Origin of the sequence: Actinacidiphila acididurans (assembly GCF_016918855.1) — a bacterium.
GTDB classification, from domain to species: domain Bacteria; phylum Actinomycetota; class Actinomycetes; order Streptomycetales; family Streptomycetaceae; genus Actinacidiphila; species Actinacidiphila acididurans.
In genome coordinates this window covers 1-55,605 of sequence record NZ_JADKYB010000015.1, presented here as the reverse complement: position 1 = coordinate 55,605, position 55,605 = coordinate 1, and the positions used below count along the sequence as shown (strand labels likewise).

Below are 55,605 nucleotides of genomic sequence, written 5' to 3'. Positions count from 1 at the left end.
CCCGACCCGGGCCTGGGCCGGCTGCCCCGGGCCGTGCTGCTCGCCCGGGAAGTGGCCGCCGGCCCGGCCGGCGAGTTCGCCGCCTCGGGCCACAGCGGCTACGTCGAGCACGACCTCGTCGAGCGGATGCTCCAGGACCCGCCCGCGCCCTGGTACGACGGCGTCAGGTCCGTCGCGGGCCTGCTCGCCGACGCCGCGCGCCAACTGCCCGGCGACGAGCACCGGATCATGCTGGCCGAACTGCTGGGCGAAGGCGTCCACAAGGAACTGACCGGCGAGCGCGGGCCGTTGAGCTCCGCGCTGAGTACGGTGGCGCTGGCGACCGGGGTGGAGGGCGTCGACCCGGAGGCAGCCGCGAAGGCCGCGCTGCGCGGCGCGGTCGGCAGCGGCGCCCGATACGTCGCCGCCAGCCTGAGCGCCGAGGAACTGCTCCGGCAGATCGTCGCCGAGCAGTTCGCGGAGGCCGCCGCGCGCCGCGCCCGGCTGCGGGCCCGGGAGAGCGCCTGATGACCGGGGCGGCGGACTTCACCCGGCTCGGGCAGAAGGCGCTGGAGGTGGCCGGGCGCGTCGGCGTACCGGAGCAGGGCACGGCCGGTGAGCCCAGGGCCATCGAGTCCCCGGCCGCGTCCCCGGCCTCGCCGCCCGCCCCGCGGGTGCCCCTGCGGATCGGGCTGGTGCTGGCCGGGGGCGGGGCCAAGGGCGCGTACGAACTCGGCGTCCTGGACTACATGGCGGAGATGGGCGCGCAGGTGTCCGCGATCGCCGGCACGAGCATCGGCGCGCTCAACGGCGCCGTGCTGGCCAGCGAGGACTCCTTCTTCCAGGGAGTGCGGCGGCTGGCCGGATTCTGGGAGCGCTTCTCCACCCGGATGGGGGTCGCGCCCTCCGAGGACCGCGGGCTGCCGCTGGACGCCGCGGGCGTCGCCGTGGAGAGCACCGCGCGCCAACTGGCCCGCCTGGGCCCGCGTCTGCTGGCGCTCAAACGCCGGCTCTCCCTGCTCGAAGAGCTGGTCGACCAGGCGGTCGACCCCGAGCGCATCCGTACCGGCAGGCCGCTGTGGGTCGCGGCCTACCCGCTGATGGACCGCGAGGCGGTGCCCGAGCGGCTGCGGTACGGGGTGGAGATCGCGCGATGGCTGGGCGGCGCCCGGGCCACCATCATCCGGCTCAACGACCTGCCGGCGCCGCAGATCCGCGAGGCCGTGCTGGCCAGCGCCGCGCTGCCATTCGTCTTCCCGACCCGGGTGATCGACGGGTGCGTGTACCTGGACGGCGGGCTGGGCCGCGGCGACCGCACACCGGTGCGCGCTTTCGCCGAGGAGGAGCACTGCGACGTCCTCGTCGTCCTGCACCTGCACCCCGACGCCCGGGTGGCGCCGGGCGCCGCGACCGGCCTGGTCCGGATCGACATCCGGCCGAGCCTGCCGATCATCCCGCCCGGCCCGCTCGGGCCGCTGACCGGTCTGATGTCCTTTTCCCCCGAACGGGTCGGCGCGCTGCGGGCACTGGGCTACCGTGATGCCGCCGCGCGCTTCGGGGAGATCGAGCGCGTGCTGACCCGCCGGGTCGCCCTCACCGGAGCCGAGTCGGCGATGCTCTCCGCCTTGCGGCGGCTGCGCGGCGATCGGGGTGACCCGCCGCCGCGGTGACGCCGTACGACGGCCGCGCCGCGGTGGCCGGCCCGGCCCCCGCCGGGCCCGGCGCCCGCCCGCACCTGCCAGGACATCCGCCAGGAGACCCAGGAGCCGTATGAACGACTGGGGCGCACGCCGCCGCCGGACCTTCTCCACCCCGCGCTGGCACGACACCGGCGTCGACTTCACCACGGCCGCCGAGACGTACGTCCGCCAGGTGATGGACTTCTACGACAGCCGCGCCCGGTGGCACCGCCGGTTCTACCGGGCCAGCGGCGTCGCCGCGATCCTCGGCGCCTCGTCGCTGCCGCTGCTCAGCGTCCTGGACATGGCCGGCAAGACCGTCATCGTCTCCGGCGTCGGCTGCCTCGTGGCGGTCACCACCGCCCTGAAGGAGTTCTACCGCTGGGACACCTCCTGGGTCCTGCTCCGCCGGACCGAGGCCGACCTCACCCTCGCGTATACCGCCTACACCGCCGCCAAGGACCCCGGCGCCCCGCCGGACCCCCGCGCGGCCCACGCACTGCTCCACCAGGTCCTGCGGATCCGCGAGGAGGAGTCGCTGCGCTTCTTCCGCAACCTGCCGTCCCCGGCCGACCCGGCCCTCCAGCCGCACGACCCGTCCCACGACCAGTCCCGCGACCGGCCCCCGGCCGCGGCAGGCTGACGCGCGCGCGTACGTATCTCCGGCGTGACGCTCGGACCGCCTGACCCTCAGGCCCGCGTGAACCGGTCCACCAGGAGGTCGAGGCGGCGGGAGGCGTCGCCCGGGGGCAGCCGGCCGGCCCGGGTGAGGGTGACCAGGCCGTGCAGGCAGGACCAGAACACCTCGGTGAACAGGCCCGGTTCGGCGTCGCCCGAGACGCCGGTGAGGGTGTCCAGCAGGGCCTGGAACCCCTCGCGCAGAGGCGGCGGTGTGGCCTCGTCGGCGAAGGCGAGGCCCGAGTCGAGCAGGAACATCGCGTCGTAGAGCGCGGGGTTGCGCCCGGCGAAGTCGATGTACGCCTGCGCGAGCGCGGCCACGCGCGCCCGGTCCCGCCCACCGGGACCGGCACCCTGACCGGCACCCGAATCGTCACCCGGACCAGGGCCGGGCCCATCGCCGGGACCGGCGCCCGTACCGCCCCCCACCGCCGCCCGCATCGCCGCCGCCAACTCGGCGAATCCCTCCAGTGCCACCGCCCCGACGATCTCCCGCTTGCCGCGGAAGTGGCTGTAGAGCACCGGCTGGCTGTACTCGATGCGCTCGGCCAGGCGGCGCGTGGTCACGGCGTCCCAGCCCTGGGACTCGGCGAGTTCCCGGGCCGTCGCGACGATCAGCCGGTGGCGCCGGGCCCGCTCGCGTTCTTTGCGTTCCTGTACCGACATGACCCGAACTCTAGCACCGCTAGACATACGAGCGCCGCACGTTCTAGCATCGACATCATGACCTAGCGGCGCTAGAAAAGCGTGCGCCGACTGAACCCTCGGGAGGGGACATGCGGAACACACTGGAAGACGTCACGGTCGTGGTCGTCGGCGTCATGGTGGGCGTCGAGTTCGCCGTGGCGGTCTTCGTCAACCCGATCCTGGACCGGCTGCCGAACGACGGGGGCCTGGCCGCCCGCGGCGACGGGGCACGGGTCCTGGGCCGGGCGATGCCCTTCTGGTACATCGGCTCGCTCGTGCTCAGTGTCATCTGCGCGGCCCTGGCCTGGGGCGACTCGGGTGCCGGCCAGATCGTCACGGCCACCGGCCTGCTCGTGCTGAGCGTCGTGATGTCCGTCGCCCTGCTCGTCCCGATCAACTCCCGCGTCGCCCGCTGGACCCGCGAGAGCCTGCCCCCGGACTGGAAGCAGCAGATGGCCCGCTGGGACCGCTTCCACTACGTCCGTGTCGCCGTCATCGTCGCGGCCTTCGCCCTGCTGGTCGTGGGCACGAGGTGACGCCCCGGACATGAGGTGAAGCCCCCGAAAACCGCGCCGCCCCTGCGCCGAACAGGTGAAGGTGGGGGTGCGGTGGGGTGGTGGACGACGCCGACCGCCGGCCCCGCGGGGACGATGCACGGGTGCTCCCCGTACCCGTCGCCGTCATCGCCGCCGCCGGCGGAAACCCCACGCAGTTGCTGCCCGCCCGGGAGCAGATGGCCTTCACCCTCGGCTTCCACATCATCCTGGTCCCGTTCGGCGTCGCGCTGACGACCCTGATGCTGATCGCGGAGTGGCGGGGCCTGCGGCGCGGCGACCGGACCGCGCTGCTGCTGGCCCGCAGGTGGTCGAAGGTGGCGGCGGTCCTGTTCGCGGTCGGAGCGGTGTCCGGCACGGTGCTGACGTTCGAGCTGGGCATCCTCTGGCCGCACCTGATGGGCCGGTACGGCAGCGCCTTCGGGTTCCCCTTCGCGATCGAGGGCGTCTTCTTCTTCCTGGAGGCGATCTTCGTCTCCGTCTACATCTACGGCTGGAACCGGCTGCGCCCCTGGCCGCACTTCTGGTCCGGCGTCCCGGTCGCGCTGTCCGGCATCGGCGGCGCCGCCTCCGTGGTCGCCGCGAACGCCTGGATGAACGAGCCCGCCGGGATCACGATCACCGGCAACCGGGTCACCGCGGTCCACCCGGGCCGGGTCTTCTTCAACGGCGCCTTCTGGAACGAGTTCTGGCACATGCTGCTGGCCGCGTACATCGTGGCGGGCTTCACGGTCGCCGGGGTGTACGCGGTGGGCCTGCTCAAGGGCCGGCGCGACCCGTACCACCGCACCGGATTCATGGTCGGCTTCGTGGTGGCGGCGATCTGCATGCCGGTGCAGATCTACGTGGGGGACGTGATCGCCCGCGCGGTGTACGACCGGGAGCCGTTCAAATTCGCCGCGATCGAGATGGTGCCGGACACGGCCACGCACGTGCCCGAGACGATCCTCGGCGCCCTGGTGGACGGCCGGCCGCGGTACGGGATCCAGCTCCCGGACGTGGCGTCGCTGCTGGCCGGCTTCTCCCCGAACACCCGGATCGAGGGCCTGAACGCCATCCCGCCCGCGGTCCGCCCGGACGCGGCCACGGTGACCGTGGTCCACCTGGCCTTCGACATCATGGTCGGCACGGCGTTCCTGATGCTGGCACTGGCGCTGTGGTTCGCCTGGCTGTACTGGCGGCACCGTACGGTCCCGGCCAACCGGTGGTTCCTGCGCGGCGCGGCGATCAGCGGGGTGCTGGCGGTGATCGCGCTGGAGAGCGGATGGGTGACGACCGAGGTGGGACGGCAGCCGTGGACAGTGGTGGGCCTGCTGCTCACCCGGGACGCGGTGGCCACCCAGGGCAACCTGTGGCCGTTCTTCGCCGCGGCCCTGACGATCTACGCGGCGGTGGGCACCGGCGCCATGCTCGTCCTGCGCAGCATGCGCCGGCGCTGGCGGGAGGGCGGCGACGAGATGGTCGAGGTGCCGTACGGTCCGCGCCGCCCGGACGGCGAACCGGTGGCCGCGCTCAGCGGAAGCAGAGGCGGGGGCGGGAACGGAGGCGGAGGCCGGACCGGGGACCGTAACGGCCGTCGCGGCGGCGGCGGGGACGGCAACGGCACGGGTGACGCCGGGGGGCCGGCGTGACCAACCTGATCGCCGTGGTGATGTTCGTCGGCGTCTTGGCGTACGCGGTGCTGGCCGGCGCGGACTTCGGCGCCGGGTTCTGGGACCTGACGGCGGGCGGCGCCCGGCGCGGGCGCGGGCCGCGGCACCTGATCGACGAGACGGTCGGACCGGTGTGGGAGGCCAACCACACCTGGCTGATCTACTGCCTGGTGGTGCTGTGGACGGGCTTCCCGCGGGCGTTCGCGGCCATCACCACCACCTTGTTCGTGCCGCTGGGGCTGGCCGTGCTGGGCATCGTCACCCGGGGGGCGGGCTTCGCGTTCCGGAAGGTGACGGTCACCACCCGCTACCAGCGGCTGTTCGGCGTGGCCTTCGCGGTCTCCTCGGTGGTCACCCCGTACTGCTTCGGCACCATCGCGGGCGGCATCGCCTCCGGCCGGGTGCCCACCGCCGGCAACGGCAACGCGGTGTCCAGCTGGAACAACCCCACCTCCGTGCTCGGCGGCGTGCTCGCGGTGCTGGTGTGCGCGTACCTGGCCGCGGCGTACCTGACGGCCGCCGCGCCCGATCCGGAGCTGCGCGAGTACTTCCGGCTGCGTGGGCTGGCGGTCGCGGCCGTGACCGGCGCCGTTTCGGTGGGCGGGATCTTCGTCCTGCACTCCGACGCGCCGCGGCTGTTCCACCAGCTCAGCCACCGCGGGCTGGGCCTGCTGATCGTGGCCGCGCTGGCCGGCGTCGCGGGTGTCGTCCTGCTGCTGACCCAGGCCACCCGGGCGCTGCGGCCCGTCGCGGCCCTGGCGGTGGCCGCGGTCGTCTGCGGCTGGGGCGTCGCCCAGTACCCCTTCCTGCTGGGCACGCACCTGCGCCTGTCCGACGCGGTCTCGCCCCGCCCCACCCTGTGGGTGCTGGTCGGCGTGGCCATCGCGGCCGTCGCGCTCATCCTGCCGTCGCTGGTGCTGCTGTTCACGCTCTACGCCCGTACGTCCGGCGCGCGCGGCCGCTCGCAGGAGTGAGGCTCGGGCCCGCCGAGGTTCAGCCCCCGAGGTTCAGGCCTCCCAGGTTCAGGCCCGCCGGGCGAAGACCACGTCGCGGGCGGTGCCGAGGGCGGTGGCGACCGCGCCGAGCAGCACCGCGTCCTCGCCCAGCGCGCTGGCGACCACCCGGGGCCGCAAGGGAGTGAGCCCGCGCAGCGTCTCGCCGACGGTACGCAGCAGCAGGTCGGCGCTGTGCCCGACGCCGCCGCCCAGGACGACCAGTTCGGGATCGAGGACCGCGGCGACCGCGGCGACGGTGTGCGCGAGGCGTTCGCCCTCCTGACGGACGGCGGCGACCGCGGCGGGGGTGCCGGCGCGGGCGGCCTCGAAGACCGCCTTGGCGGTGAGCGGGCCGGTCATGCCCAGCGCCCGGGCGGCGCGGACCACGGCGTCGGCGGAGACCGCGTCCTCCAGCGTGCCGGGCTCGCGGGCCGGCCAGGGCAGGAAGCCGATCTCGCCGGCCGCGCCCTGGGCGCCGGTGAAGGGCCGGCCGTCGGCGACGATGCCCATGCCGAGACCGGTGCCGATCATGACGTACACGAACAGCGGGCTGCCCGCGCCGACCCCGAAGTGGTGCTCGCCCAGCGCGGCGAGGTTGGCGTCGTTGTGGACGGCCAGCGGGACACCGAGCTCGTCCCGCATCCGGTCGAACAGGCCGGCCCGTCCCCAGCCGGGCAGGTGGAGCGCGTAGCGCACTCGTCGGGCCGCCGGGTCGTACACCCCGGGCGTACCCACCACCGCGTGCGCCACCTTGGCCGGCGGCACCTTGGCATCGGCGACGACGCCGTGCGCGGTCGCGACCACCAGATCGGCCATCGCGCCGGAGGTACGGGCCCGGTTGCGCACGTCCGCGCGCGCGACCAGCGTCCCGTCCAGGTCGGCCAGCGCCACCCGCAGCCAGGTGCGGCCGATGTCGATGCCCAGCGCGTAACCGGCTGACGGGTCGGCGCTGTAGAGGACGGCGACCCGGCCGCGTTCGGGGGCGACGGAACCGGCCTCGCGCACCAGGCCGGCGCTCTCCAGGGCGGCGAGCGCGCTGGAGACGGTGGGCTTGGACAGGCCCGTGTCCCGGGCGAGCTGGGCCCGGGAGGCGGGCGCGGCGCGCAGCCGCTCCAGCAGCAGACGTTCGTTGGAACTGCGCACGCGCTGTTGGTTCCAGGGCTGCTCAGGGCCACCGTCGGTGCTGGTCATGCGGACATTCTCGCGTACGACCCCCTTGACGATATTAGTAAAGGAACTTAACTTGAGCGGCCTCACCCGACCGCACCGCCTCGTTCGACCACAGCGCCCGACACCCCGATCCCCCGCCCCAGGGAGCCCCCCATGTCCGGCAGCCCCGCGCCAACCGGCGGATTCGTCCGCAGAATCGGCCTGTTCCAGGCCACCGCGATCAACATGAGCCAGATGTGCGGCATCGGACCGTTCGTCACCATCCCGCTGATGGTCGGCGCCTTCGGCGGCCCGCAGGCGATCATCGGCTTCCTGGCCGGCGCGCTGCTCGCGCTCGCCGACGGCCTGGTGTGGGCCGAACTCGGTGCCGCCATGCCGGGATCCGGCGGCAGTTACGTCTACCTGCGGCAGGCGTTCCAGTACCGCACCGGCCGGCTGATGCCGTTCCTGTTCGTGTGGACCGCGATGCTGTTCATCCCGCTGATCATGTCCACCGGCGTGGTCGGCTTCGTGCAGTACCTGACCTACCTCGCCCCGCACCTGTCGCAGACCGGCGGGGACCTCATCGGGCTCGGCGTGATCGTGCTGGTGATCGCGCTGCTGTGGCGGGGCGTCGAGAACATCGCGCGGATCACCGCGGTGATGTGGGTCGTGATGATCGCCTCCGTGGCCCTGGTGATCATCGCCTCGGCGACGCACTTCTCCGGCCACCGCGCCTTCACCTACCCCGCGCACGCCTTCGCCCTGACCACGGGTCACTTCTGGACCGGGTTCGCGGCCGGCCTGACCATCGGCATCTACGACTACCTCGGCTACAACACCACCGCCTACATGGGCGCGGAGGTCAAGGAGCCGGGCCGGGTGCTGCCCCGCTCCATCGTGCTGTCGATCGTCGGCATCATGGGCATCTACCTGCTGCTCCAGATCGGCGCGCTCGGGGTCATCGACTGGCACCGCATGATCGACCCCAACGACGTCGCCCACTCCTCCGTCGCCTCGGCCGTCCTGGAGAAGACCTGGGGCAAGGGCGCCGCCGACACCGTGACCGTGCTCATCCTGATCACGGCCTTCGCCTCCGTCTTCACCGGCCTGCTCGGCGGCTCCCGCGTCCCCTACGACGCCGCGCGCGAACGCGTCTTCTTCCGCCCCTTCGGCACCCTCCACCCCCGGCACCGCTTCCCCGTCTGGGGCCTGGCCGCCATGGGCCTGATCACCGCCGGCGGCTTCCTCCTCGGCCGCCACACCGACCTGACGACCCTCATCCAACTGCTGACCACCGTCATGGTCATCGTCCAGGCCCTCGCCCAGATCCTCGCCCTCACCGTCCTGCGCCGCCGCCGACCCGATCTCCCCCGCCCCTACCGCATGTGGCTCTACCCCCTCCCCAGCCTCCTCGCCCTCATCGGCTGGCTCGTCATCTACGGCTACGCCGACAAGAACTCCCCCGGCCGCCACCCCATCGAATGGTCCCTCGCCTGGGTCGCCACCGGCCTCCTCGCCTTCCTCGCCTGGTCCGCCCACGAAAAGCTCTGGCCTTTCGGCCCGAAGGAGGTCTCGGAAGACCTGGCTTTCACGACGCCGTGAGCCCGGGGGGGGCCGTTTCAACAGGTCGGCTCCTGCGCTGTGCGCCGATCTCCGGCGTGGCGGATTTCGGGCCCATTCTTCTGTGTTCCGTCACATTCGGTACGAGCGCCCGCGTAAGGTCCGGAGCAGTCGGCCGAGGCCGTGGGAGGGGTAACGCATGAGTGGGGAGGGGGGAGCCGTGATGGAGAGCATCAGCCTGACTCCGTCGGATCCGTCGCAGGCGAGATCGCTGTCGGAATGGCTCGTCGCGGCGGGACAGGTCAGGGTGGAGCGGGTCCCGGCCCGGCCCGCTCCGGGGCAGCAGGGCGCACTCGACGTGCTGACGGTTCTGGCGGCGACCCCGAGCCTGGTGGCCGCCGTGAAGATGCTGCCGGAGTTCATCCGGACCCGCCGTTCGGATTTCCGTATCGAAGGCACCGTCGGCGGGGAGAAATTCGTCCTGGACGTCACGAATGCCGACAAGGAGCTCACGCGGCTGCTGGCCTTGCTGCTGAGCCGGGCGGACACGCGTGACTGACTGGCTGGTGCCCGACCTCTCCAATTCGTACGCGGTTCTCGTGGGCACAGCGCAGTACGACGAATTCCCGCAGATACCCGCCGCCGCGAACAGCCTGGACCGGATGTTCCGGCTGCTGACCGGCGAACTGTGCACATGGCCGACGCAACGTGTCACCGTCGTACGTGACGCGCATGAGCCGGGAAGCCTGCCGGACCGGCTGGTCGAGTTGTACGAACAGGCCAAGGACGTCGCCCTCTTCTACTTCGTCGGCCACGGCCTGCTGGACGACGAGGACGCTTTGTGCCTGGGCCTGCGCGGTACCCGGGAGAACCTCTTCCGGCGTGCAACCACTGCCCTGTCCTACAACGCGGTGCGGCGTGCCCTGCGCGCGAGCCCGGCGCGCACCAAGATCGTGATCCTGGACTGCTGCTTCGCGGGGAAAGCCGCGCACGGACACCAGACCCTGAACGGGCCGGTTCAGGAGGTCGCCGGCCTGGTGCACGGCACAGGCGCGTACACCCTCGCGGCGACGAGTCCTTACGGAAGCGCCTGGTTCGAGTCCGAGGGCGAATCCGACGCCGTCCAGACGTACTTCACCAAGTACCTTGTCGACACCGTCGAGCGCGGCGTTCCCGGCGGGCCCGTCGGTCTGACCATCGAGTCGATCTTCCTGCGGCTGGTCGAGGAACTCACAGCCGCCGGTCGTCCCTCGCCCACCAGGCTCTCGCTGGACCTCGCCGACACCTTCGTCTTCGCTCTCAACGCCGCCAACCAAGCAAAGGCCTCGCCGGAGTGGAAGGCGGGATGGATCGAGACGATCGCCCGGGCCCGGGAGATCGCCTGGGCACTGTTCGTCGTGCTGACGCAGGTCCTCGGCGGCACATTCACCGCCGCGAGCCTGGGTAGGGTGGGATCCCGGCTCGAGGCCGACGGCAATGACACCGGGACCGGCGGCATCCTCGATCGGACTCGCCGAGGGGTACGCAGGCGTATCGGGGATGCGATGGGGGCCCGAGCCGGCGAGGTCCGGAGCAAGCGCGATTCCGGGCTGGACAGGGCCCGCAGTCTCGCCGACGACCTCGACGACGCGCTCGTCGTCGCCCGGGCCAACGCCGCCGACCACGACACCGCCCGGGCCGCCGACCGGGTCCGAGCCGTGGCCCACGCCCTCACGGGTTTCCTGCACAACCCCGGCCTCACCCAGGTGACAGAGGTCATGCGAACGTCCGCCCGCGATGTCACCACGGCGTTGAACCAGGTGCCGATGGACGCCACAGAGACCGACCTGTCGGGCCTGGCAGAAGCCGGGTTCACCGACGTCCGGGCCTTCGCAGGCACGAAATGGTCCGAGGGCACCATCTGGCCGCCCGGACTCGAAGAGAAGATCCGCCAGTCGTCGGACACCCTCGAGCCGGGCGTGTACCAGGTCCGCGAGACGTGAGGGGGGTGACCTTTCAGGGGCGCGGGGCTGCATCTGATGTGCGGCTCGCCGCGTGGGCGCGACCAGCCACGACGGTGCGGCGGACCGCGGCGAACCGCAAGGGGCTGGTCGGCGGGCGGCGAGCCGCGGCAAGGAGAACCCGAAGCCAGCGCCGCGAGCGGCAGCGGGCTCGGCGGCGAGCCGCGGCGGGTCCGGGCCCAAGCCCGGAAGAGGGGTCCGGGTTCACCCGGGGGAGGTTCACCCGGGGGAGGTTCACCCGGGCGAACCCGCACAGATCACATGCGGGCCAACCCACCCGTACCATGAAAATATCCGCACCCGAGGTCTTACCGGGGTGAGCGAGGCGACACTGGATGGACGGGTATTTCGCGGGCTCGCAGGGTGGAGACGGCCACCCGGAGGACCTGGCCCAAGCCCTGCTGGAAGCACTCGCGCACCAGCGCACGATCGGCATCGTGCTGCTCGGCCCCGACCTGCGGGTGTCCCGCAGCAGCGTCGACCCGGACCACTTCCACGGCTTGGTGCTGCCCCCGGGCTGCCGGCTGACCGACGCGGTCCCGCCCGGCGAGGCGGAGGCCCTGACCGCCCGCCTGCGCAAGGTCCAGGGCGAACGCGACCCCCTGCTGTCGCACCGCCAGCGCATCCAGGGCGAGGGCGGCACCGTACTGTCCCTGTCGGTGCTGCCACTACCGTCGCATCCGGGCAAGCGCCCTGGCCTGATCGTGGCGATGGTGGACGCGACCCGGGAGACCCGCCGCCTGGACCTCCTCTTCGACGCCGCGGCCATGATCGGCGCGTCCCTGGACGTCGCGGACTCCGCACAGCAGCTCGCCGACGCCCTGGCGCCCGGGCTCGGCGACGAAGCGACGGTCTACCTGGTACGGAAGGTTTTCGCCGGCGAGGAACCGGCGCCCCGGGTGGCCGGCGGCGAGCTGGGGCTGCGCTGCGCGGCCATGGCGCCGGCGGACCGCACCTGGCCGGACGACTACATCCGCCCCGGCATGGACCTGCCCCGGATGCCCAGCACCCCCGCGGTGCGGCGTTTCCAGCGCGGCGATCCGTACATCCTCCCGGATCTCGCCTCGATAGCCGAGGCGATGGACGGTGACCCGCAACTGCTGCGGCGCCTGGTGCCGCCCAAGGCGAAGGCGGTGATGCAGTCGGCGCTGCTGGCCCGCGGCCTGATCCTCGGCGGGGTGTCGGTGTGGCGGGACGAGGAGTCCGATCCCTTCACCGACGACGACCTGCGGCTGCTCCAGGAGGTCACCTCACGGGCAGCGCTCAGCATCGACAACGCCCGCCGCTACACCCGCGAACGCACCGCCAGCGTCGCCCTCCAGCGCAGCCTGCTGCCGCCGGCCGGCACGGACACCTCCGCGGTCGAGGCGGCCGGGGTCTACCTGCCGGCCACCGCCGGCGGCCAGGGCGCGGGCGGCGACTGGTACGACGTGATCCCGCTGTCCTCGCTGCGGGTCGCCCTCGTGGTCGGCGACGTGGCCGGGCACGGGCTGCGCGCGACCGCCACCATGGGCAGGTTGCGCACCGCCGTCCAAGCGCTCGCCGACCTCGACCTCGGCCCCGGCGAGCTGCTCACCCACCTGGACGACCTGGTGCTGCGGATCGGCGAGACCACCGAGCCCTCCCACGAGGACGTGCTCGCCAGCACCCTGCTGTACGCGGTGTACGACCCGGTGGCGCGCCGCTGCACCATGGCCAGCGCCGGCCATCCGCCGCCGGGCATCGTACGGCCGGACGGAACCTTCGCCTTCGTGGACGTCGACCCCGGGCCGCCGCTGGGCGTGGGCGGCCTGCCGTTCGAGGACATCGAGCTGGAGATGGCGCCCGGCAGCCTGCTCGTCCTGTACACCGACGGCCTGGTCGAGCACGGCCACGACGGGAACCTGGCCGTCGGCATGGACTCCTTCGGCCGGCAGCTCGCGGCGCTGCGGCCCGACACCTGCGACCTCCAGGCCACCGCCTCCGGCATGGTCGAGGGCATCACCCCGGCCGGGCTCGCCGACGACGTGACCCTGCTGCTGGCCCGGGTCCGCGCCACCCCCGAATCCGACGTGGCGACCTGGCGGATCCCGGACGACCCCGCCGCGGTCACCTCCGCCCGCGACCTGAGCGTCGAGCAGCTCACCGCCTGGGGCCTGGCGGACCTGGCCTTCACCACCGAGCTGATCGTCAGCGAACTCGTCACCAACGCCATCCGCCACGCCGGCGGCCCGATAGAACTGCGCCTGATCCGCGACGCCCGCGGCGGCACGATGGTCTGCGAGGTCTCCGACCCCAGCAACACCCAGCCCCGCCTGCGCCAGGCCCGCTCCACCGACGAAGGCGGCCGCGGCCTCTTCCTCGTCGCCCAGCTCGCCACCCGCTGGGGCAGCCGCTACAAGACCACCGGCAAGACCATCTGGGCGGAACAGACGGTGAGCGAGACGGGCTGACCGGTGGTACGGGGCGCCGCCGCAGTGGTGTGGCATGGCCGCGGGTCGGGCGCGCCCATGCGGGGCCGGCCGCATGGCGAGCGCGGCGCCGCGCCCTCGGGCTTGCCCGGCGAACCGTCGCCTGCGGGGCCGCACACCTACGGCGGCGCCTCGATGCGGCTACGACCACACGTGTTCTGGCAGGTATCGGCTGCGGGCGCCCGCGTCCAGCGGGGTGCCGTTCACCGACGGCCGCCAGGGCCTCCAAGCGGCGGCCGGGCGCCGCGTCGCCCGTAGCGCTGTCCGTCAGTTCGGCACCGACCACTCCTGATCCCGGCAGGAAGTGCCCGCAGGCACCCGTGTCCAGTGGGTGGCGTTCACCGACAGCCGCCAGGGCCTCCAAGCGGCGGCCGGGCGCCGCGTCGCCCGTACCGCTGTCCGTCAGTTCGGCACCGACCACACCTGTTGCGGCAAAAAGTGCCCGCAGGCACCCGTGTCCAGCAGGGTGCCGTCCGCCGTGGCGCCCGCGGGAGCCTCCAGGCAGCGGCCCGACGCCGCGTTGACCAGGGTGCCGTCCGGGGTGGCGGTCCAGGACTGGGCGGGGGCGCCGGTGCAGGGCGACAGCGCGGCGGGTGCGTCGGGGGAGGCCGGGGCGGTGAGGCAGTGGCCGAGGGTGCGGTAGGTGTGGTCGGGGTTGAGGGTCCAGCGCTGGTCGGGGGTGGCCGTGCAGGTGTGCAGGGTGACCGCGGTGCCGGTGGCGGTCGCGCAGGTGGCGCCGTTGCCGGTGAGCTGGCCGGTGGGGAGGGTGCGGGCGCAGCCGGGGTGCGGGGTGAGCCGCCAGATCGCGGTGCCGTGGGCGGGCACGGTGGCGGTCAGGGCGTCGCCGGTGGCCGAGGCGCGGCCGGTCCACAGGTCCCGCGCGGTCGCCGAGCAGCCGGGCAGGCCGAGGTCGGCGAGCCGGACCGTGACCGTACGGGCGGCCGGGCCGCGGTTGAGGACGGCGACCGCGCGGTCGCCGCCGGCCAGCGGACGGGCCAGGACATCGGTGGCGCCGTCGGTGGCCACCACGCCCGCCTGCCGGCCCAGCCGGTCCTGGTCGACGGCGATCAGCGCGGGGTTGCCGAGCGCGGCCCGGGCCGCCGCCGTCAGGTGACCGACATCGGAGGACAGGATCAGCGGCGCGGCCTGCATCGCCCACAGGGCGACCTGGCTGCGCGACTCGTCGTCGGTGAGGCCGCCGGCGCCGGCGATCAGGAAGTCCGGGTCGTTCCAGTGGCCGGGGGAGGCGTAGCGGCCGAGCCACCGGTTGTAGCCGTAATTGTTGAGCACGCCGGCCCAGCGGCTCGCGTCCGGCCGGGCCGGGTCCCAGGTGGTGATGTCGCGGCCCTCGCGCCAGAGCTGGCCGACGGTGCCGCTCCAGGCCAGCACGTCGAACCAGGCCGAATCCCCCCACTCGCCGTGCTGGAAGTACGCCGGCGCCGACACGGAGAACACGATCGCGCGGCCGGTCGCCCGCAGCGCCGTGGCCTGCGCTTCGTACGCCTGGCGGTACGCCTCCTCCTTGCCGCGGCCGGGGGCGACGTAGAGATTGCACCCGTCGAGCTTGAGGTAGTCCACGCCCCAGGCGGCGTACGCGGCGGCGTCGCGCGCGAAGTGGTCGGGGCCGCCGCCCTGCGGACTGCCGCTGCCCGGGTAGCCCTCGCAGGTGGCCGATCCGGCGTCCTCGTAGATGCCGAACTTCAGGCCGCGCGCGTGCAGGTAGCCGCCGAGCCAGGCCATGCCGTGCGGGAACTTCACCGGGTCGGCCACCAGGTCGCCGTGCGCGTCGCGGGCCGGCGCCATCCAGCAGTCGTCGACGGTCACGGTGCTGTAGCCCTTGGCGGCGAGCCCGGTGGACACCAGGGCGTCGGCGTTCGCGGTGACGGTCGCCTCGGTGACGCCGCACTGGTAGTGCGCCCAGTCGTTCCAGCCCATCGGCGGCGTGGCGGCCAGGCGTACGCCGTCCGACGCCGGGGCGGGCGCGGCCTGCGCGGGGGCGGCGCCGGCGAGGCAGAGCATGGTGGCGGCCAGCGCGGTCCGGACGGTACGGCGTCGGGTCCGGGGGGACAGCCGGGGGAGGAGCAAGGGTCGGCGCTCGGGCCGCAGAAGGTGACGGAGGAGGTGGCGGGGCAGGCGTCGGGGCACGGGGAACTCCTCTGCACCGGGGAAGGGGCGCCGGCGAGGGCCGGGCGACGGCGAGGGGCCGTACCGCACAGCAGGGCGGGCCGTGCTGATCGGTGACGCATCGTAAGCACGTGTTCCGAGCAGCTTCAAGCATGACGCGCGCAGGCCGGACGAGCGCCGGGAGCGCCGTGTGCGAGGCTGTGCGCACGGCGGCCCCCGGTCGCCGCCCGGGACGCCCGCGCGAGCAGCGTGCACGGCGCGCGAACGGCTCACGCGGCGCAACGCGATGCAAGCAGCTCACGCGGCGCAAGCGGGCCGCGCACCCCGCGTACCGGCACGCGCGCACGCACGCTGCACGAAGGGAGCACCGTGTCCAGGGACGCCCGGTGGACCGCACTGCTGGACCTGCTGGCCGACCGCGGCCGGCTGGAGGTGGAGGAGGCGGCCACGGAGCTGAACGTGTCCACCGCCACCATCCGCCGGGACCTCGACCAGCTCGCCGAGCAGCAGATGCTCACCCGTACCCGCGGCGGCGCGGTCGCGCACGGCGTCAGTTACGAACTCCCGCTGCGCTACCGGACCGCGCGGCACGCCTCGCAGAAGCAGCGCATCGCCAGGGCCGCCGCCGCGCTGGTGGCGGCCGGCGAGGTGGTCGGGCTGACCGGCGGCACCACCACCACCGAGGTGGCCCGGGCACTGGCGCTGCGCCCGGACATCGCCGCCGACCCCGCGCCCGGGAGCCTGCGCCAGCCGGCCCTGACCGTGGTCACCAACGCGCTGAACATCGCCACCGAGCTGGCGATCCGGCCGCAGATCAAGATCGTGGTGACCGGCGGAGTGGCGCGCCCGCAGTCGTACGAGCTGACCGGTCCGCTGGCCGGCGGGGTGCTGCGCGAGATCACTCTGGACATCGCCGTGCTCGGAATCGACGCGATCGACCCCGAACAGGGCGCGTACGCGCATCACGAGGACGAGGCGAGCATCAACCGGCTGCTGGCCGAGCGGGCCCGCCGGGTCGTGGTGGCCGCCGACTCCTCCAAGGTCGGCCGCCGCGCCTTCGCCCGGATCTGCGACATCGGCCTGGTGGACACCCTCGTCACCGACGAGGACATCGCTTCGGAAGCTGTCGCCCGGTTCTCCGATGCGGGTGTCACGGTGACTACGGTGTGACAACTCGTAAATTAAGTCCTCCGACGTTTCTCCCGCTTGTTACACGGCCCAACACCCCCGAGACCGGGTGAAATCACCACTCTCCGGGAACAATTGCCCATCGTGTCATCACACTTGACGTGACGTTTGTTTCAGCAGTTGAATCCAGGGCGTAGCCGGAACCCGTTCCGGCGGAGTGCTCAGCGCCGGGTGCGCGCCGTCCATGGGCGCACCCACCCCCCACCGCAAGCATCCCGGAGTTCGCCATGGGCCTGTCACGTCGCACTTTCCTCAGCACGGCCGCGGGCGGTACGGCGGCCGCCGGACTGGCCGCAATCGGCCTCGACGCCCGGACCGCCGCAGCATCCCCCGCCGTCGCCTCACCCGCGGCCAGCGCGCCCGGTGACGTCGTCGGCAAGATCACCGTCGGCTACCAGGGCTGGTTCGCCTGCGCCGGCGACGGTGCCCCCATCAACGGCTGGTGGCACTGGGCCCAGAACTGGGGCCAGGCACCCTCCCCGTCCAACAACGGCATCAAGGCCTGGCCGGACATGCGGGAGTACAGCAAGGGCTACCAGACCGGGTTCTCCAACCTCAACGGCGGCGGCCCGGCCACCCTCTACTCGTCGTACGACCAGCAGACGGTGGACACGCAGTTCCTGTGGATGAAGCAGAACAACATCGACACGGCGGCGCTCCAGCGGTTCAACCCGACCGGCGGCGAGGGCCCGACGCGCGATGCCATGGCGGGCAAGGTGCGCAGCGCCGCCGAAAAGCAGGGCGTGAAGTTCTACATCATGTACGACGTATCCGGCTGGACGTCGATGCAGTCCGACATCAAGGCGGACTGGACCAACAAGATGGCCACCCACACCGCGTCGTCCGCCTACGCCCGGCAGAACGGCAAGCCGGTGGTGTGCATCTGGGGCTTCGGCTTCAACGACAACAACCACCCCTTCACCGCGGACGCCTGCCTGGACGTCATCAACTGGTTCAAGGGCCAGGGCTGTTACGTCATCGGCGGCGTGCCCCGCGAATGGCGCACCGGCGGGTCCGGCACCCGTACCGGCTTCATTGACGTCTACCACGCGTTCAACATGCTCTCGCCGTGGATGGTCGGCGCGATCGGCAACGTCGGCGACTCCGACAACGCGTACAACACGTACACCGTCGGCGACGAGGCCGACTGCAGCTCCCACGGCGTCGACTACCAGCCGTGCGTGCTCCCCGGCGACGTCTCCGTACCCGGCCAGCGGGCGCACGGCGACTTCATGTGGCGGCAGTTCTACAACATGTGCCGGGCCGGGGTGCAGGGCATCTACATCTCGATGTTCGACGAGTACAACGAGGGCAATCAGATCGCCAAGACCGCCGAGAACGCCTCCCAGGTGCCGGCCGGTTCGGGCTTCCGGGCCCTCGACGAGGACGGTACGGCCTGCTCCTCGGACTACTACCTGCGGCTGACCGGCGACGGCGGCCGCATGCTCAAGGGCCAGATCGCGCTGACCGCCACACGGCCCACCCAGCCGGTCGTCGGCAGCAGCACCCCGCCGCCGAGCGGCACGGTGATCAGCCTGCGCGCCCGCGCCAACAGCCAGTACGTCACCGCCGACAACGCCGGTGCCTCCCCGCTCATCGCCAACCGCACCGCCATCGGCGGCTGGGAGCAGTTCGACCAGCTCGACGCGGGCGGCGGCAACATCGCGCTGCGCGCCCACGCCAACGGCCAGATCGTCTGCGCCGACAACGCCGGCGCCTCGCCGCTGATCGCGAACCGTACCGCCATCGGCCCGTGGGAGAGCTTCACGCTCGTCCACAACAGCAACGGCACGGTCAGCCTGCTCTCCCTGGCCAACAACCAGTACGTGACCGCGGACAACGCGGGCGCGTCCGCGCTGATCGCGAACCGCGCGACGATCGGCACGTGGGAGCAGTTCGACCTCATCACGGACTGAGCCGGCGGACCCGGCTGAGCCGCACCGCCGATCCGGTGCGCTGCTGAGCTGGCCGAACCGGCCGAAGTCGTCCGTGCCGGTGGGGAGTTACCTGGCGGCGCACCCCACCGGCACGGCGTCCGTCCCGCAGCACACCCGCGGGGCGTTGTACGCCCGCGCCGCCACGGAGAGCCTGTTCCGTCCGGCCGAGCCTGTGGCCGGGCCTTCCGCGTGACTTTCGGCGCGGCCTTCCGCGGGGGTCAGCGTGACGTCCCGCTCCTCGCCCGGCAGCAGCCACAGGTAGTTGTCGTCGGCGACCGCCGGACGCTCCTCGCCCGCTTCGTCCAGCAGGGCCAGCCGTACCATCGCGGCCGGTGACGTACCGGTGTTGCGTACGGTGGCGGTGATCGCGGGGCCCTGCGCCCGGGTGGCCCGTACCTCCAGCCGTACGAAGGGCAGGCCGTTGACGGAGCGCAGGTCCATCGGGGTACGGCAGCGCAGGTAGTCGTTGACCGAGCGCACCCGGCCGGTGGCGTCGGTCAGGGTGAGCCGCAGCAGATGGGCGGCCGGCAGTTCCCGGGCGAAGGTCACGGTCGTCACCTCGGTGATCGCCTGCCCGGCCAGGTCCAGGCGGGCGGTCACCTCGTCCGCCAGCGGCCGGCCGCCCAGCGCGTACAGCCGCGCGGTCACGGTCGCGCCCGGCACCGTGAACTCCGTGTCGTTGACCACCAGCACCTTCCCGTCGTGCTGACCGGCCTGGACGTGGAGGGGCTCGCTGCCTTTGCGGGCGCCGTAGTAGCCGCCTTCGAGGGGGAGGAGGCGGGGGGTGGGGTCGTCGGTGTGCGGACGCGGGTTGAGGCCGAGGTCGCGGCGGTGGCCGTACGGCCGGCCGGGGTGGTCGGCGCGCCAGGACTCGCAGGCCGCGCGCAGGCCGTCGTAGTCCACGAACTGGGCCTTGCGCCGGAAGTCCGCCGCCGAACTCGTCGCGCCGAGCCGGGTCTCGACCGCCGCCCGGTACGTGTCGGGGCGCGCCCGCAACGACACGACCAGCTCCTCCCCGGCTCCTCCCGGTTCGCCCGCGTTCGTCTCCGGCCCCGGCGGCAGCAGGGCTCCTCCGGAGTACGGGCCTCCGGAGTACGCGCGCGGGCCTCGTGGCGCTCCTGCTGGGTGGGCCGGGTTGTCGGGCATCGACGCAGCTCTCTTTCCGGGGGTTCGCGGGAGATCGGCTCTGCTTCTGACAACGTTGCCATAGTCTCTGACAACGTTGCCAAATCTTCCCGCCCACCGGCTCCCACTTCAAGACCGGCCCCGTGTTTTTCGGGCGGTTCCTCCGGGAGTGCGGGTCCCTCCGGGGGTGGGTGCGGTTGGGTTCGGGTCTTCCGAGGGTGCGGGTTCTTTCTTGGTGTGCGTGGCCCTCGGTGCGGGTTGGGGGTGGTGCGGCTCCTCCGGGTGGCGGTGCGTTGGGTGCGGGTCGGGGTGGTGCTGCTTGAGGGGTGTGCGTTGTGCGCGCTCCTCCGGGAGTGCGGGTCCCTCCGGGGGTGGGGGGCGCTGGGTTCAGGTCCTCCGAGGGCGCGGGTTCTTCCTCGGGAGGGCGGTGGCTTGGGGCGGAGGTCCGGGGCGCGGGTTCTTCCCCGGGGGACATCGGGTGCGGTTTCCCTGCGGGTGCGGCGCCTTGGGCCCGGGTTCTTCCAGGGGACGGCGGCTTTCGGTGCGGGTTTGTTCCGGAGGCGGCCTGGGCGCGGGCTTCTGTGAGGGAGCGTTGCATTCGGGTGCGGGCCCTTCCCGCGGGGTGCCTTGGGTGCGGGTTCCCCTGCGGGGGTGGTGCCCTGGGGCGGGGCTGTTCCTGGGGTGGTGGTTTCCGGTGCGGGTTCGTCCCGTGGCGACGGCGTGGGTGCGGGTTCCTGCGGGGGTGCGTTGTTCTCGGCGCTGCTCGGGGCAGGGACGGCTCGGAACCGTGGGTCACGCGGCACGTGCCGTCACCGTCCACCGGCCATCACACGGTCCTGCCTTGTCGTGATCGGCACTCGGCGCATCCCGGGTTGACTGCGCACTGCCCCGCCACCGAGCAGGCATCCTCGGGTCGGCGGCCGACCAGTCGCGCGCAGTCACCCGTGCTCAGCCGGGCCGAGCGGCACCCGGACGCTCCGATGGGCGCCGGTCACCACGCGACCCCCGAGCCGGTCCCGGCCGAGCTGCCGCTGCCGCCATCATTGGCCACCCCACGCAGGCGGAAGCACCAGAGGTCAGGTGTCGCACCGGCTTGGGCAGCCTCATCGGTGCCGGACCCGTACCGGCCTCGCCTGACCAGGGCGGGCCGGTACGGGGCATTGCGCTGCCCTTGCCCGGAGACGGCAGCCGTCGGGGTGCGTCAGTTCCGTACGCCTGTGGTGTCGATGTGCTTTCGTTCCAGGAACACCACGGGGCAGTTGAGGACTTCGGCGATCTTGGCGAGGTTGGGCGGGGTGGCGCTGCGTCAGCCGGATTCGATCTCGTTCATGAGCTGCTCGGAAATTCCTACCAGCCCGGCGAGGGCACGTTTGGTCAGGCCGGCCTTTTTCCGTGCGTAGGTGACCGCCTCCGGTTCGTGGTGCAACCTGCGGGGGCGCTGCCGCTTGCGGGAGACCTTGCCCTTTTCCGGGGTACTCACCGTGGCGCCCTCTCGTCATTTTCGGGCAGACATTCGGCCCAAACGAGTTTCCCGATGCCCTCCCGGCTGCTGACGCCCCATTGGCCGCCGGTCAGCACATGCACCAGGGTGAGGCCGCGTCCGGAATCCTCTTCCGGCGACGCCTCGCGGAGTTGCGGATTCCCCTCGCTGGCGTCGTGAACTTCGATCCGCACACCGTTCCTGCGGCGCTCGAACCGGGTTTCGATGTGGTGTCCTTCCGGGTCTACCGCGTGGCGCAAGGAGTTCGTAAGAAGTTCCGAGAGCACCAATACCGCGGAGTCGGACACGTCAACGGGCACCCGCCACTTGAGCAGGTGGAGCCTCAGCTCGTCCCTGGCCCTTCGGACGTTGTCCGGGTGCTGGGTCCATCGGCGGGCCACGATATGCGGCCCGGTGGGCGCTTTGGGCACGGGCAGCATCAGCGTCGCACCCCCGGTGATGGCACCGGGCCATGCCGCAACCGGGCTAACCCAGTCTTCTTGAGCAGCAGTCGGATGAAGCGGTCGTGCACTGTCGGTGCTCCTTCGCGGCGTTGGGCCACCCCCCCCGGGCCGGCCGGTCGGACGGTCGCCGGGGTCTCCTTGTTCGGGCCGAGCCCATGGTGGAAACTGGGCACGACAGAACGATGACGCCGGAATGACGCCTCGCGCGACGACATTGGGGGCGACATTGCGGCGTCGCGAAAGGCGTCATTCAGGTGTCATTGCTGGCGCCGGAAGGCTACGGTGAACGCATGACCGAACCCGCACCGAACAGCACGCTTCGCGCCGTCCGCATGGGCCTGCTCATGTCACAGGACGACTTCGCACGGGCCATCAGAGTGGCCGGCGAGCGCGCTGGAGTGCCCAATGACGCCAACAAGAGGCTCGTGCAGCGCTGGGAGAGCGGTACGACAGCGGCCCCGCGCCCGGTGTACGCCCGCGCCTTGGAAGCGGTGACGGGACTGCCCATAGAGTCACTGGGCTTCGGGGTGCCGGTTCCCGAGGCGCGCGTGTCCGGCGACGGGCACGGGGGACACGATCTCGAGCACGGACCCCAGGGCGTCGCTCCACCCGCGGGAACGAGGACGGCGCAGCCCGCAGCGCACGGCAACCACTCCGGTGTCTGGCTCAGCCGTTACGAGTACTTCTCGAGCGGCCGCGAGGACACCTTCACGCAGCTTCACTACGTCGTCGTTCTCCAGCACGGAAGCCGCCTGACGGTCCGCAGCCTTCCCGGCTCGGCCGATTCCCAGCTCACCATGGATCTGACGGTGGACGGCAATGTCATCACCGGGACCTGGGTGGAACAGACGGCCGAGGAAAGCTACTACCGGGGTGCCCGCTACCACGGCGCCATTCAGATGCTCGTCGAGCCGACGGGTCGCCGGATGGCCGGGAAGTGGATTGGTTTCGGGAAGGAGATGGACATCAACACCGGCCCTTGGGAGATCGTTTTCCAGGACGCCTCCACCAATAAGGCCACCCTCGCCAAGTACGGCAAACGACCGGAGTAGCCGGCCGATCCCGATTCCTCGCCGGCGTGCTGACCTGCCGCCGACGGTGCCCGATCGAGGTGACACAATGGGACGTATCCTCCGTGCTGGGAGTTGACCAAGAGATGCTGTGGCCGAAAGCGATCACGAGCCGTGTGAAGGCGGGTGGCGACCTGGAGATCGTGCACTCGTACCCGTACCGGTCGGCTTGCCCGTCGACTGCGTGGGGGGAGTCGATCGGCAAAGCTGACCACGAGATCTTCTTCGCCGGATACACGAATTACTTCGTGTGGCTGGACTAGCCTCAATTCGCGTCGACGCTGCGCCGAAAGCTCGATGCGGGATGCCATGTCCGCTTTTTGCTGGGAGACCCGGACGGCGAAGTGACGCGCCATCGTGAGCGTGTCGAGGATGTGGCGCTCAGCGTGTCCACCCGCATTCGGATCATCCTGGAACACCTGGCCAAAATCGGTCGGCACGAGGGGCTGGAAACTCGCTTCTCTGCGCCGGACGACGCGGCCAACCACGTGTCGCTGTCCGTGTTCAGGTTCGACCGCGAGGCGCTCGTCACCCCGCACCTCGCGCGCGTCGTGGGCCACGACTCGCCCCTGCTGCATCTGCGGAAGTCGGCGGAAGGCGGCATGTTCGACCGTTTCGCGGAGCATGCCGAGGAACTGTGGTCGAGGGGCCTTCCGATAGGCGCGTCAGTGGCCGAGCAGGATGCGCCTTACGGTGGCGCACGCGATGGGCAAGCGCACCCTTGACCGCTTACTCAGGCCCCGGCTCGGGACCCCGATCGAGTGCGGCCACGAGGTCTTCGAGGGTTGCGACGAACTCCCTGGTCGGGAGGGTCGCCAGGAAGACCTCGCCCGCGTCCTCGGGGTGCTTGGCCAAGTGTGCGTCGCGCCAGAACTGAAGGGTGATCGCCAGATGATCCCCGTCGCGGAAGAGGTGTGCCGTCACGTTGTCGGTCGTGGGGCCCCAGTCAAGGACCCGGAACCGGCTCCGGAACTCGAACTCGGCCTCGGTTTCGTCGTCCGTTCCGGCCCGGAGCATGAGACGGCGGTGCGTGGCCTGCGGGGACAAGCCGGGGAAGGGCGGCGCGGAGGCCTGGCCGGACCGCAGCCAGGCGGCCGTATCCCGTACGTCACGGCGGAACTGCGGGCCGAAGGCCATGTTGTCGTCGCAGGTCAGCCACTTCCCCGCCGCCCACAGGTCCACCCGGCACAGCGCCTGGTCCCACTCCCCGACCTCGGCGGCGAACCTCTGCTTGTCTCCCAGGAGTACGGCCACGCCCGGACCTTCGCAGACTGGGGCGTCATCCGCAAACGCCTGGCTCAGACAAAGGTCATCATGTCCTTCAGCAGGCGGATGAGCTTCGCCTTGCGGGACGCCGTCTGTTTCCAGTGCTTCTCGGTTCGAACGCTGGCGGCCGTGATTCCTACGTGTCCGGCCGGGTTCTTGGCCAATGTCAGGTGGTCACAGGAAACCAGCGCGCCGATGCGGAGGACGGAGACGCCGAGTTGCCGCGCCGCTTCGGACTCGGACATCCAGGCGGCGTCACTCACATCGAGAACATCACTATGCCGCCGTGAGGGGTTTCCCCTCTTTTCCCCATCCAAGGCGAGCGTCCCTTCTCAGCTGTCCCACGCGACGCGCACCGGCAGACGTGAAGCGGCGGCGAGGGCAGGATTGGAACCTGCGTCCACCCGGGATTCGAGCCGGGCGCTCCTCCGCAGAGCTCACTCGTCGCCGCTGCGATCATTGCCTGGGGTGCCGAGCGGGTCAACCGGTTACGGGTTCGGTCCTTGCGCTCGTTGCCGTCAGGTCATCCCCACTCTTGAGCGGCAGCGCGTTTATTGAGGCCGGCGAGGAAAGTGACGGTCTCGGCTATGTTGGCGGGAAGGGTGCCCGGGTCCCGGGTGTTCGAGGGGGAGAGGCGGCAGCGTGACAACTGACGACCACGCCGGCTTCGACCCGGCCGCCGTGCTGGAACAGATCGATGCCGCCACAGAGCACCTGCTGTGGACCGCGTCCCGGTTCACCGACAGCGACGTACGCGCGCCGTCGCTTCTGCCGAACTGGTCGCGCGGCCACGTCCTGACCCACGTGGCCCGCAACGCCGACGGTGGCCGTCGACTGCTCCTCTGGGCCCGCACCGGCGTGGAGACAGCGGAGTATCCGAGCCTGGCCGCGCGGGACGAGGAGATCGAGAACGGGGCCGGCCGCAGCGCCGACGCACTCGTGGCCGATCTGCGGGAGAGCGCTGCCGAGTTCGCCGCGGAGTACCGGCGCATGACGACCGCGGCGTGGGACCGGACGGTTCGCTGGACTCGGGGTCAGGAGCGTCCCGCGGCACGGGCGGCCGATTCCAGGCTGACCGAAGTGCTCGTCCACCACGTCGACTTGGACGCCGGCTACACCCCCGCGCAGTGGCCGCCCCACTTCGTTCACGACATGCTCGGCCGGGTCGTCGCGTCGTTCGGCGCACGTGACGACGCCCCTCCCATGCGGTTGCACGCCACCGACACCGATACCCGGTACGACATCGGCGGTACGCCGCCGGTGCCGGAGATCCACGGCGCGGAAAGCTCGCTCCTGAGCTGGCTGATGGGACGCTCCCCGGGCAACGACCTCACGACGGAGGACCACGCGGAGCTCCCCGAGCCACCCGTCCTCTACTGATCACGACGACTCCCACCCGGGCGCCCCGCCGGGCAGGGGCCGCGTGGCCGCCGCGTGATCAGTTGCGGTACGCGGCTGTCGCGAGCCGGACGAAGGAGCGGATCAGCGGATTCGTGTCGCCCTCCCGCCACGCCGCCACCACGCGGCTCGGCGGCATGTCGGTCAGGGGCACGACGGCGAGCCCGTCGCCCGGCCGGTGGTCCGCGAGCGTCATGCCGACCGTGCCGTTCCAGAGGACGGCCTGCCGGCATTCCTGGACGGCGCGCACGACCGGGCCCTCGCGGGGCTCGCCGCCGTTCCAGTACGACTGCCAGTGCGGGTCGGTGCCCTCCGGGAACCGGAACCAGCGGCGGTCGGCCAGGTCGGCAAGCCGCAGGTCAGAGCGGTGGGTCAGCGGATCGTCGGCGCGCAGCAGCGCTCCCACCGGGTCGGCGCGCAGCTCCTGCACGGTCAGGCCCGCGGTGTCGAACGGTCCGCGGGTCAGGGCGACGTCGACCAGCCCGGCCCGCAGGCCGCAGGTGGGATCGGTCAGGTCGGTCTCGCGGATGCGGACCTCGACGTGCGGGTGCCGCCGGCGGTAGGCGCGGGCCAGCCGGGTCGCGCCCGGGTCGGTGCTGTCGCCCAGGAAGCCGACGGTGACGGTCGCGGTGCCGGCCTCCGCCGCCACCCGTACGCGGGCCCGGTCGGCCTGGTCGAGCAGGGCGCGCGCCTCCTCCAGCAGTACGGCGCCCACCGGGGTGAGCGCGACACCGGCGGGGGAGCGGTCGAACAACGCGGCCCCGAGTTCGGCCTCCAGATTCCTGATCGCCCGGCTCAGCGGCGGCTGGCTCATGTGCAGCCGGACGGCGGCCCGGCCGAAGTGGAGTTCCTCGGCGACCGCCACGAAATAGCGCAGCGTACGTAGCTCCATGCTGCGACGATACCCGTACGGTATCGGCGTCGCGGAACGGGTCTTGGACAGCCGCGGGGCCCCGGCCGTGGAATCGACCCATGACCGATGAACCGCACGTCAGCGAATCGCCGAGGGCCGACCCCGCCGTATCCGTGGTCGGCCCGGGCGACGGCGAGACGATTCTCCTGGGCACCACGACATTGCGTGTCCTCGAGGACGGCAGCCACACCGGGCACCGCCTCGGCCTGATCGAGTCCGTCCTCGCGCCGCACACGCCCGGACCGCCGCAGCACCGCCACGCCCAGCACGACGAGGGTTTCTACATCGTCGCCGGCACGGTGCGGTTCACCGTCGGCCACCAGGACTACGACGCCCCGGCCGGCACCCTCGTGATGGTCCCGCCCGGAGCCCCGCACACCTTCGCCAACCCGACCGACCAACCGGCCGTCATGCTCAGCACGTTCACCCCGGACCGGTACGTGCAGTACTTCCGCGATCTTCAGGACATGATCGCCGGCGGCCAGGAACTGACGCCCCAGGCCACCATCCGGGCGATGCGCAATTACGCCACCGAGCCCGCCGCCGACTTCGCCCGAGGGCCGGAACAGCGCACCAGCCCCGAGCGCACGTCGTGAACGTCGCCTATTGGCTCCTCGCCGGCCTGCTCGCCCTCTTCTACCTCTACGGCGGTGCGCTGAAAGTCACCCGCAGCCGCGACCGACTCCGCCCGATGATGGCCTGGGTGGACACCACGCCCCTGCCCGCTGTCCGGGCCATCGGCGTCATCGAAGTCCTCGGCGCGACCGGCCTGATCCTCCCGCCCCTGACCGGCGTCACCCCCTGGCTGGCCCCCGTCGCGGCCACCGGCTTCGTGCTCCTGCAACTGGGCGCCATCCGGGTCCACTTGGCCCTCGGAGACCGCCAGGTCGCCCTCAACCTCACGCTCCTCCTCGCCGCGGCCGTGACCGTGTGGCTCGCGACGACCTGGCTGTGAGTCCGGTGGGGGCTGCGCGCTTGCGCGGCGGTCATCAGAAGAAGCCGAAGAAGCGGTCCCACCAACTGTGCCGCGTGCGGTGGTCGGGCAGCCGGCTCGGCCCGTCGTAGTCGCTTTCCAGCAGTTCCTCGGGAACGACCACGTACCCGAAGTCGGCGAGCGCCCGGTCGACCCTGGCGAGATCGGCGGCGTCCAGTTCGCCCTCGGCCTGGGCCTCCGCAGTACCGAGAAACGCTCCCGGATTGTCGGCGCACACCAGCGCGAGCGACCCGAACTTGCTGATGCAAACCACGATCCGGGTGCCGCACACGGTTGCTTCCCCGGGTACGGTGACGCGCCCGTACTCGCTGGAGTCCTGCGTGTCCTGCTCGGTCTCGCACCGAACCCCGAAGTCGCCCCCGAGCCGCACCGCCAGCCTGCCGAACAGAGCGCCGGTCGCGACGCGATCGTATCCCCGCGGCCACTCCAGCCACTCCGGATCGTCGAGCCCCCGCATCAACGCCAACAATTCCGCGTCCGTCCGTGCCACCCGCACATCCTGACACCCGTTCACCGCCCACGGCATGGCACGGGCGGGCTCAGCCCACGGAATCGGGCGCCCTCCTCCGGGAGCGGAAAGCGGCCACGTTGGCGCGGTTGCCGCAGGTTTCGTAGGAGTGCCAGCGCTGGTTGCGGCTGCGGGTGGGGTCGTAGAAGACGCCGTGACAGGTCTCGCCGGCGCAGATGCGGAGGCGGGGCCACAGGCCGTCGGTGATCAGGCCGCCGACGGTGAGGAGGATGGCGCCGAGGACCGGGTCGCCGTCCAGTGGGTGGAGCTGTACGCGGCCGGGGGCCGAGAAGTCCTGGCGCAGGGTCACGGTTGCGGCGTGCTGGTTCAGGGCTGCCCATGCCTGCTCGGAGGGGGCCGAGACGAGGTCCATCAGGGTCGAGCGCACGGCGCGGACGGCGGCGATGCGCTCGGGTGAGGGCGGGACGCAGTCGGGGTGGCCGAAGGGGCGCAGGACGGCGGCGGACTTCTCGGGGTCGGCGAGGGTATCGGGGAACTGCGGGGTGGCGTGCGGGCGGGTGTTGAGCAGGGCCACGATCGCCGCGGCCGCAGCCGGGATCCGGGGCGCGGAGTCCTGCGCCCCGGGGTCCTGTGCGTCACGTCGGGCCATGGCTGCAGCGTAATCGACAGGGGCTTCAAAAAGAAGGCACTTACGCGATGGGGTGGTCGCGTGCTACACCTGTAAGCGCCGAAGGGCGATAGTCCATTACCTCCTTCCACTGCCTACTGACGTGCCCATATGCAAGGAGCCCCCCATGAGACAGCTCACCCTCACTGCTGTCGGCCAGGACCTCGGCGAGTCCGTCGAGCTCGTGGACCGGCCCGACCCGGTGCTCGCCGGTGACGACCTGCTCGTCGCCGTGGAGGCCGCCCCGATCAACAACGCCGACATGCTCTTCGCGGCTGGCTGGTTCGCGGTCCAGCCGAGCGTGCCGAGCGAACTCGGCGCCGAAGGCGTCGGCCGGGTGGTCCAGGTCGGCCCGGCGGCCGACCCGGAACTCGTCGGCCGGCGGGTCCTGATCCTGCCGACCTTCGAGCACGGCACCTGGACCGACCACGCCGTCGTACCCGCCCGCAGCGTGATCCCGGTGTCCGACCGGGGCGACGCCCTGCAACTCGCCATGCTGCCGGTCAACCCGGCGACCGCATACGCCCTGCTGAACGACTTCGTTTCCCTCAAGCCCGGCGACTGGATCGGGCTGAACCTCGCCAACTCCGCGGTCGGCCAGTACGTCATCACGCTCGCCGGACTGGCCGGCGTGAAGACCCTCGCCGTGGTCCGCCGGGAGGAAGCGGCCGAGCAGGTACGCCAGTTGGGCGCCGATCTGGTCCTGGTCGAGGGCGAGAACCTCGGCGACCGGGTCAAGCAGGCTCTCGGCGGGAACCAACTGCGCCTGCTGCTGGACGGCACCGGTGACTCCTCCCAGGTCAGCGAGCTGGTGGGCGCCGTCGAGGCGGGCGGAAGCGTGGTGGTCTTCGCGGCCGTCTCCGGCCAGTCGCCCGCCCTGCCGCTGCCGGACCTCATCTACCGCGGCATCTCGCTGCGTTCCTTCTTCGTCCTGAACTGGATCCGGGCCGCCTCCCGCCAGCGCCTGGAGAAGGTCTACGCCGAACTCGCCGAGCTGGCCGAAAAGGGCACCATCAGCGCGGCGGTGGAGGCCACGTACCCCCTGGAGGAGTTCCGGACCGCCCTGGAACACGCCGGCCGCACCGGACGTACCGGAAAGATCCTCTTCACCCCCGGCCGGCCGACCGCTTGAGCCCGCACGCCCCCTGACGCCTTCACCGACCCCGAGAAAGGCCCGTACCACCATGCGTCCAGGCAAGATCGCGCTGCTCGCGATCACCGCGTCCGCCCTGCTGCTGGGCACGCAGTCGCTGCCCGCCTCCGCCAAAACCGCAGCCGGCGCCCCCGCCGCGACCTCCCCGCAGGCCGAGCACGCCTCACGCCCCGCCGCCGACCCGACCGCCGTCAACGAAGCCCTCGTCGTGTACATGTTTGAGCAGTTGCTGTACGCGAACAACTCCTCGGTCATCGACAAGTACGTCAGCCCCACCTACGTCCAGCACAACCCGACGCTGGGCGACGGCCCCGAAGGCCTGCGGGCCTACATCGACTGGCGGCGCGCCCAGGACCCCCAGCCCCGCAACCTGCTCTGGCGCGTCGTCGCCCAGGGCGACCTCGTCAGCATCATGAACGACTACCAGCAGGCCCCCGGACGCTCGTACGCGGACATCGTCGACACCTTCCGGGTCGAGAACGGCAAGCTCGCCGAGCACTGGGACGTCATCCAGACGGTGCCGAGCAGCACGGCCAGCGGGCACGACCTCTACTCGACGCTGAGCGCCCCGAGCGGCGACATGCCCGATCCCACCGCCTCGACCGGGCGCACCGAACAGGTCGTCGAGAAGTACTTCGACGGGCTCCACGAGCGGCACGACCCGTCCGTGATCAACCGGTACGTGGCCGGCGGCCTGATCCAGCACGACCCCGGGCTCACCGACGGGTCCGCCGTGGTGCGCAGCGCCTACGACGCCGAGCGGGCCGCCCACCCCCGGGCCCGGGTGTCGAGCCGGATGTGGATCGCACAGGGCGACTACGTCACCGTGCGCTACCACTATCAGGCGACCCCCGCGGACCGCGGCCAGGCCGTGGCGGAAACGTTCCGGGTCCGGGACGGAAAGATCGTCGAGCACTGGGACGTCGTGCAGGACGTCCCCGCCACGGCGGCCAACCCCAACACGATGTTCTGACGACGCCTCGCGGCCGGCGAGGACGCCCTCGTCGGCCGCGAAGCGTTCGAGCGGCACCCGGACTTCGGAGCGGAAGTAGGTGTTTGCCCACCCCCGAAGTAGGTTCCGGTCCATGGTGCCCGCGGGGCCCCGCGCAGCAGCATGAGCCGCGGGCCGCGATGTGCGGCCCGGAGGGCGAGACGCTGAGATGGGGGGCGGGCCATGTGGCCGTTTCCGGTGCACCGGGGGACCTGGCTGCTGGGGGCGATCGTGGCGCTGACCGCGGTGTGTGCGGTGCTGGCGTTCAGCGCGGAGCGAGTGCACCACCGGCGGGCGGTGCAAAAGCGGCGTACTCCGTGGTGGATCGGCTGGCCTGTCCTGGCCGGGCTGGCGGGGGCCGCGGCGTACGGCAGCGTGTCCGTCCTGCTGGTGGCCGTCCACCAGAGCGGGGCCTCGTCCGGCTACGTGCTCGACGTGCCGGACCTGCCGCCCGACGGGGTGCTGCCGACGGCACTGCTGCTGGCGGGTCTGCTGGGCACCGTGCCGCTGCCGCCGGTGCCCGCGCACCGGCGATGGGTGCTGCCCGCCGTGGCGGTGGTGACCGCTGACCTGCTGATCTGGCTGAACTGGGCCACACATGTGCCGACCCGGCCGGTGCCGGTGGATCTGGTCCAAGGAGGCGCGGGCGCCGCGCTGCTCGCCGCCGTCGCCGGCAGCGTCCTGGGCCGGGTGGCCACCGGTGGACAGGCGCGAGGCGGCGCGACCGAAGTGGTACGGGGCGCGCGGTGGGCCCTGCTGCTGCCCGCGGTCGTGGTGATGGTCGGCGCCCATCTCGACCTCGGTCTGTGGACGCCCCCGTTGCACAACAGGACGGCCGTGGTGGCGACCGCGGCGTACCTGGTCGGGCTGGTGGTGCTGGCGGCGATCGTGGCCGGGCTGGCCCGGTGGCCGCGAGTGGCGGCCGACCTGGCGGCGCTGGGACTGGTGGGGGTCGGGGCGTACGACGTCGCCCAGGGCGGCTTCGGGCAGTCCCTGGTGCTGGTGCGCACGCTCGGCTCCCCGCGCGGGCCGACGCCGTCCTTCCCCATCGACATGGCGCACCACATGGCGGTGCTCGGCGGGATCTACGGCACGCTGCTGCTGGCCATGGGGCTGTGGCTGCTGCCGCTGACCGTACTGCCGGACGCCAGGCGGCTGTTGGGGCGCGCCCCGGATCCGGCGCTGACCCGGCGGGTGCGGGTGCTGACCGAGACGCGGGCCGAGGCGGTCAGCTCCGCGGCGGCGGAACTGCGCAGGATCGAATGCGATCTGCACGACGGCGCGCAGGGGCGGCTGGTCGCGATCGGGATGAATCTGCGGGCCGCCGAGGAACTGATCCTGGAGCGCCCGCACGAGGCCGCCACGCTGGTGACCGAGGCCCGCGTCGCCTCCGCGGCCGTACTGGAGGAACTGCGCGCCCTGGTCCGGGGGATCTACCCGCCGGTGCTGGCCGACCGCGGCCTGGCAGAAGCGGTCCGGGCGCTGGCCCTGGACCTGCCGCTGCCCTGCGACGTCGACATCGAGCTGACCGGGCGGCTCGACGCCCCGCTGGAGTCGGCCTGCTACTTCGCCGTCGCCGAGGTGGCGACCAACGCCGTCCGGCACGCCTCGGCCCACCGCCTCGGGATCCGGCTGGCCCGGACGCCGGGCCTGCTGCGGATCGAGGTGACCGACGACGGGGTGGGCGGCGCGGATCCGGCCGGCGGCAGCGGACTGGCCGGGGTGGAGCGGCGGCTGGCCGCCTTCGACGGCGTCCTGGCGGTCAGCAGCCCGCCCGGGGGCCCGACGATCGTGGTCATGGAGGTGCCGTGCGCGTAGTCGTCGCCGAGGATCTGTTCCTGCTCCGGGAGGGGCTGGTCCGGCTGCTCAAGGCACGCGGGTTCGAGATCGCGGCGGCCACCGACAGCGCGCCGGGCCTGCTCGGCGCGCTGCTGGAGTTCCGGCCGGACCTCGCGATCGTCGACATCAGGCTGCCGCCCACCCACACCGACGACGGGCTGCGCGCGGCCCTGACCGCCCGGGAACGCCTCCCCGGGCTGCCGATCCTGCTGCTCTCGCAGTACGTCGAGCGCATCTACGCCGAGGAGTTGCTCGCCGACCGGGCGGGCGGGGTCGGCTACCTCCTCAAGGACCGGGTGTTCAGCGACGACCAGTTCGTCGACGCGATCCGTACGGTCGCCGCCGGCGGTACGGTCATGGATCCCAGCGTGGTCACCAAGCTGCTCGACCGCCGCGGCCGCGACGCGCGCGAACCCCTCGCCCGGCTCACCGAGCGCGAGCGCCAAGTGCTGGAACTCATGGCGGAGGGCCGGTCCAACAGCGCTGTCGCGCACCGCCTGTTCATCAGCGAGAAGGCCGTCTCCAAGCACAGCACCAGCATCTTCGCCAAGCTGGGCCTCGCCCCCTCCGACGACGACAACCGCCGCGTGCTGGCCGTGCTGGCCTACCTCATGTCCGTCCCGCGCGACGGCCGCGCGGGGTGAGCGGGCGCGGGGCGACGACTCAGGTGACGCCGAGAGCGCAATCGAGCCGGCCGCGGCGAGTGGGACCCTAGCGTGGCCGCATGGAGACGCTGGAGCTGCTGCCGGAACTGCACATGCTGCGGTTCGCGATGGGACACGTGTACGTGTGGGGTGACGCGGACGGCGTGACGCTGGTCGACAGCGGGGTGGTGGGAGCCGCCGGGGAGATCGCGCGGGCGCTGGGCGAGCTGGGGTACGGCACCGGGGACGTACGGCGGCTCGTGCTGACCCACGGGCACCCGGATCACGCGGGCTCGGCCGCGCAGGTCGCGGGGTGGGGTGAGGTGGAGGTGGTGGCGCACCGGGCGGAGGCGCCGGTCGTCCGGGGCGAAGCGACGGCCGCCGCACCGGACTTCGCGGGCGCGCCGCAGTGGGAGCGGGACCTGTACGCGAGCCTGACGATGCCGCCCGCGGCCCCGCCGGCGCGGGTGGACCGGGAAGTCGAGGACGGGGACGTGATCGGGTTCGGCGGCGGGGCCCGGGTGCTGGCCGTGCCCGGGCACACCGGCGGAAGCATCGCCCTCCATCTGCCCGGGCCCGGCGTGCTGTTCACCGGGGACGCCGTGGCCGGCGTCGAAGGGCGGCCCGTACTCGGCGTGTTCAACCAGGACCGGGCCCTGGCCATGGCCTCCCTGCGCCGGATGGCCGAACTCCCCGTGGACATCGCCTGTTTCGGGCACGGCGAGCCGGTGGCCGGCGGGGCCGGGGCGGCACTGCGGACCGCCGTCGCGGCGGCCGGGTGACCGTGTCCGGGCCGGCGGCCTCGTCCCTGGCGGGCATTTGCGCGCCGGGGTCCGCCGCGTCGTGGAACGCTCAAGCGGCCGGGTGACCGTATCCCGGTCGGCGACCGCGTCCAGCGGGCGTGTGCCTGGCCACCGGGCCGGGCACCGGGCCTCCACCGTACCGATCGAGCCCTCAAGTGCATTGACGCAGCCGCGTCCGGGGCCGGCCCGGCGGCCTCCTCCCGGCCGGAAACCACCGGTCAGGCGGTGCTCGGCACCCGCTCGGAGGCGGCCGGCCGTACCGCCGTGGTCGAGCGGCCCACGCGATGGATCGGCCCGTCCGTCCCGGCCAGCGGCAGCCCGCTGGCGCCGTGGCGGTGGGCCACGATCTCCGCGGCGATCGACAACGCGGTCTCCTCCGGGGTGCGGCCACCGAGGTCCAGGCCGATCGGGGAATGCAGCCGGCCCAGTTCGGCATCGGTGACCCCCGCCTCCCGGAGCAGCGCGAGCCGTTCCTCGTGGGACCTGCGCGAGCCCAGGGCGCCGACGAACGCGAGGGGGAGCCGCAGCGCCCGCTGGAGGAGGGGGAGTTCGAACTTCCGGTCGTGGGTGAGCACGCAGACCGCGGTGCGCGGGTCCAACTCCTGTGTGTCCAGGTAGCGGTGCGGCCAGTCGACGACGACCTCGGCGGCCTCGGGGAACCGGGCGCGGGTGGCGAAGACCGGACGCGCGTCGCACACGGTCACCCGGTAGCCGAGGTACGCGCCCACCCGTACCACGGCCGCCGCCAGGTCGGTGGCTCCGAACACCAGCAGCCGCGGCGGCGGCGTACTCGCCTCGACCAGCAACGTCACGGGCTCGCAGGGGCCCTCCCGCCACGCACCAACCTCCAGGGTGCCCGTCGAGCCGTTCGCCAGGAACGCCTGCGCGCCGGACCGCAGCGTCGCCGCCAGCGCCGGATCGCTCACGCCGGCCGTCCAGGTGCCGTCGGCGCGTATCATCACCGCTTCGCCGAGCAGGCTGTCCGGGCCGGCGACGACCCTGGCCAGCGCCACCCCGTCCGGGGAAGCCGCACCGGCCAGTGCCTGCCCCAGCTCGGGCCGCCGCCCCGGCAGCACCGGCTGGACGAAGACGTCGATCTGTCCGCCGCAGGTCAGGCCGACCGCGAAGGCGTCCTGGTCCGAATAGCCGAACCTCTCGGCGAAGCAGCGGCCGCTCTCCAGGGCCTCCTGGCACAGCTCGAACACGGCGGACTCCACGCAGCCCCCGGAAACACTGCCGAGCACCGTGCCGTCGGCGTCGACCGCCATCGCCGCGCCCGGCTGGCGCGGCGCGCTGCCCTGGACGGCGACCACCGTCGCCACGGCGAAGGCACGCCCCTGCGCGTACCAGGAGGACAGGGGCTCGGCCAGGTCCAGCATGCTCGTTCCGCCCTTCGGAAGGCCTTCCGGGAGCGCCGAACCGCACGACGCCCCTGCGGAGTTCGGGAAATCGGCCGGTCCGGCACTGAACACTCGTTGCCTCCGGCACGTATGGTTCCGCGACCGGACTTCGTGCGGGATCACTTCAGCACGAAGGGCCGCAAATAGCAACAAATATGCACGAAGAGGACCACGCTCCGATGCAAGGGGATGATGGCAATGCCCACTCGGGCTGTACGTCTGAACGGCAGCGAAGTGACGGCCGACTACGAGTCGGCCGGGACCGGGACTTCGCAGGCCTCCGAGCCGCTGCTGTACTGGCTCAGGGACCGCCTTGACCAGCACGGACCGCGCTTCGGGTGCGGCATCGCGCAGTGCGGCGCCTGCACGGTGCTCCTCGACGGAGCGGCCACCAGGTCCTGTGTGCGCCAGATGCACACGGTCGCCGACGAGGCGGACATCCGCACCCTTGACGGCCTGGCCGCACCGGGCGGCGAACCCCACCCGCTCCAGCGGGCGTTCACCGCCCTGCAGGCGGCCCAGTGCGGATTCTGCGCGAACGGGCTGATCATGGGCTCGCTGGCCTGGCTGGAGAGCCGTATCGCCGCGGGCAACAACGCGGTGCCGACGGAGCAGGAGATCAAGGACTTCCTGTCCGGCGCGTCACCGGACAACACCCGCAACTACCTGTGCCGTTGCGGCACCCACACCCGTATCGTCGCCGCTGTCGGCGCCGCCGCCAAGGAGATGATCGGATGACCACCGTCGCATCGCCCTCCAGGCGGCAGTTCCTCGCCGGCGCCGGCGCCATCGCGGTCGGCTTCTCCCTGCTCGGCACGGGCGTCGCCGCCGCGGACAGCGCTGCCGCGGGCAGCGAAGGCGAAGGCGGCGAGGTCCGGGTCGACGATCCCGCCGGCGCCCCCACGCAGTCCTGGCTCGTGCTGACCGAGGACGCGATCACCGTCTTCAGCGGCAAGGTGGAACTCGGCACCGGCGTGCAGACCTCCCTCACCCAGATCGTCGTCGAGGAACTGCGGCTCGGCGTCGGCGATGTGCGCTACGTCCAGGGCGACACGCTGCTCAACGTCGACCAGGGCCTCACCGCCGGATCCAAGAGCGTCCAGGTCGGCGGCGTCCAGCTGCGCCAGGCCGCGGCCACCGCCTTCGCCGAACTCAGCCGCCGCGCCGCCAAGGCGCTCGGTGTCGACCCGTCCAAACTCCGCGCGGCGGACGGACGGTTCACCGCGCGGGGCCGAACGGTCGGCTACGCGGAACTCCTGCGGACCGGCACCACCGTGCTGCCGCTGGACACGACGGCCCCGGTGCGTGACCCCCGTGACTACGTCGTGGTCGGCACCAGCCAGCCCCGGGTCGACCTGCCGGGCAAGTTCGACGCCACCTTCCGCTTCCTGCACGACATCGTGCCCGCGGGCACCCTGCACGGCCGGGTCGTCCGGCCGCCCGGCCGCAACGCGCGCAACCCCGTGATCGGCAACCTCGATCGCGCCAAGGCCATCGACGGCGTCGTGGCCGTCGTACAGCAGGAACGTTTCATCGGTGTCGTCGCCACCAGCCAGTGGGCCGCCGCCCGCGCCGCGTCGCCCACCACCGGGATCACCGTCATCTGGGACCAGGGGCCGGCGCTGATCCAGCAGGCGGACCTGCCCACCGCGCTGCGCGATCCGGCCAACCACTACGCCACGGTGGTCGAGAAGGACGACGGCGTCGCCCCGGTGCTCGCGGCCTCCGACCACGTGCTCACCGCCCAGTACTTCACCCCCTTCCAGATGCACGGCACCATGGGCGCGTCCACCGCGGTGGCCGACGTCCGCCCGGCCCCGGACCCCGACACCGGCATTCAGGCCACCGTCTGGTCGGGCACCCAGGGCGTCACCGCGCTGCGCGGCGCCATCGCCGGCCTGCTGGGCCTGAGCCCGGCCGCGGTCCGCGTCATCTACGAGGAGGCGTCCGGCTGTTACGGCCACGACGGCGTCGACGACTGCGCGGCCGACGCGGCGCTGCTCTCCCAGGCCGTGGGCGCCCCGGTCCGCGTGCAGTGGCTCCGCGCGGACGAGCACGGCTGGGAGCCCTACGGCGGCGCGCAGGCCCACGACATGACGGCCGCCCTCGGCCCCAAGGGCATCACCGCCTGGTCGCACGTGATCTACGCGCCCACCGCCAACAGCCGTCCGTCCGCGAAGAACCCGGGCACCCTGCTGGCCGGCGCCCTCAAGGGACTGCTGCCGGACCCGCTGCCCGCCACGTCCGTCGACAGCTCCGGCCGCAACGCACCCGTGACGTACGGCTTCCCGCAGCGCGTCGAGGCCCACCTCATCAAGAGCTTCGAGACCACCGGCCCGGCCTCGGCCGCGCCCTCGGCCCCGCTCACCTACCGCATCCCGCGCACCACGGCCATGCGTTCCCTCGGCGGCTTCTCCAACAGCTTCGCCAACGAGTCGTTCTTCGACGAACTCGCCCACGCCGCCGGCCGCGACCCGCTGGCGCTGCGCATCGCGTCCCTGCCGGACCCGCGCGCCGTCGCCGTCTGCAAGGCCCTGCGGGACACCTGGGAGAACCGGCCGACCGGCGGCAACGGAGTGGGCGCGGGCGTCGCCTTCCAGCAGTACGAGGTCGTCAACGCGTACGTGGCGACGTACGTCGAACTCCACGTCGACGGCGCGACCGGGCAGATCCACGTCGACCGGGTGGTCGTCGCCCACGACTGCGGACTCGTCATCAACCCCAATGGTCTGCGCAACCAGATCGAGGGCAACGTCGTCCAGGGCATCAGCCGCGCCCTCAAGGAGGAGGTGCACTACGCCGGTGACGCCGTCACGTCGCTGAGCTGGTCGTCGGCCACCCCCGGCGCGCAGTACGACGTGATCCGCTTCAACGAGGTCCCGCAGATCAGGACCATCCTGATCGACCGCCCCGACCAGCCTCCGCTGGGCGCGGGCGAACCCGCGATCGGCACCATGCCCGGCGCCATCGGCAACGCGGTCTTCGCCGCCACCGGCATCAGGTTCCGCACCCTTCCGCTCACCCCGGACCGGGTCCTCGCGGCGCTGAACGGCTGAGGCACCGCCCCGGGCGGGCTGCCGCGGCAGCCCGCCCACCGGCGCGGGACCGCTCAGCCGAACAGCGGGAAGCGGGCGGCGTCCTGACCGAGCACCCGCAGCTCGGCCTCGGTGAGGGGGACCCGGCCCGTGCCGGCGCGGGCCCAGTGGGCGTCGTCCCAGGAGAGCGGCGGATGGTGGCCGAGGAGGCCGTCGAGGACGGCGCGCACGCGGGACAGGCCGGCCGGGGCGGGCGGGGCCGCGGCCGGGAGGTGGGCGATCAGGTCCAGATGGTGGACGGTCGCCTCCACCGTCAGGGTGTCCATCAGGTCGCCGCAGGTCAGGACGTGGCCCTGCGTGGCCACCAGGTCCTCCGGGCGGGCCCGGCCCGCGGCGACCACGGCAGCGGCGGCCGTCTCCAGGTACAGGCCGCGCAGCTGCTCGAAGTCCAGGAACATCGACGCGCTCACCCGGGCGAAGCGCCGCCCGTTCGCGGCCCCCGCCGTGCCGGGCCGCGCGTCGGCCCAGTACGTGACCGCGTCCCGGTCGGCCGCCGCGGCCCCGGCCGGAGTGTGCAGGGCCACCAGGCCGCGCTGCGCGTCCATGGCGCAGTGGAACACCAGGTCCCGTACCGCCCACCCGGTGCACCCGCTCGGCGCCCACGACTCGTCCTCGCCGAGCCCGGCCACCACCGCGGAGAACGCCTCGTACGCCGCGCGCAGGGCCGCCGCCGCATCGGGTGAAGCCGCCGTATCGGCCGGACCGGCCACCGCCATCAGCCCCTTCCACGTACCGCACGTCGTACGGGCGAAGGAGCGTACGGCGCCGGTGGCGCGGTACGCACCGGATTTACGGGTACGACGGCGGGGCGGGTGCGGCGGAATCCGCGTCGGACAGGTCCAGGTCGAGGCGGACCGCGCGGGGCGCGAAGCCCTGGCGGCGGTAGAAGCGCAGGCCGTCCTCGTTGGCGGTGTACGCGTTCACCTCCGCGCGGACCGCGCCCTTGGCCCGGGCCCAGGAGAAGAACTCCGCGGTGAGCCGGGCGCCCGTGCCCGCGCCCCGGTGCTCGGGGGCGACGTACAGCGCGCGCAGCACCGCGCTGCGGATGGGCAGCACCCCGACCGGTTCGCTGAGGGCGCCGATCGCGTACCCGGCCACCGCGTCGGCCTGCGCCTGCCCGCCCTCGGCCGGCAAACGGCCCGTACCCTGCGCCCCGCCCGCGCGGACCGCCACCAGCAGCAGGCACGCGGGGTCCTCGAGGGTGGCGGCGAAGGCGGCCCGCCCCTCCCGCAGCACCCAGCCCGGGTCCACCCGCGGATCGCGTGCGGCCGCGTCCTCGGTCAGCAGGTCCGCGCCGCACCGCACGATCCCGGGGATGTCGTCCGCCACGGCGGTCCGGACACGCAGCACGGGGGAAGGGGGTGCACCAGCCATGCACCGAGGCTATCCGGGTCCCCCGGCCCCGCCCCGGCCGACGCGCGGACCCCGGCCCCGGGCCCCTCCGTACGTACGCCCCCCACCGCCGCTCAGCCCGCCGTCCCCGCCGCTCGCTCCACGGCCGAAAGACCCGAAAGACCCGAACCCCCGTCCGTCCGCGCCTCGATCGCCCGCAGCACCGCCACCATGTCCTCCCCCTCGTGCCCCAGCCGCACGGTCTCGGCGAACAGGGCGTGGCAGGCGTCCAGGAGCGGTGAGGCGAGGCCGCCGGCCCGCGCGGCGTCGGCGATGAGGCGGTTGTTCTTCAGGACGTCGAGGGCCGCGGCCTGGGCGGTGAAGTCGCGTTCCCGCAGCTTGGGCGCCTTGACCCGGGTGGTCGCGCTGGCCAGCGGCCCGGCGTCCAGGACGGCGAGGAAGCGCTCGGTGTCCAGGCCGTGCCGGTCGGCGAAGTGGAAGGCCTCGGCCAGCCCGGTCACGCTGGTGATCAGGTAGAGGTTGACCGCGAGCTTCATCAGCAGCGCCGCCGGGGCCGCGTCCCCGCACGGGAAGACCGCGGCGCACACCGGCTTCAGCAGCCGCCCCACCGCCTCGACCGCGTCGGCCGGCCCGGCGAGCATGCCGACGAGTTGCCCGTCCTCGGCGGGCCTGCGGGAGCCGGAGACGGGCGCCTCGACGTAAATGCCGCCCGCCGCCCGCACGTCGGCCTCCAGCGCGCGGGAGTACGCGGGGGCGGTCGTGCCCATGTGCACCACCGTGTGCCCGGCCGCGTACCCGGTGAAGGCGGGCGTGCCGCGGCCGAGGACGGCGTCGGTCGCGGCCTCGTCGGCGAGCATCAGCACCACCGTGCCGGCTCGTTCGAAGACCTCGGCCGGGGAGGCGGCCACCCGGGCGCCGGCCGCGCGCAGCGGTTCGGTCCGGGCGGCGGTCCGGTTCCACACGGTCAGCGGGGTGCCCGCGCGGGCCAGGTTGAGGGCCATGGGCCGGCCCATGATGCCCAGGCCCAGGAATCCGACGTCCAGCACGCGGCACCGCCTCCTTCGCCACCGGCGGACCCAGGACCGCCGGCGCCTTGCCGTTCCATGACGGTCGTCATAATACTGGCCCTATGACACTGGTCATAGGAGACGGCGAGGCCATCGGCACCGCGGACTGGCGGATCGAGTGCGCCGGCCCGCAGGACCGCGACGCCCTGGCCGCGCTGTTCGCCCGCTGCTCCGCGCAGAGCGTGCGCCAGCGGTTCTTCGGCCGCCTCGGAGCGCTGCCGCTGCCGTATCTCGACGGAGCGCTCGCCGGACCGCCCGAACTCCACGACGCCGTGGTCGGGTACGGCGGCGACCGCACCTGCCTGGCCGGGCTGGCCAGCCTGGTCGCGGAGGACCCGGCGGGCACGAGCGCGGAGCTGGGCGTACTCGTCGCCGACGCGTGCCAGCGGCGCGGGCTCGGCGGCGCGATGATGGGCGTACTGCTGGCCCGCGCCCGCCTGCGCGGGGTCACGCGGGTGACGGCGTGCGTGCTGCCGTACCGCGCGCCCCTGCTGGCGGCGCTCGGCCGGCGCCCGGAACTGTCCCTGGTGGACGGCGGCGTGACCCGCGACGCCCGCACGGGCGTCTACGAGCTGCGCTGAACGCGGCGGCGCGGGCGGGGGAGACGGGACGATCGGCGGGAACGGGAGGACGGGTCCCATGGCGGGTTCGGACGAGGGCACGGATGCGGGTGCGGCGGAGGGTACGCGCGTGGGTACGGGGGCGGGTACGCACGCGGGTGCGGCGGCGGGTACGCGCGTGGGTACGGCGGAAGGCGCGCGCCCACGGACGTACGGGCCGCGTGAGCGCATGGTCTTCAGCGCCGCGCAGCTCATCCGGCGCGACGGGGTGGGCGCGACCGGGATGCGGGACGTGGCGGAGCACGCGCAGGCGCCGCGCGGCTCGCTCCAGCACTACTTCCCGGGCGGCAAGGAGCAGTTGGTCAACGAGGCGGTCGCCTGGGCCGGGCGGTACGCGGGCCGGCGCATCGACCGCTTCCTGGCCGCGATGGACCCGCCCACGCCCAGCGGGCTGTTCGCCGCGATGATCGGGCAGTGGACGGACGAGATGGACGCCATGGGCTACGGCTCGGGCTGCCCGGTGGCCGCCGCGACCGTCGACTGCTCGCACACCGCCGCGTCCACCCGGGCGGCCGCCGCGGACGCCTTCGCGACCTGGAACGCGCCCGTCGCCGGCGCCCTCACCGCCATGGGCGTCCCGGCCGAACGCGCCCCCGCCCTCGCCACCCTGATGATCAGCACCCTGGAGGGCGCGCTCCTGATGGCCCGCGCGCAGGAGGACGTAGGCCCTCTGCGTACGGTGGTCCGCGAACTCGGGCCGCTGCTGGACGCGGCGGTGGTCCCGGCGTCCGGTGGCTGAACCGGGGCGGAGGGAGCTGGCCGGGGTCTGCTCCGGACCGGTTGGCGGGGGGTGCCGGTGACCGGGCCGCTGCAGGACGCGGCAATGGTCCCGGCGTCCGGTGGCTGAACCGGGGCGGAGGGGGGCCGATGCGGACTGATCGGCGGGGCCGGCGACCGGGCCGCTGATCGCGCGGGCCGACGCGTACGCACGCCTGGGGGCTCGTCTCCAGGCGGTGCGCCGATCAGGCCAGCGGCACCGCCGCGCCCGACACCCGGACCCGCGGGTCGCCGGGCCGCAGCTCCACCCGCAGCACGCCCGGCCGGCCCAGGTCCTCGCCCTGGTGGAGGGTCAGGTGCTCCGGCACCGGGCCCAGCTCCCGCAGATACGCGCCGAAGGCCAGCGCCGCGGCTCCGGTGGCCGGGTCCTCCACGACCCCGCCCACCGGGAAGGGGTCCCGCACGTGGTAGACCGCCGGGCTCTGGCGCCAGACGAGCTGAAGCGTGGTCAGGTCCAGGGCGGTCATCAGCGCGGTCAGCCGGGCGTCGTCGTAGTCGAGGGCGGCCAGGCGCGCGCGGGTGGCGGCGGCCAGCACCAGGTGCCGGGCCCCGGCGTAGGCGATCCGCGGCGGGAGGGCGGGGTCGAGGTCGGCGGCCGCCCAGTCCAGCGCGGCCAGCGCCTCCGCGAGGTCGTCGTCCGCGATCGGTTCGGTGTACGGCTCGACGCCGGTCAGGGTGGCGCGCAGCACGCCGTCGCCGCCCGCCTCGACGCTCACCGGCACTTCGCCCGCCACGACCCGGAAGAGCAGGTCACCGGGCCCGGTGCGCTCGGCGACGGCCACCGCGGTCGCCACGGTCGCGTGGCCGCAGAACGGGACCTCGGCCTTGGGGCTGAAGTAGCGCACATCCAGGGTGCGGCCGTCCGCCGCGGTGACGAACGCCGTCTCCGAGTAGCCCACCTCCGCGGCGATCGCCAGCATTTCGTCCGCGCCGAGACCGGCGGCGTCCAGCACCACCCCGGCCGGGTTGCCGCCGGCCGGATCGCTGGAGAAGGCGGTGTAGCGCAGGACCTCGGGCCCGCCGCCCCGCCCCGCGCCCTCCGCGCCGCCGGAAGCCTTCGCCGTACCACCGGAAGTCGTCATGACCGAGCCAACCCGATCGGCCGCGACGCCATTCCCGTGGGTCCCTGGACCCGTGGACCCGCAGCCCCGTCGTACCGGGCCCGCCGCGAACCCCCGGGCGGCCGCGGCACCGTGCGGGCCGGGTCGGGGCGTGATACGGATGGCGGTGGCCCCTGCTCCCGGCGCTTGCCAAACCCGGAGGTCCGTGATGCCGTACGCCGAGCCCCTGACTCCCGAGCAGATCGACGAGCGCCTGGCCGCGCTGCCCGGGTGGGCCGTGTCCGAGGACGGCCGCACCCTGTCCCGGACCTACCGCCTGCCGCACGTGCGCGCCGCGATCTTCGCCCTCCACATCGCCGGTATCCAGGACGAGTTGAACCACCATTCCGACCTGACCGTGGGCTACGACACCCTGAACGTCGCCGTCACCACCCACGCGGCCGGCTCCCGCCTGACCACCAAGGACTTCGACCTGGCCACCCGCATCGCCGCCGTCGCCCCGGGGCACGGGGTCGAGTAGCGGGCCCGCGGGCGGCCGCGGCGCTCACCGGAAGATCCAGGGCCGAAAGATCCGCGCGCCGAAAGATCCGGGCGCCGAATTTCAGTCGACTCCCGGGTACGTCACCCCGATCCGGGTGCGGATCGTGTCGAGGGTGCGCATCACGGACAGCGAGCCGTCGAGGGGGAGCAGGGGGGATTCGGTGCGGCCCTCGCGCAGGCAGCGCATCACCTCGGCGGCCTCGTGGCGCATGCTGGAGCGGTCGGTGTCGGAGGGGGAGACGTCGGCCAGGTGGACGGTGTGCGGCTCGTGGCCCGGGCGGTGCAGGACGAAACGGTCGGCGTGGAAGAAGCCGTCGGGTATCTCGATCCGGCCCGCCGAGCCGGCCACCAGCGCGGGCGCGCCCGTGTCGGTGGTGAAGGAGCAGCTCAGCGAGGCGACGGCGCCGCTGTTCCAGCCCAGCGCGATGGCAGTGTTGTCGTCGACCCGTTCCGGGGTCAGGTGCGCCCAGGCGGCCACGTGGTCCGGCTCGCCCAGGAAGAGTTGCGCGAAGGAGACCGGGTAGACGCCGAGGTCGAGCAGCGCGCCGCCGCCCTGGTCCGGGTCGCGCAGCCGGTGGGTGGGCGCGAATTCACCGGGGAAGCCGAAGTGCGCCGAGACATTGCGGACCTCGCCTATCGCGCCCTCGGCCACCAGCGCCACCATGTGCCGTATCAGCGGATTGCAGTACGTCCACATGGCCTCCATCAGGAACAGGCCGCGCGAGCGCGCGAGGTCCACCAGTTCCCGCGCCTCGCGCTGGTTCAGGGTGAACGCCTTCTCGCACAGCACCGCCTTGCCCGCCTCCAGGCACAGCTCGGCGGCCGCCCGGTGCGCGGAGTGCGGGGTGGCCACGTAGACCACGTCCACCTCGTCGTCGGCCGCGAGCTCCGCCCAGCTGCCGTACGCGCGCCCGATCCCGTACCGCTCGGCGAACTCCTTGGCCGCCTCCTCGCTGCGCGAGCCGACCGCCGTGACCTCGGCGTCCGGCATGCTCAGCAGCGCCTCGGTGAAGGTTGCCGCGATTCCACCGGTCGCCAGGATGCCCCAGCGGACCTTCCCGTAGCGTTCGCTCATACCGGGCTCCTCGATTCGTTCGTCGCCGCCTAGGACGCTGAAAGAATAGGGAACGATTCAATTACTTCCGATGGGAGTACCCCCGTGCAGGACGCCGGGCCGAGTTCACCCGCGCCCCGACCGACCGCTCCAGCCGTCCCTTCAGCCCCGTCCGCCCCTATCGCCCCCACCGGAACCGCCCCCGCCGCGCTCGCCCCCGCGCACCGCACCGGACCGCTGGTCACCCTCGTGCTGGGCGGCCTGACCGCCCTCCCGCCGCTGTCCATGGACATGTACCTGCCGGCGCTGCCGCAGGTCACCACGTCCCTGCACAGCCCGGCCGCGACCGTTCAGCTCACCCTCACCGCCTGCCTGGCCGGCATGGCCCTCGGCCAGCTCGTGATCGGCCCGCTCAGCGACCGCTGGGGCCGTCGCCGCCCGCTGCTGGCCGGCATGCTGATCTACGTCCTCGCCACCGCCGCCTGCGCCTTCGCCCCCTCGGCGGTCATGCTGATCGTCGTCCGGCTGATCCAGGGCCTGGCCGGCTCGGCCGGCATCGTGATCGCCCGCGCGGTGGTCCGCGACCTGTACGACGGCGTGGAGATGGCCCGCTTCTACTCGACCCTGCTGCTGATCTCCGGGGTCGCCCCGATCATCGCCCCCACCATCGGCGGCCAGATCCTGCGGCTGACCGACTGGCGCGGCATATTCGTCGTCGTCACCGTCATCGGCGTCCTGCTCACCGCCGTGGTCTGGCGCAGCCTGCACGAGACGCTGCCGCCCGAGCGGCGGCACGCCGGTGAGCTGTCCGGCACCTTCGGCGCGATGCGCACCCTGCTCGCCGACCGGGTGTTCACCGGGTACGTGATCGCGGGCAGCTTCGGCTTCGCGGCCCTGTTCACGTACGTGTCCGCCTCCTCCTTCGTTGTCCAGGACGTCTACGGCGCCTCGCCGCAGACCTTCAGCCTGCTGTTCGGCCTGAACTCGGTCGGCATCGTCGCCGTCGGCCAGCTCAACGGCAAGGTGCTGGTCGGCCGGGTGGACATGGACAAGGTGCTCGCGGTCGGCCTGCTACTGATCGGCGGCGCGGTCAGCGCCCTGGTGCTGCTGAGCACCGGCGTCTTCGGCCGGGCCGCGCTGTGGGAGATCGCAGCCGGGCTGTTCGCGCTGATGGCGTCCCTGGGCCTGGTGCTGCCCACCACCAACACCCTGGCGCTGCTGCGCACCAAGAAGAACGCCGGCTCCGCCTCCGCGCTGATCGGCACCTCCTCCTTCCTGGTCGGCGCGGTGATCTCGCCGCTGGCCGGAGTGGCCGGCGACGGCACCGCGGTGCCGATGGCGATCACCCAGCTCGGCTGCGTCATCGTGGCCGTGACCGCCTTCGCCGGGCTCTGCCTGCGCGGTCGGCGTACGGTGGAGGGACCGTAGACCATCGGGAGGACGAAATGTCCGATGTTGCGGACGAAAGCAAGTGGGCTTTCAAAACCGCCGACAGTTGCCTGCACACCGGGGGCGAGCACATGGTGGACCCGGAGGATCTGGTCCGGGCCTCCGGCCGCGAACCCACCCCGGAGCTGATCGAGAAGGCCCGCAGGGCCCTGGAGGAGCATGGTCCCGCCGCTGTCGAGAGGTACCTGCCCTGAGCAGGCAGGACTCGACTCCGACGAGCTGAGCCGGATCGTTCCCGAACTCGACCGGTGGCTGTCGCCCGCCGCCGGCGAGCCGGCCCGCCCGCACCCCTGGTGCGCGGGCGCCGTCGTGCTCGCCGGCCGCGGACCCGCGGTGGCGCTGCACGAGGCGTTGGGCTGGGCTGTCCGCTATCGCGGATACGACGCGGCCGCCGACCGCGGCGTCGCGCTGCCCGCGGACGAGCGGGTGCCGATGCGGCCGGACACCGTGTTCGACCTGGCCTCGCTGACCAAGCTGTTCACCGCCGCGGCCGCCGTCCAGCAGGTCGAGCGCGGCACCCTCGCCCTGGACGCGCCGGTCGCCGACGTCGTACCGGAGCTGCGGGCCGCCGCCGCGCACGGCATCACGCTGCGCCACCTGCTCACCCACACCTCCGGCCTGCGCCCCGAGCTGCCGCTGTACGACCTGCCAGGGCCCGCCGAGCGGGCCCGCGCGCTGGCCGGGGAAGAACCCCTCACCCCGCCCGGCGCCGCCCGCCGCTACTCCGACCTCAACCTGCTGCTCACCCAGACACTGCTGGAACGGGTCACCGGCCGCCCGCTGGACCGGCTGGTCGCAGAGGGGATCACCGGTCCGCTCGGCATGACCGACACGCGGTGGAACCCGCCCGCCTCCTGGCGCCCCCGGATCGCCGCCACCGAGGACCAGCGCAGGCCCTGGGGCAAGCTGGACCGCGGCATGGTGCACGGCGCGGTGCACGACGAGAACGCGTACGCCCTCGGCGGCGTCGCCGGGCACGCCGGGCTGTTCTCCACCGCCTGGGACCTGGCCCTCTTCGCCCGCGCGCTGCTCGACGGCGACGCCGGGATCCTCGCCCCCGCCTCCGTCGACCTGCTCTTCGGCCGCGCCCCCGGGCCCGACGGGCGGCCCGCCGCCGCGCTCGGCTTCGAGACAGACCAGGAATGGTTCATGGGCGAACTCGCCGGGCGCGGCGCGGTCGGCCACACCGGGTTCACCGGTACGAGCCTGGTGCTCGACCCGGACAGCGGCGCGTTTCTGATACTGCTCGCGAATTCCGTGCACCCCACGCGCACCTGGCCGCTGGGCAGCGCTCCCCGGGCGGCGGCCGCGACCCGGCTGGCGCGGGCGCTGAAGTAGGCCGCCCACGGTTCGCCGGATCGGCCGCGGCGGAAGAGCCGTGGCTCAGCGGAAGACGCCCGTGTGCCCCAGCGAGTAGCGCCCCGGCTGCGGGTACACGCACAGCCCGTGCGGGCCCGCCCCGACCGGGATCTTGGCGAGGGTTCGGCCGCTCGTGGTGTCGATGGCGTACACCTCGCTGTCGTACCGGCCGGACAGCCACAGCACCTTGCCGTCCGCCGACACCCCGCCCATGTCCGGGCTGCCGCCGCCGTCGATGTGCCACTTCGCGGCGAGCCGCCCGGTGGCGAAGTCCAGCAGCGAGATCGATCCCTCGCCGCGGTTGGAGATGTACATGTACTTCGAGTCGCGGCTGACGTACAGGCCGTGCGCGCCCTTGCCGGTACGCAGCAGCACCGGCTGCGCGAAGGTGTCGCCGTTGAGCACCCACACGCCGTCCGCCACCATGTCCGCGACGTACCACGTACGGCCGTCCGGCGCGATCTTCACGTCCTGCGGCATCGCCCCCTCGTACGGCAGCCGCTGCTGCCCGACGATCTCCATCCGAGCGGTGTCCACCTTCAGCAGCTCGCCGGAGAACTCGCAGCTGACGATGAAGTAACGCCCGTCCGGCGAGAAGTCCGCGTGGTTGACGCCGTAGCAGCTCACCGGCAGCACTTTGCGCACCGCCATGGTGTGCGGGTCGCGGAACACCAGCTGCCGGTCCAGCGAGGCCATCACCACCGCGTACTTGCCGTCCGGCGTGAAGTACAGGTTGTACGGGTCGTGCACGTCCACCGGCTTGCCCGCCTCGCCGGTGGCCGGGTCGATCGGGGTGAGGCTGTTGCCCACGTCGTTGTTGACCCACAGCGTCCGCAGGTCCCAGGACGGCACCACGTGCTGCGGCTGGCGGCCCACCGGAATGGTCTCGATGACCTTGTACGTCGCCGGGTCGATCACCGACACCGTGTCGGACTCGGTGTTCGGCACGTAGACCCGGGACGGGAAGTCCCGCACCACCGGGGACAGCACGTTCGGCCGGTCGGCGGCGTACAGGTCGTGCGGGTCCAGCGGTGAGGGCATGCCCGGCAGGCCGGGCGCGGCCGGCTCGGGGCGGACCGGGACCGCCCGGTGCGTGCTCGTCGGGGCGGGGGCCGGCCCCTGCTCGTGGTCGGCACCTCTTCCCGTACCGCAGGCGGTGGCGAGCAGGGCCACGGACGCGAGCAGGGCGGACGACAGGTAGCGGCGCATCAGGTCAGCAGCTCCGAGGTCGTGACCGCGCGCAGGCCGCGGCGGTGCAGGTCGGCGAGGATTCCGGGCAGCGCGGCCAGGGTGCCGGGGTGCCCGAAGTGCAGCGAGACCACTGATCCGGGCCGCACCTGCCCGGCCACCACGGCACGCACCTTCGCCGGGCCGGGGTCGGTCCAGTCGAGCGAGTCCACGTCGTACGACAGCACGTGCGGGTAGCCCGCCTGCCGGGCCAGCCCCACCACCAGCGGCGTGGTCAGCCGCGCCTGCGACGGGCGGAACCACCGGCCTCGCGAGCCCGTGAGGCCCTGCAGCTTCTCCGCGCACCCCTCGATCTCGGCGCGCGCCTGTGCCGCGTCCAGGGCGCCGATGTCCACGTGCCGCTGCGTGTGGTTCCCCAGCTCGTGCCCGCCGGCCAGGACCCGGCGGGCCATCGCCGGGTGTGCGTCCAGCCACGTGCCGACGGCCATTACGGTCAGGTGTGCGCCGGCCTTCTCCGCGGTCGTGAGCAGTGACTCTGCGAGGGCCGGGTCGCCCTGGCCGTGAAAGGTGAGGGCCACTTTGTGGCTGGTCCGGGGGCCGTGCTCGATCTGGTCGGGCAGGCCGGGAGGGAGGTGCCCGGGGTGTGTCCGCGAAGACTGTGGGGGTGTGTTCGCGCGTGCGGGCCGCGCGGCCGCCGCCGACACATGGCCGCCCGCGCCGCCCGCGCACCCGGCCAGGGCGGACCCCGAGGCGGTCACGAGCAGGGCGCGGCGGGAGATCGGGGGCAGGCTCGGCGTGGACATCGGGCACACTTTAGGGCTCTATGTCCGGCTTGGTGCTTCGGCTCGGCGCGGTGGGGTGCGGGGCCACCCGCTTGGGGGTGCGGGTACGCCGTATCGGGGTCGGGGCCTCCGGGGTGGGGGTCCGAAATCTCATATTTACGGGCCTGGCGGCCCACAAATATAAGTCAGCATTTCGGACCCCCACCCCTCCGGCCCCTCCCGGGCGTCAAGGGGTGCCGGTTTCGCTTCCCGCCGTTCGGATGCCGCTGTTGTCGGAGCCGGTGAGTTGCGTGGGGGTGGTGTGCGGTCCGTGGCTACGGCGCGGTCTCAATGGGGTGGTGGCGTTGGGGGAGGAGCGGTCAGGTGGTGGGACTCGTCCGACCTCCAGGCCGAACAATCCGCGAGGCGTGCCATGACCCAGGGATCAGCGGTCAGTTCGGTGGGCAGGCGCGTGTCCGCGTCGATGAACGCCCCCGCCAGTTGTTCGGCGGTCAGGTGTGTGGCGTCCCGCAGGTCGGCTCCGCCCAGATCCGCCTGGAGCAGGTCTGCCCCTTGCAGGAGCGCCTCCCGCAGGTCGGCTCCGGACATGGGGACGTCGAAGAGCCGGGCGCCTATCAGGAACGCCTGCCGGAGATCGGCTCCGTTCAGGATGGAGCCCCGTAAGTCGGTGCCTCGCAGGTCGGCTCCTCTGAGATCCGCTCCGGTCAGGAACATGGGTGACAGCCGTGGTGCGGCATCGAACTCGAAGCCGCGCAGGGACAGCCCGATCAGCACCGCACCCCGCAGATCGATCCGTCGGGGCTCACGCCGATCCGGGCGACGTGCGAGGACGTCGACTGCCGCTTGAACGTCCTGCGGAGGCTGCGTTCCCCAAGCGGGCATGGGGCGGTCGGCGTTCCGCTCCTCGGGCAGGACGGTCGTACGTGCGAGCGCGGCGTTCGTGTGATTGCGGACGTAGGCGGCCAGGACGCTCACCACGGCTGTGTGGTCCTGGGGCGATTCGGCAAGCACGTGCTCCAGGCTGTAGATGCCGCCCATACGGACCTCCAGCTCCGGCGAGGCCAACTGTTCCACGGCGGCACGGAACCGCTCGGTGACCTGCCCCCGGCGGGCCAGTACGTAGGTCCTGGCGGTGTACCCCAGTCCCGCGAAAACAGTGGCGCCGGCGAAGGCCGCGAGGACCGTCTGACGCACGGCGTTCACCGCGTCCGCCTGGTCCCTGCCCCGCAGCGACCGGACGCTGTTCCCCGCCAGCAGCCACGACACAGGACCCAGGATGACCAGCACACCGCCGATCACCCCCAACGCGCCGAGGGCGACCCCGAGCGCCGAGCGATGGCGCACCAGCCACGCACCTGCCTGTCGAGCACCCCTGCCCACGTATCGGCGAAGCAGCACGTCACCTTCCCCCGGCGCCGAGGGCGGACATCAGGGTGTCGATCCGCAGGCGCAGTTCGTCGTAAGGCGTGTCCGTCACGACGCACAGCGTTCCATGGCAGACGCATGGGGGGCATGGAGTTTCCGGTGGGATGCGGGATGGCGTCCGGGCGGTGCCTGGCATCATGTGGGGCCGGTGAGGGGGGAGTCGGGGTGCGGGGAAGCGGGGCGGGGCGGACGGGGTTCCGGGTTGCGTTGGGGCGGTTGCGGGGGGCGCAGAAGAGTGCCAAGGGTGTCTCGTTGTATTCGCGGTACGTGAATCGGCCGGTGGGGAGGGTGCTGGCGGCCGGGGCGAGTTGGGTGGGGATGACGCCCAATCAGGTGACGGTCGTGAGTGCCGTACTCAGTTATGGGGCGGTGGCCGCTGTGGCGTTGGGGCGGCCTTCGTATCCGCTGGCGGTGGGGGTGTGGGGCGGGCTGGCGCTGGGGTTCGCGTTCGACGCGGCGGACGGGCAGTTGGCGCGGTTGCGCGGGGGTGGGAGTGCGGCGGGGGAGTGGCTGGACCATGTGGTGGACTGCGCCAAGATCGTGGCGGTGCACAGCGCCGTGCTGATCACGTTCTACCGGCATTTCGAGTTGCCGGGGGACGGCTGGCTGCTGGTGCCGCTGGGGTTTCAGTTCGCCGCCGTGCTGATTTTTTTCGGTGGGCTGCTCACCGACAAGCTCACGCCGAAGGGGGCCGGGTCCGGGGGGCAGCCGGCGTCCGGAAAGGTCACGCTGCGGGCGGTCGCCCTGCTCCCGGTCGATCACGGCGTGTTCTGCGCGGTATTTCTGCTGCTGGGCGATGAGCGGGCGTTCCGCTGGGCCTACACCGCGCTCTTCGCGGCGCACGTACTCTTCCTGGCCGCCTTCCTGAGCACCTGGTTCCGGCGGCTCAGCGCGGTGCGGCCTCTCCCGTAGCGGCCGGGCCCGGGCCGGCCAGGGCGTCCAGGGCCCGGCGTAATTGGGTGCTGGAGGTGTGCACGGTGTACGGGAAGTAGACGACGGCGACGCCCACCGAGGCCATGTCCCGCTCCAGTTGGCGACCGCGGTCGGTGCCGCGCCAGTCGTCGCCCTTGAACAGGACGTCGAAGCGGACCTGGTGCCAGGTCGCCAGCTTGTCCGGCACGGTCTCGACGAACGCGTCGTCCACGTAGCGGACGCTGCGGACGATCTCCAGGCGCTCGACGAGCGGCACCACGGGGCGGCGGCCCTTGGCGAGTTCGGCCATCTCGTCGGAGACCACTCCCGCGATCAAGTGGTCGCAATGGGCACGCGCGTGGCGCAGGATGTTCAGGTGACCGACGTGAAAAAGGTCGTAAACCCCCGGCGCGTACCCCACCCGGTGCGTCACCATCAGCAGGACCCCCAGCCGTACAACGCTTGTCGGCGTGTCGGAGTCTAAGGGGTGAACGGTCCGGCCGGGCGGGTACGACGTCGGAGTACGGGCACGCGTACGGAGACGGGGCGCGGGAAGGGGCGATGGCGTGGATCGGTCCGGTACGCGACGGCGATTACTGCTGGTCTCCACCAACTACGCGCCGGAGCACGCCGGGATCGGGCCGTACGCCACGCAGATCGCCGAGCACTGGGCGGACCGCGGCGACGAGGTGCACGTGCTGACCGGGATGCCGCACTATCCGGCCTGGGTGCTGGACCCGGCGTACGCGGGCGTGAGGCGGGTCACCGAGCAGCGCGTCGGGGTGACCGTGCACCGGCGCCGGCACACCGTACCGGCCCGGCAGACCGCGCTGACCCGGGCGATGTTCGAACTGTCGGTGCTGGCCGGGGCGTTGCGCCGGCCGCCGGAGATCGACCGGCCGGACGCGGTGGTCGCCCAACTGCCCAGCCTGGCGGGCGGGATCGCGGCGGCACGGCTGGCCCGCAGGTTCCGGGTGCCCTTCGTGCCGATCGTGCAGGACCTGATGGGCGCCGCGGCCCGGCAGAGCGGCATCCGCGGCGGCGGGCGCGCGGTGGCCGCGGTGGCCGGGGCCGCCGAGCGGTACGTGCTGGCCCGCGCGGACCTCGTCGGCGTCATCCACGAGACCTTCGCCGGGAAGGTGGCCGCCCTCGGGGTGCCGCCCGAGCGGATCCGGGTGGTGCCCAACTGGTCGCATGTGCCCGGCCCTTCGCGGCCGCGCGAGGAGACCCGGGCCCGGCTCGGCTGGCGGCCGGGCCGTGTCGTCCTGCTGCACAGCGGCAACATGGGGCTCAAGCAGGGGCTGGAGGTGCTGGTCGAGGCGGCCCGCCTGGACCCGGGGGTGCGGGTGGTGCTGATGGGCGACGGCAACCAGCGCGAGCACCTGCGGTCGCTGGCCGACGGACTGGCCAACCTGGACTTCCTGCCGCCGGCCGCCGAGGAGGACTTCCCCGAGGTGCTGGCCGCCGCCGACGTCCTCGTGGTCACCCAGCGCGCCTCGGTGCTCGACATGAGCGTGCCGTCCAAGCTCACCTCGTACTTCGCCGCCGGCCGCCCGCTGGTCGCCTCGGTCGCGGCCGGCGGCGGCAGCGCGGCCGAGATCACCCGCTCCGGCGCCGGGGTCATCGTCCCCCCGGAGGACCCGCGCGCCCTCCTGGACGCCGTCCACGCCCTGGCCGGCGACCCGGAGCGCGCCGCGGCCCTGGGCGAGCGCGGACCGGCTTACGCAGCCGCCCACTTGAGCCGCGCGGCCGGCCTGGCCCGGATCGACGCCCTGCTCGCGGAGGCGCTGGGTGAGGAGCCGGGGCCGGAGCCCGAAGGGGAGCCGGAGGCGGCGGGCGGCGCGGACTCCGGCACGACGGGCGGTCCGAACGGTCCGGACGATCAGGATGCGGCGTCCGGCGGTCACGACCGGTCGCCGGGGCGCTACCGTACGGACGCGGGCGGCAGTGACGGCCGGACGCGCGGCGGCGGTGGAGCCGAGGACACCGGGGCCGCGCCGGGGACGATCGAGGGGGCGGTGGGGAGATGACCGGCGACGGGCACGGCGGTACGGACGGGACGGACGCCCTGGCGCCGGACGAACCCGACCTGCTGCGCGACCAGTTCCGGCAACTGCTGCGCTACCGCGCGCTGATCGCCGCCGGGCTGCTGATCGGCCTGCTCGGCGGCGCGCTGCTGGCCCTGGCCGGCGCCCACTCGTACAGTGCGACCAGCGAGATCATGGTGCGGGCCGCCACCACCGACCCGTTCGCCACCGGCGCCACCGCCGACAAGGGCATCAACATCGGCACCGAGCGGCAGAACGCGCTGAGCAGCACGGTGGCCGCGACCGCGGCGGCGAAGCTCCGCGAGCCCGCCACCCGCCTGACCCACTGCCTGAACGTCACCAACCCGCCCAACACCCTGGTGCTGCGCTTCACCTGCTCCGCGGACAGCGCCCGGCACGCCGCCGACTGGGTCAACGCGCTGACCGCCGCCTACCTGGGCAACCGCGAGGCGCAGACCAAGTCGGTGATCACCACGATGATCTCCGGCTACCAGGCCCAGTTGACCCCGCTGGTCAAGCAGCGCAACGACCTGCTCGACCAGATCCAGAAGGCCACCGACCCGCAGGTGGTGGGCACTCTGGTGTCCGTCCAGACGAACCTGCTGACCCGGATCACCGAACTCAACGGCGACATCAGCAGCCTGCGCGCCCTGGACACCACTCCCGGCGTGGTCATCCGGCCCGGCACCGTGCCCGCGGGCCCGGCCGGCCCGGGACCGGCCCTGCTGCTGGGCCTGGGCGGCGCGGTCGGCATCGCGCTGGGCCTGCTCGCCGCATGGGTGCGGCTGGTGTTCGACCCGTCCGTACGGTCCGAGGCGGAGGTGGTACGCGCCCTGGACGCGCCGGTGCTGGGCACGCTGCCCCGGACCGGCTGGGACCCGGCCGAGCCGCTGGCCGAGGGCGACGGGCGGCTCGCCGAGGAGTACCGGGCGATCGCCTTCCGGATCAGCCACGACAAGCGGTTCGCCGAACGGCGCCGGCTGCTGGTGGTGGCCCCGCGCGGGGTCGGCTCGGCCGCGGCGGGCGTCGCCGTCAACGTGTCCGCGGCCTTCGCCGAGATGGGCATGGAGGTGCTGCTGGTCGAGGCCGACCTGCGCGATCCCTCGCTGGCCGCCCGGTTGCGCGCAGCCGAGGGCGCCAGGACCGCCTTCGCCCGCGGCCCCGCGCCGGGCGAGACCGGCTGGCCGGCCGGCCTGCACGTGCCCATCGACGCGGGCGAGTCCGGGTCGTTCGACCTGGTGCCCGGCCGCCGGGTGCGCAACGTCGCCCGCGCCCTGACCTCCGCCGCCGCCACCCGCCTTTTCGCCGAGGCCGACGAGCCCGGCTCCGCGGTCGTCGTCCTCGCCCCGCCCGTCCTCGGTTACGCCGACGCCCTCGCGCTGGCCGACCGGGTCGAGGGGGTCCTGGTGGTGTGCGACCCGCGCGCCGTGCACCGCACCGACCTGGTACGGGTCCGCGAGATGGTCGAGGCGGCCGGTGGCGGCGTCCTCGGCGCGGTCCTGCACCCCCCGGAGCCGGAAGCCGCCGGCCGCCGTTTCGGCCTCGCCGTGATCCTGTCCTGTCC

The 55,605-nt window shown here is 72.9% G+C and carries 54 protein-coding genes, 1 tRNA gene and 1 pseudogene (1 of these 56 only partly in view); 34 read left to right on the top strand and 22 right to left on the bottom strand.

The genetic code is table 11. The features are described 5' to 3' along the window. From ITX44_RS25990 to ITX44_RS25980, 3 genes are all read left to right on the top strand, one after another. Positions 1-507 carry the 3' portion of a diguanylate cyclase regulator RdcB family protein gene (locus ITX44_RS25990; protein WP_205359813.1) on the top strand. It extends 495 nt beyond the left edge of the window, so 507 of the gene's 1,002 nt are visible here — the last part of the coding sequence; the start codon falls outside the window, past its left edge; the stop codon is at positions 505-507. Next, on the top strand, positions 507-1,649 hold the full coding sequence (locus ITX44_RS25985; RefSeq protein ID WP_205359812.1) for a patatin-like phospholipase family protein: 1,143 nt from the start codon (positions 507-509) through the stop codon (positions 1,647-1,649). The genes ITX44_RS25990 and ITX44_RS25985 overlap by 1 nt, the downstream gene beginning before the upstream one ends. Positions 1,650-1,749: 100 nt before the next feature. After that, complete coding sequence (locus tag ITX44_RS25980; protein ID WP_205359811.1) at positions 1,750-2,301, top strand: DUF4231 domain-containing protein; 552 nt, start codon at positions 1,750-1,752, stop codon at positions 2,299-2,301. 47 nt (positions 2,302-2,348) lie between these two features. Here ITX44_RS25980 and ITX44_RS25975 read toward each other — a convergent pair whose 3' ends face one another. Next, entirely contained in the window at positions 2,349-3,002 is a 654-nt protein-coding gene (locus tag ITX44_RS25975) for a TetR/AcrR family transcriptional regulator (protein ID WP_205359810.1), read from the bottom strand. 110 nt (positions 3,003-3,112) lie between these two features. Between ITX44_RS25975 and ITX44_RS25970 the strand changes: the two genes are divergently transcribed. From ITX44_RS25970 to ITX44_RS25960, 3 genes are all read left to right on the top strand, one after another. Further along, entirely contained in the window at positions 3,113-3,559 is a 447-nt protein-coding gene (locus ITX44_RS25970; protein WP_205359809.1) for an anthrone oxygenase family protein, read from the top strand. Between the two features lie 122 nt (positions 3,560-3,681). Next, entirely contained in the window at positions 3,682-5,208 is a 1,527-nt protein-coding gene (locus ITX44_RS25965) for a cytochrome ubiquinol oxidase subunit I (protein WP_307795487.1), read from the top strand. Then, the gene (locus tag ITX44_RS25960) at positions 5,205-6,203 is read left to right on the top strand and encodes a cytochrome d ubiquinol oxidase subunit II (RefSeq protein WP_205359808.1); all 999 of its coding nucleotides are present in this window, start codon (positions 5,205-5,207) and stop codon (positions 6,201-6,203) included. The genes ITX44_RS25965 and ITX44_RS25960 overlap by 4 nt, the downstream gene beginning before the upstream one ends. A 48-nt stretch (positions 6,204-6,251) precedes the next feature. Here ITX44_RS25960 and ITX44_RS25955 read toward each other — a convergent pair whose 3' ends face one another. Continuing rightward, positions 6,252-7,415, bottom strand: coding sequence for an ROK family transcriptional regulator (locus ITX44_RS25955; RefSeq protein WP_205359807.1), 1,164 nt, complete (start codon positions 7,413-7,415; stop codon positions 6,252-6,254). A 132-nt stretch (positions 7,416-7,547) separates the two neighbouring features. Between ITX44_RS25955 and ITX44_RS25950 the strand changes: the two genes are divergently transcribed. The 4 genes from ITX44_RS25950 to ITX44_RS25935 all read left to right on the top strand — a co-directional run bounded on the left by ITX44_RS25950 (position 7,548) and on the right by ITX44_RS25935 (position 13,368). Beyond that, positions 7,548-8,978: an APC family permease gene (locus ITX44_RS25950; protein WP_205359806.1), complete on the top strand. Its 1,431-nt coding sequence runs from the start codon at positions 7,548-7,550 to the stop codon at positions 8,976-8,978. 181 nt (positions 8,979-9,159) lie between these two features. Further along, entirely contained in the window at positions 9,160-9,495 is a 336-nt protein-coding gene (locus tag ITX44_RS25945) for an effector-associated constant component EACC1 (protein ID WP_205359805.1), read from the top strand. Further along, positions 9,488-10,918 (top strand): caspase family protein, encoded by a 1,431-nt coding sequence (locus tag ITX44_RS25940; protein WP_205359804.1) that lies wholly within the window; start codon positions 9,488-9,490, stop codon positions 10,916-10,918. Before ITX44_RS25945 ends, ITX44_RS25940 begins: the two co-directional genes overlap by 8 nt. 353 nt (positions 10,919-11,271) lie before the next feature. Beyond that, positions 11,272-13,368, top strand: a complete 2,097-nt coding sequence (locus ITX44_RS25935; RefSeq protein WP_205359803.1) for a fused response regulator/phosphatase — start codon at positions 11,272-11,274, stop codon at positions 13,366-13,368. 420 nt (positions 13,369-13,788) lie between these two features. Here ITX44_RS25935 and ITX44_RS25930 read toward each other — a convergent pair whose 3' ends face one another. Further along, complete coding sequence (locus tag ITX44_RS25930) at positions 13,789-15,531, bottom strand: ricin-type beta-trefoil lectin domain protein (RefSeq protein ID WP_307795486.1); 1,743 nt, start codon at positions 15,529-15,531, stop codon at positions 13,789-13,791. 348 nt (positions 15,532-15,879) lie between these two features. Here ITX44_RS25930 and ITX44_RS25925 point away from each other — a divergent pair, with 348 nt between their 5' ends. Together ITX44_RS25925 and ITX44_RS25920 are read left to right on the top strand one after the other, a co-directional pair. After that, positions 15,880-16,680: a DeoR/GlpR family DNA-binding transcription regulator gene (locus ITX44_RS25925; RefSeq protein WP_205359802.1), complete on the top strand. Its 801-nt coding sequence runs from the start codon at positions 15,880-15,882 to the stop codon at positions 16,678-16,680. 245 nt (positions 16,681-16,925) lie between these two features. Continuing rightward, positions 16,926-18,614 carry a xylosidase gene (locus ITX44_RS25920; RefSeq protein WP_236061621.1) on the top strand — a complete coding sequence of 563 codons (1,689 nt, stop codon included), beginning with the start codon at positions 16,926-16,928 and terminating at the stop codon, positions 18,612-18,614. An 87-nt stretch (positions 18,615-18,701) separates the two neighbouring features. On the opposite strand, the gene ITX44_RS25915 is transcribed toward ITX44_RS25920, so the two are convergent. The 3 genes from ITX44_RS25915 to ITX44_RS25905 form a co-directional block, all read right to left on the bottom strand. Next, positions 18,702-19,637: a glycoside hydrolase family 2 protein gene (locus ITX44_RS25915; protein ID WP_205359801.1), complete on the bottom strand. Its 936-nt coding sequence runs from the start codon at positions 19,635-19,637 to the stop codon at positions 18,702-18,704. Between the two features lie 1,429 nt (positions 19,638-21,066). Next, positions 21,067-21,240 carry a helix-turn-helix domain-containing protein gene (locus ITX44_RS41460; protein ID WP_236061618.1) on the bottom strand — a complete coding sequence of 58 codons (174 nt, stop codon included), beginning with the start codon at positions 21,238-21,240 and terminating at the stop codon, positions 21,067-21,069. Beyond that, positions 21,237-21,680 (bottom strand): ATP-binding protein, encoded by a 444-nt coding sequence (locus ITX44_RS25905; protein WP_205359800.1) that lies wholly within the window; start codon positions 21,678-21,680, stop codon positions 21,237-21,239. Before ITX44_RS25905 ends, ITX44_RS41460 begins: the two co-directional genes overlap by 4 nt. Before the next feature lie 314 nt (positions 21,681-21,994). Here ITX44_RS25905 and ITX44_RS25900 point away from each other — a divergent pair, with 314 nt between their 5' ends. From ITX44_RS25900 to ITX44_RS42770, 3 genes are all read left to right on the top strand, one after another. Further along, positions 21,995-22,756: a helix-turn-helix domain-containing protein gene (locus ITX44_RS25900; RefSeq protein ID WP_205359799.1), complete on the top strand. Its 762-nt coding sequence runs from the start codon at positions 21,995-21,997 to the stop codon at positions 22,754-22,756. Positions 22,757-22,860: 104 nt separating this feature from the next. Further along, positions 22,861-23,037, top strand: coding sequence for a hypothetical protein (locus ITX44_RS42775; RefSeq protein ID WP_307795485.1), 177 nt, complete (start codon positions 22,861-22,863; stop codon positions 23,035-23,037). A gap of 123 nt (positions 23,038-23,160) precedes the next feature. After that, positions 23,161-23,499: a hypothetical protein gene (locus ITX44_RS42770; RefSeq protein ID WP_307795484.1), complete on the top strand. Its 339-nt coding sequence runs from the start codon at positions 23,161-23,163 to the stop codon at positions 23,497-23,499. A 4-nt stretch (positions 23,500-23,503) separates the two neighbouring features. Here the strand turns inward: ITX44_RS42770 and ITX44_RS25890 are convergent, their stop codons facing one another. From ITX44_RS25890 to ITX44_RS25880, 3 genes are all read right to left on the bottom strand, one after another. Beyond that, on the bottom strand, positions 23,504-24,028 hold the full coding sequence (locus ITX44_RS25890; protein ID WP_205359798.1) for a hypothetical protein: 525 nt from the start codon (positions 24,026-24,028) through the stop codon (positions 23,504-23,506). Positions 24,029-24,072: 44 nt separating this feature from the next. Next, a complete protein-coding gene (locus tag ITX44_RS25885; protein ID WP_205359797.1) occupies positions 24,073-24,303 on the bottom strand; it encodes a DNA-binding protein in 231 nt (76 codons plus the stop codon). 108 nt (positions 24,304-24,411) lie between these two features. After that, positions 24,412-24,491 (bottom strand) — tRNA-Ser (locus ITX44_RS25880). 191 nt (positions 24,492-24,682) lie between these two features. Here ITX44_RS25880 and ITX44_RS25875 point away from each other — a divergent pair. Beyond that, positions 24,683-25,420 (top strand): maleylpyruvate isomerase family mycothiol-dependent enzyme, encoded by a 738-nt coding sequence (locus ITX44_RS25875; RefSeq protein WP_205359796.1) that lies wholly within the window; start codon positions 24,683-24,685, stop codon positions 25,418-25,420. Positions 25,421-25,478: 58 nt separating this feature from the next. On the opposite strand, the gene ITX44_RS25870 is transcribed toward ITX44_RS25875, so the two are convergent. Further along, the gene (locus tag ITX44_RS25870; protein ID WP_205359795.1) at positions 25,479-26,330 is read right to left on the bottom strand and encodes a LysR family transcriptional regulator; all 852 of its coding nucleotides are present in this window, start codon (positions 26,328-26,330) and stop codon (positions 25,479-25,481) included. Positions 26,331-26,410: 80 nt separating this feature from the next. Between ITX44_RS25870 and ITX44_RS25865 the strand changes: the two genes are divergently transcribed. Together ITX44_RS25865 and ITX44_RS25860 are read left to right on the top strand one after the other, a co-directional pair. Then, positions 26,411-26,947 carry a cupin domain-containing protein gene (locus tag ITX44_RS25865; RefSeq protein WP_205359794.1) on the top strand — a complete coding sequence of 179 codons (537 nt, stop codon included), beginning with the start codon at positions 26,411-26,413 and terminating at the stop codon, positions 26,945-26,947. Then, a complete protein-coding gene (locus ITX44_RS25860; protein ID WP_205359793.1) occupies positions 26,944-27,306 on the top strand; it encodes a DoxX family protein in 363 nt (120 codons plus the stop codon). Before ITX44_RS25865 ends, ITX44_RS25860 begins: the two co-directional genes overlap by 4 nt. 34 nt (positions 27,307-27,340) lie before the next feature. On the opposite strand, the gene ITX44_RS25855 is transcribed toward ITX44_RS25860, so the two are convergent. Next, complete coding sequence (locus ITX44_RS25855; protein ID WP_205359792.1) at positions 27,341-27,835, bottom strand: hypothetical protein; 495 nt, start codon at positions 27,833-27,835, stop codon at positions 27,341-27,343. Positions 27,836-27,884: 49 nt separating this feature from the next. Next, a complete protein-coding gene (locus tag ITX44_RS25850) occupies positions 27,885-28,463 on the bottom strand; it encodes a CGNR zinc finger domain-containing protein (RefSeq protein WP_205359791.1) in 579 nt (192 codons plus the stop codon). Positions 28,464-28,608: 145 nt separating this feature from the next. Here ITX44_RS25850 and ITX44_RS25845 point away from each other — a divergent pair, with 145 nt between their 5' ends. The 5 genes from ITX44_RS25845 to ITX44_RS25825 all read left to right on the top strand — a co-directional run bounded on the left by ITX44_RS25845 (position 28,609) and on the right by ITX44_RS25825 (position 33,890). Then, positions 28,609-29,613 carry a zinc-dependent alcohol dehydrogenase family protein gene (locus ITX44_RS25845; protein WP_205359790.1) on the top strand — a complete coding sequence of 335 codons (1,005 nt, stop codon included), beginning with the start codon at positions 28,609-28,611 and terminating at the stop codon, positions 29,611-29,613. Positions 29,614-29,665: 52 nt separating this feature from the next. Beyond that, positions 29,666-30,607, top strand: a complete 942-nt coding sequence (locus tag ITX44_RS25840; RefSeq protein WP_205359789.1) for a nuclear transport factor 2 family protein — start codon at positions 29,666-29,668, stop codon at positions 30,605-30,607. A gap of 201 nt (positions 30,608-30,808) precedes the next feature. Beyond that, complete coding sequence (locus tag ITX44_RS41455; protein WP_236061615.1) at positions 30,809-32,443, top strand: sensor histidine kinase; 1,635 nt, start codon at positions 30,809-30,811, stop codon at positions 32,441-32,443. After that, the gene (locus ITX44_RS25830) at positions 32,434-33,108 is read left to right on the top strand and encodes a LuxR C-terminal-related transcriptional regulator (protein ID WP_205359788.1); all 675 of its coding nucleotides are present in this window, start codon (positions 32,434-32,436) and stop codon (positions 33,106-33,108) included. Before ITX44_RS41455 ends, ITX44_RS25830 begins: the two co-directional genes overlap by 10 nt. Positions 33,109-33,188: 80 nt before the next feature. Then, positions 33,189-33,890: an MBL fold metallo-hydrolase gene (locus ITX44_RS25825; RefSeq protein ID WP_205359787.1), complete on the top strand. Its 702-nt coding sequence runs from the start codon at positions 33,189-33,191 to the stop codon at positions 33,888-33,890. A gap of 239 nt (positions 33,891-34,129) precedes the next feature. Here the strand turns inward: ITX44_RS25825 and ITX44_RS25820 are convergent, their stop codons facing one another. Beyond that, positions 34,130-35,290, bottom strand: a complete 1,161-nt coding sequence (locus tag ITX44_RS25820) for an XdhC family protein (RefSeq protein WP_205359786.1) — start codon at positions 35,288-35,290, stop codon at positions 34,130-34,132. Positions 35,291-35,509: 219 nt separating this feature from the next. Between ITX44_RS25820 and ITX44_RS25815 the strand changes: the two genes are divergently transcribed. Beyond that, complete coding sequence (locus ITX44_RS25815; RefSeq protein ID WP_205359785.1) at positions 35,510-36,049, top strand: (2Fe-2S)-binding protein; 540 nt, start codon at positions 35,510-35,512, stop codon at positions 36,047-36,049. Continuing rightward, positions 36,046-38,367 carry a xanthine dehydrogenase family protein molybdopterin-binding subunit gene (locus tag ITX44_RS25810; protein WP_205359784.1) on the top strand — a complete coding sequence of 774 codons (2,322 nt, stop codon included), beginning with the start codon at positions 36,046-36,048 and terminating at the stop codon, positions 38,365-38,367. Before ITX44_RS25815 ends, ITX44_RS25810 begins: the two co-directional genes overlap by 4 nt. A gap of 53 nt (positions 38,368-38,420) precedes the next feature. Here ITX44_RS25810 and ITX44_RS25805 read toward each other — a convergent pair whose 3' ends face one another. From ITX44_RS25805 to ITX44_RS25795, 3 genes are all read right to left on the bottom strand, one after another. Next, positions 38,421-39,122 carry a maleylpyruvate isomerase N-terminal domain-containing protein gene (locus ITX44_RS25805; RefSeq protein WP_205359783.1) on the bottom strand — a complete coding sequence of 234 codons (702 nt, stop codon included), beginning with the start codon at positions 39,120-39,122 and terminating at the stop codon, positions 38,421-38,423. A 73-nt stretch (positions 39,123-39,195) separates the two neighbouring features. Continuing rightward, the gene (locus ITX44_RS25800; protein WP_205359782.1) at positions 39,196-39,780 is read right to left on the bottom strand and encodes a GNAT family N-acetyltransferase; all 585 of its coding nucleotides are present in this window, start codon (positions 39,778-39,780) and stop codon (positions 39,196-39,198) included. A gap of 92 nt (positions 39,781-39,872) precedes the next feature. After that, positions 39,873-40,802, bottom strand: coding sequence for an NAD(P)-dependent oxidoreductase (locus ITX44_RS25795; protein WP_205359945.1), 930 nt, complete (start codon positions 40,800-40,802; stop codon positions 39,873-39,875). Between the two features lie 86 nt (positions 40,803-40,888). Between ITX44_RS25795 and ITX44_RS25790 the strand changes: the two genes are divergently transcribed. Beyond that, positions 40,889-41,407 (top strand): GNAT family N-acetyltransferase, encoded by a 519-nt coding sequence (locus ITX44_RS25790; protein WP_205359781.1) that lies wholly within the window; start codon positions 40,889-40,891, stop codon positions 41,405-41,407. A gap of 208 nt (positions 41,408-41,615) precedes the next feature. Next, positions 41,616-42,185 carry a TetR/AcrR family transcriptional regulator gene (locus tag ITX44_RS25785; RefSeq protein WP_205359780.1) on the top strand — a complete coding sequence of 190 codons (570 nt, stop codon included), beginning with the start codon at positions 41,616-41,618 and terminating at the stop codon, positions 42,183-42,185. A gap of 223 nt (positions 42,186-42,408) precedes the next feature. Here the strand turns inward: ITX44_RS25785 and ITX44_RS25780 are convergent, their stop codons facing one another. Further along, on the bottom strand, positions 42,409-43,305 hold the full coding sequence (locus tag ITX44_RS25780; RefSeq protein ID WP_205359779.1) for a PhzF family phenazine biosynthesis protein: 897 nt from the start codon (positions 43,303-43,305) through the stop codon (positions 42,409-42,411). 187 nt (positions 43,306-43,492) lie between these two features. On the opposite strand from ITX44_RS25780, the gene ITX44_RS25775 reads away from it, so the two are divergent. After that, the gene (locus tag ITX44_RS25775; RefSeq protein WP_205359778.1) at positions 43,493-43,804 is read left to right on the top strand and encodes a 4a-hydroxytetrahydrobiopterin dehydratase; all 312 of its coding nucleotides are present in this window, start codon (positions 43,493-43,495) and stop codon (positions 43,802-43,804) included. Positions 43,805-43,885: 81 nt separating this feature from the next. Here the strand turns inward: ITX44_RS25775 and ITX44_RS25770 are convergent, their stop codons facing one another. Next, on the bottom strand, positions 43,886-44,899 hold the full coding sequence (locus tag ITX44_RS25770) for a Gfo/Idh/MocA family protein (RefSeq protein ID WP_205359777.1): 1,014 nt from the start codon (positions 44,897-44,899) through the stop codon (positions 43,886-43,888). An 84-nt stretch (positions 44,900-44,983) separates the two neighbouring features. On the opposite strand from ITX44_RS25770, the gene ITX44_RS25765 reads away from it, so the two are divergent. The 3 genes from ITX44_RS25765 to ITX44_RS25755 are packed head-to-tail and all read left to right on the top strand — an operon-like array spanning position 44,984 to position 47,665. Further along, on the top strand, positions 44,984-46,306 hold the full coding sequence (locus tag ITX44_RS25765; RefSeq protein WP_205359776.1) for a Bcr/CflA family efflux MFS transporter: 1,323 nt from the start codon (positions 44,984-44,986) through the stop codon (positions 46,304-46,306). 17 nt (positions 46,307-46,323) lie between these two features. Beyond that, the gene (locus tag ITX44_RS25760; protein WP_205359775.1) at positions 46,324-46,521 is read left to right on the top strand and encodes a hypothetical protein; all 198 of its coding nucleotides are present in this window, start codon (positions 46,324-46,326) and stop codon (positions 46,519-46,521) included. Then, positions 46,487-47,665, top strand: a complete 1,179-nt coding sequence (locus ITX44_RS25755) for a serine hydrolase domain-containing protein (RefSeq protein WP_205359774.1) — start codon at positions 46,487-46,489, stop codon at positions 47,663-47,665. Before ITX44_RS25760 ends, ITX44_RS25755 begins: the two co-directional genes overlap by 35 nt. Before the next feature lie 45 nt (positions 47,666-47,710). Here the strand turns inward: ITX44_RS25755 and ITX44_RS25750 are convergent, their stop codons facing one another. The 3 genes from ITX44_RS25750 to ITX44_RS42765 all read right to left on the bottom strand — a co-directional run bounded on the left by ITX44_RS25750 (position 47,711) and on the right by ITX44_RS42765 (position 51,000). After that, positions 47,711-48,895: a YncE family protein gene (locus tag ITX44_RS25750; RefSeq protein ID WP_205359773.1), complete on the bottom strand. Its 1,185-nt coding sequence runs from the start codon at positions 48,893-48,895 to the stop codon at positions 47,711-47,713. Further along, a complete protein-coding gene (locus ITX44_RS25745) occupies positions 48,895-49,677 on the bottom strand; it encodes a polysaccharide deacetylase family protein (protein WP_205359772.1) in 783 nt (260 codons plus the stop codon). Before ITX44_RS25745 ends, ITX44_RS25750 begins: the two co-directional genes overlap by 1 nt. A 306-nt stretch (positions 49,678-49,983) precedes the next feature. Continuing rightward, complete coding sequence (locus tag ITX44_RS42765; protein ID WP_205359771.1) at positions 49,984-51,000, bottom strand: pentapeptide repeat-containing protein; 1,017 nt, start codon at positions 50,998-51,000, stop codon at positions 49,984-49,986. Positions 51,001-51,297: 297 nt separating this feature from the next. On the opposite strand from ITX44_RS42765, the gene ITX44_RS25735 reads away from it, so the two are divergent. Beyond that, positions 51,298-51,993, top strand: a complete 696-nt coding sequence (locus ITX44_RS25735) for a CDP-alcohol phosphatidyltransferase family protein (protein ID WP_236061612.1) — start codon at positions 51,298-51,300, stop codon at positions 51,991-51,993. Here ITX44_RS25735 and ITX44_RS25730 read toward each other — a convergent pair. Beyond that, positions 51,968-52,429 carry an FAD synthase family protein gene (locus tag ITX44_RS25730; protein ID WP_205359770.1) on the bottom strand — a complete coding sequence of 154 codons (462 nt, stop codon included), beginning with the start codon at positions 52,427-52,429 and terminating at the stop codon, positions 51,968-51,970. The genes ITX44_RS25735 and ITX44_RS25730 overlap by 26 nt on opposite strands. Positions 52,430-52,592: 163 nt before the next feature. On the opposite strand from ITX44_RS25730, the pseudogene ITX44_RS25725 reads away from it, so the two are divergent. Together ITX44_RS25725 and ITX44_RS25720 are read left to right on the top strand one after the other, a co-directional pair. Further along, positions 52,593-53,804 (top strand): annotated as a pseudogene (locus tag ITX44_RS25725) (glycosyltransferase family 4 protein); the annotation flags it as partial. A gap of 215 nt (positions 53,805-54,019) precedes the next feature. Continuing rightward, a partial coding sequence (locus ITX44_RS25720) for a CpsD/CapB family tyrosine-protein kinase (RefSeq protein ID WP_205359769.1) occupies positions 54,020-55,605 on the top strand: 1,586 nt, incomplete at its 3' end.

Bases quoted from the DNA above. Each gene is read 5' to 3' on its own strand.
- ITX44_RS25985 (WP_205359812.1), top strand. From the start codon at position 507: ATGACCGGGGCGGCGGACTTCACCCGGCTCGGGCAGAAGGCGCTGGAG.
- ITX44_RS25980 (WP_205359811.1), top strand. From the start codon at position 1,750: ATGAACGACTGGGGCGCACGCCGCCGCCGGACCTTCTCCACCCCGCGC.
- ITX44_RS25975 (WP_205359810.1), bottom strand. From the start codon at position 3,002: ATGTCGGTACAGGAACGCAAAGAACGCGAGCGGGCCCGGCGCCACCGG.
- ITX44_RS25970 (WP_205359809.1), top strand. From the start codon at position 3,113: ATGCGGAACACACTGGAAGACGTCACGGTCGTGGTCGTCGGCGTCATG.
- ITX44_RS25955 (WP_205359807.1), bottom strand. From the start codon at position 7,415: ATGACCAGCACCGACGGTGGCCCTGAGCAGCCCTGGAACCAACAGCGC.
- ITX44_RS25950 (WP_205359806.1), top strand. From the start codon at position 7,548: ATGTCCGGCAGCCCCGCGCCAACCGGCGGATTCGTCCGCAGAATCGGC.
- ITX44_RS25945 (WP_205359805.1), top strand. From the start codon at position 9,160: ATGGAGAGCATCAGCCTGACTCCGTCGGATCCGTCGCAGGCGAGATCG.
- ITX44_RS25935 (WP_205359803.1), top strand. From the start codon at position 11,272: ATGGACGGGTATTTCGCGGGCTCGCAGGGTGGAGACGGCCACCCGGAG.
- ITX44_RS25920 (WP_236061621.1), top strand. From the start codon at position 16,926: ATGGGCCTGTCACGTCGCACTTTCCTCAGCACGGCCGCGGGCGGTACG.
- ITX44_RS25905 (WP_205359800.1), bottom strand. From the start codon at position 21,680: ATGCTGCCCGTGCCCAAAGCGCCCACCGGGCCGCATATCGTGGCCCGC.
- ITX44_RS25900 (WP_205359799.1), top strand. From the start codon at position 21,995: ATGACCGAACCCGCACCGAACAGCACGCTTCGCGCCGTCCGCATGGGC.
- ITX44_RS42775 (WP_307795485.1), top strand. From the start codon at position 22,861: ATGCTGTGGCCGAAAGCGATCACGAGCCGTGTGAAGGCGGGTGGCGAC.
- ITX44_RS25870 (WP_205359795.1), bottom strand. From the start codon at position 26,330: ATGGAGCTACGTACGCTGCGCTATTTCGTGGCGGTCGCCGAGGAACTC.
- ITX44_RS25865 (WP_205359794.1), top strand. From the start codon at position 26,411: ATGACCGATGAACCGCACGTCAGCGAATCGCCGAGGGCCGACCCCGCC.
- ITX44_RS25850 (WP_205359791.1), bottom strand. From the start codon at position 28,463: ATGGCCCGACGTGACGCACAGGACCCCGGGGCGCAGGACTCCGCGCCC.
- ITX44_RS25845 (WP_205359790.1), top strand. From the start codon at position 28,609: ATGAGACAGCTCACCCTCACTGCTGTCGGCCAGGACCTCGGCGAGTCC.
- ITX44_RS25840 (WP_205359789.1), top strand. From the start codon at position 29,666: ATGCGTCCAGGCAAGATCGCGCTGCTCGCGATCACCGCGTCCGCCCTG.
- ITX44_RS41455 (WP_236061615.1), top strand. From the start codon at position 30,809: ATGTGGCCGTTTCCGGTGCACCGGGGGACCTGGCTGCTGGGGGCGATC.
- ITX44_RS25825 (WP_205359787.1), top strand. From the start codon at position 33,189: ATGGAGACGCTGGAGCTGCTGCCGGAACTGCACATGCTGCGGTTCGCG.
- ITX44_RS25820 (WP_205359786.1), bottom strand. From the start codon at position 35,290: ATGCTGGACCTGGCCGAGCCCCTGTCCTCCTGGTACGCGCAGGGGCGT.
- ITX44_RS25815 (WP_205359785.1), top strand. From the start codon at position 35,510: ATGCCCACTCGGGCTGTACGTCTGAACGGCAGCGAAGTGACGGCCGAC.
- ITX44_RS25810 (WP_205359784.1), top strand. From the start codon at position 36,046: ATGACCACCGTCGCATCGCCCTCCAGGCGGCAGTTCCTCGCCGGCGCC.
- ITX44_RS25805 (WP_205359783.1), bottom strand. From the start codon at position 39,122: ATGGCGGTGGCCGGTCCGGCCGATACGGCGGCTTCACCCGATGCGGCG.
- ITX44_RS25800 (WP_205359782.1), bottom strand. From the start codon at position 39,780: ATGGCTGGTGCACCCCCTTCCCCCGTGCTGCGTGTCCGGACCGCCGTG.
- ITX44_RS25790 (WP_205359781.1), top strand. From the start codon at position 40,889: ATGACACTGGTCATAGGAGACGGCGAGGCCATCGGCACCGCGGACTGG.
- ITX44_RS25785 (WP_205359780.1), top strand. From the start codon at position 41,616: ATGGTCTTCAGCGCCGCGCAGCTCATCCGGCGCGACGGGGTGGGCGCG.
- ITX44_RS25780 (WP_205359779.1), bottom strand. From the start codon at position 43,305: ATGACGACTTCCGGTGGTACGGCGAAGGCTTCCGGCGGCGCGGAGGGC.
- ITX44_RS25775 (WP_205359778.1), top strand. From the start codon at position 43,493: ATGCCGTACGCCGAGCCCCTGACTCCCGAGCAGATCGACGAGCGCCTG.
- ITX44_RS25770 (WP_205359777.1), bottom strand. From the start codon at position 44,899: ATGAGCGAACGCTACGGGAAGGTCCGCTGGGGCATCCTGGCGACCGGT.
- ITX44_RS25760 (WP_205359775.1), top strand. From the start codon at position 46,324: ATGTCCGATGTTGCGGACGAAAGCAAGTGGGCTTTCAAAACCGCCGAC.
- ITX44_RS25755 (WP_205359774.1), top strand. From the start codon at position 46,487: ATGGTCCCGCCGCTGTCGAGAGGTACCTGCCCTGAGCAGGCAGGACTC.
- ITX44_RS25750 (WP_205359773.1), bottom strand. From the start codon at position 48,895: ATGCGCCGCTACCTGTCGTCCGCCCTGCTCGCGTCCGTGGCCCTGCTC.
- ITX44_RS25745 (WP_205359772.1), bottom strand. From the start codon at position 49,677: ATGTCCACGCCGAGCCTGCCCCCGATCTCCCGCCGCGCCCTGCTCGTG.
- ITX44_RS25730 (WP_205359770.1), bottom strand. From the start codon at position 52,429: ATGGTGACGCACCGGGTGGGGTACGCGCCGGGGGTTTACGACCTTTTT.